The 45,929-nt window shown below is 60.2% G+C and carries 54 protein-coding genes and 4 pseudogenes; 34 read left to right on the top strand and 24 right to left on the bottom strand.

The window, feature by feature from the left end; genetic code table 11:
• Positions 1-371: transposase (locus tag AC1D2R_RS29290; protein WP_477972970.1), on the top strand; the 371-nt coding region annotated here is incomplete at its 5' end.
• Between the two features lie 954 nt (positions 372-1,325).
• On the opposite strand, the gene AC1D2R_RS29285 is transcribed toward AC1D2R_RS29290, so the two are convergent.
• From AC1D2R_RS29285 to AC1D2R_RS29275, 3 genes are all read right to left on the bottom strand, one after another.
• A complete protein-coding gene (locus AC1D2R_RS29285; RefSeq protein ID WP_477972968.1) occupies positions 1,326-1,676 on the bottom strand; it encodes a hypothetical protein in 351 nt (116 codons plus the stop codon).
• A gap of 496 nt (positions 1,677-2,172) precedes the next feature.
• Entirely contained in the window at positions 2,173-3,087 is a 915-nt protein-coding gene (locus AC1D2R_RS29280) for a helix-turn-helix domain-containing protein (RefSeq protein WP_477972966.1), read from the bottom strand.
• Between the two features lie 92 nt (positions 3,088-3,179).
• Positions 3,180-4,400, bottom strand: coding sequence for an MFS transporter (locus AC1D2R_RS29275; RefSeq protein WP_477972964.1), 1,221 nt, complete (start codon positions 4,398-4,400; stop codon positions 3,180-3,182).
• Between the two features lie 539 nt (positions 4,401-4,939).
• Here AC1D2R_RS29275 and AC1D2R_RS29270 point away from each other — a divergent pair.
• From AC1D2R_RS29270 to AC1D2R_RS29240, 7 genes are all read left to right on the top strand, one after another.
• On the top strand, positions 4,940-5,899 hold the full coding sequence (locus AC1D2R_RS29270) for an NADP-dependent oxidoreductase (protein ID WP_477972962.1): 960 nt from the start codon (positions 4,940-4,942) through the stop codon (positions 5,897-5,899).
• Between the two features lie 115 nt (positions 5,900-6,014).
• On the top strand, positions 6,015-6,431 hold the full coding sequence (locus AC1D2R_RS29265) for a cupin domain-containing protein (protein ID WP_056822859.1): 417 nt from the start codon (positions 6,015-6,017) through the stop codon (positions 6,429-6,431).
• Positions 6,432-6,456: 25 nt separating this feature from the next.
• Positions 6,457-6,927 (top strand): nuclear transport factor 2 family protein, encoded by a 471-nt coding sequence (locus tag AC1D2R_RS29260; RefSeq protein WP_477972960.1) that lies wholly within the window; start codon positions 6,457-6,459, stop codon positions 6,925-6,927.
• Between the two features lie 24 nt (positions 6,928-6,951).
• Positions 6,952-7,902, top strand: coding sequence for a helix-turn-helix domain-containing protein (locus AC1D2R_RS29255; protein ID WP_477972958.1), 951 nt, complete (start codon positions 6,952-6,954; stop codon positions 7,900-7,902).
• 201 nt (positions 7,903-8,103) lie between these two features.
• Positions 8,104-9,315, top strand: a complete 1,212-nt coding sequence (locus AC1D2R_RS29250) for an NAD(P)/FAD-dependent oxidoreductase (protein ID WP_477972956.1) — start codon at positions 8,104-8,106, stop codon at positions 9,313-9,315.
• 335 nt (positions 9,316-9,650) lie between these two features.
• The gene (locus AC1D2R_RS29245; RefSeq protein ID WP_056822845.1) at positions 9,651-10,562 is read left to right on the top strand and encodes a helix-turn-helix domain-containing protein; all 912 of its coding nucleotides are present in this window, start codon (positions 9,651-9,653) and stop codon (positions 10,560-10,562) included.
• Positions 10,559-10,783 carry a hypothetical protein gene (locus AC1D2R_RS29240; RefSeq protein WP_477972954.1) on the top strand — a complete coding sequence of 75 codons (225 nt, stop codon included), beginning with the start codon at positions 10,559-10,561 and terminating at the stop codon, positions 10,781-10,783. The genes AC1D2R_RS29245 and AC1D2R_RS29240 overlap by 4 nt, the downstream gene beginning before the upstream one ends.
• Before the next feature lie 27 nt (positions 10,784-10,810).
• Here AC1D2R_RS29240 and AC1D2R_RS29235 read toward each other — a convergent pair whose 3' ends face one another.
• Complete coding sequence (locus AC1D2R_RS29235; protein ID WP_477972952.1) at positions 10,811-11,575, bottom strand: SDR family oxidoreductase; 765 nt, start codon at positions 11,573-11,575, stop codon at positions 10,811-10,813.
• Positions 11,576-11,910: 335 nt separating this feature from the next.
• Between AC1D2R_RS29235 and AC1D2R_RS29230 the strand changes: the two genes are divergently transcribed.
• From AC1D2R_RS29230 to AC1D2R_RS29215, 4 genes are all read left to right on the top strand, one after another.
• Positions 11,911-12,093, top strand: coding sequence for a hypothetical protein (locus AC1D2R_RS29230; protein WP_477972950.1), 183 nt, complete (start codon positions 11,911-11,913; stop codon positions 12,091-12,093).
• A 131-nt stretch (positions 12,094-12,224) separates the two neighbouring features.
• Positions 12,225-13,436, top strand: a complete 1,212-nt coding sequence (hmpA, locus tag AC1D2R_RS29225) for an NO-inducible flavohemoprotein (RefSeq protein ID WP_477972948.1) — start codon at positions 12,225-12,227, stop codon at positions 13,434-13,436.
• Between the two features lie 97 nt (positions 13,437-13,533).
• The gene (locus AC1D2R_RS29220) at positions 13,534-13,992 is read left to right on the top strand and encodes an RrF2 family transcriptional regulator (RefSeq protein WP_477972946.1); all 459 of its coding nucleotides are present in this window, start codon (positions 13,534-13,536) and stop codon (positions 13,990-13,992) included.
• A gap of 26 nt (positions 13,993-14,018) precedes the next feature.
• Positions 14,019-15,164: an HPP family protein gene (locus AC1D2R_RS29215; protein WP_477972944.1), complete on the top strand. Its 1,146-nt coding sequence runs from the start codon at positions 14,019-14,021 to the stop codon at positions 15,162-15,164.
• 282 nt (positions 15,165-15,446) lie between these two features.
• Here AC1D2R_RS29215 and AC1D2R_RS29210 read toward each other — a convergent pair whose 3' ends face one another.
• The 10 genes from AC1D2R_RS29210 to AC1D2R_RS29165 all read right to left on the bottom strand — a co-directional run bounded on the left by AC1D2R_RS29210 (position 15,447) and on the right by AC1D2R_RS29165 (position 25,421).
• Positions 15,447-16,238 carry a c-type cytochrome gene (locus AC1D2R_RS29210; RefSeq protein WP_477972942.1) on the bottom strand — a complete coding sequence of 264 codons (792 nt, stop codon included), beginning with the start codon at positions 16,236-16,238 and terminating at the stop codon, positions 15,447-15,449.
• The gene (locus AC1D2R_RS29205; protein ID WP_477972940.1) at positions 16,235-17,860 is read right to left on the bottom strand and encodes a b(o/a)3-type cytochrome-c oxidase subunit 1; all 1,626 of its coding nucleotides are present in this window, start codon (positions 17,858-17,860) and stop codon (positions 16,235-16,237) included. The genes AC1D2R_RS29210 and AC1D2R_RS29205 overlap by 4 nt, the downstream gene beginning before the upstream one ends.
• Positions 17,850-18,413 (bottom strand): cupredoxin domain-containing protein, encoded by a 564-nt coding sequence (locus AC1D2R_RS29200; RefSeq protein ID WP_477972938.1) that lies wholly within the window; start codon positions 18,411-18,413, stop codon positions 17,850-17,852. The genes AC1D2R_RS29205 and AC1D2R_RS29200 overlap by 11 nt, the downstream gene beginning before the upstream one ends.
• The gene (locus tag AC1D2R_RS29195; RefSeq protein ID WP_477972936.1) at positions 18,410-18,589 is read right to left on the bottom strand and encodes a hypothetical protein; all 180 of its coding nucleotides are present in this window, start codon (positions 18,587-18,589) and stop codon (positions 18,410-18,412) included. Before AC1D2R_RS29195 ends, AC1D2R_RS29200 begins: the two co-directional genes overlap by 4 nt.
• Before the next feature lie 7 nt (positions 18,590-18,596).
• Positions 18,597-19,868, bottom strand: a complete 1,272-nt coding sequence (locus tag AC1D2R_RS29190) for a c-type cytochrome (protein ID WP_477972934.1) — start codon at positions 19,866-19,868, stop codon at positions 18,597-18,599.
• Positions 19,865-20,572, bottom strand: a complete 708-nt coding sequence (locus AC1D2R_RS29185; protein WP_477972974.1) for a c-type cytochrome — start codon at positions 20,570-20,572, stop codon at positions 19,865-19,867. The genes AC1D2R_RS29190 and AC1D2R_RS29185 overlap by 4 nt, the downstream gene beginning before the upstream one ends.
• A 178-nt stretch (positions 20,573-20,750) precedes the next feature.
• On the bottom strand, positions 20,751-21,212 hold the full coding sequence (locus AC1D2R_RS29180; protein WP_477972932.1) for a carboxymuconolactone decarboxylase family protein: 462 nt from the start codon (positions 21,210-21,212) through the stop codon (positions 20,751-20,753).
• 74 nt (positions 21,213-21,286) lie between these two features.
• Positions 21,287-22,504, bottom strand: a complete 1,218-nt coding sequence (locus AC1D2R_RS29175) for an adenylate/guanylate cyclase domain-containing protein (protein WP_477972930.1) — start codon at positions 22,502-22,504, stop codon at positions 21,287-21,289.
• 22 nt (positions 22,505-22,526) lie between these two features.
• Positions 22,527-24,143 carry an MDR family MFS transporter gene (locus AC1D2R_RS29170; RefSeq protein WP_477972928.1) on the bottom strand — a complete coding sequence of 539 codons (1,617 nt, stop codon included), beginning with the start codon at positions 24,141-24,143 and terminating at the stop codon, positions 22,527-22,529.
• Positions 24,144-24,242: 99 nt separating this feature from the next.
• The gene (locus tag AC1D2R_RS29165) at positions 24,243-25,421 is read right to left on the bottom strand and encodes an HlyD family secretion protein (protein WP_477972926.1); all 1,179 of its coding nucleotides are present in this window, start codon (positions 25,419-25,421) and stop codon (positions 24,243-24,245) included.
• 138 nt (positions 25,422-25,559) lie between these two features.
• Between AC1D2R_RS29165 and AC1D2R_RS29160 the strand changes: the two genes are divergently transcribed.
• From AC1D2R_RS29160 to nhaA, 14 genes and pseudogenes are all read left to right on the top strand, one after another.
• Complete coding sequence (locus tag AC1D2R_RS29160) at positions 25,560-26,462, top strand: LysR family transcriptional regulator (RefSeq protein ID WP_477972924.1); 903 nt, start codon at positions 25,560-25,562, stop codon at positions 26,460-26,462.
• A 259-nt stretch (positions 26,463-26,721) separates the two neighbouring features.
• A pseudogene (locus AC1D2R_RS29155) lies at positions 26,722-26,835 on the top strand (short-chain dehydrogenase); the annotation flags it as partial.
• Between the two features lie 58 nt (positions 26,836-26,893).
• Complete coding sequence (locus AC1D2R_RS29150; RefSeq protein ID WP_056822785.1) at positions 26,894-27,352, top strand: hypothetical protein; 459 nt, start codon at positions 26,894-26,896, stop codon at positions 27,350-27,352.
• Positions 27,353-27,413: 61 nt separating this feature from the next.
• Entirely contained in the window at positions 27,414-27,968 is a 555-nt protein-coding gene (locus AC1D2R_RS29145; protein WP_477972921.1) for a hypothetical protein, read from the top strand.
• Between the two features lie 102 nt (positions 27,969-28,070).
• Positions 28,071-28,910, top strand: coding sequence for an alpha/beta fold hydrolase (locus tag AC1D2R_RS29140; RefSeq protein ID WP_477972919.1), 840 nt, complete (start codon positions 28,071-28,073; stop codon positions 28,908-28,910).
• Entirely contained in the window at positions 28,882-29,013 is a 132-nt protein-coding gene (locus AC1D2R_RS29135; protein ID WP_477972917.1) for an alpha/beta fold hydrolase, read from the top strand. Before AC1D2R_RS29140 ends, AC1D2R_RS29135 begins: the two co-directional genes overlap by 29 nt.
• A gap of 57 nt (positions 29,014-29,070) precedes the next feature.
• Positions 29,071-29,553 (top strand): hypothetical protein, encoded by a 483-nt coding sequence (locus AC1D2R_RS29130; RefSeq protein WP_477972915.1) that lies wholly within the window; start codon positions 29,071-29,073, stop codon positions 29,551-29,553.
• A gap of 14 nt (positions 29,554-29,567) precedes the next feature.
• Entirely contained in the window at positions 29,568-29,792 is a 225-nt protein-coding gene (locus AC1D2R_RS29125) for a hypothetical protein (protein WP_477972913.1), read from the top strand.
• On the top strand, positions 29,789-31,279 hold the full coding sequence (locus tag AC1D2R_RS29120; RefSeq protein WP_477972911.1) for a mechanosensitive ion channel family protein: 1,491 nt from the start codon (positions 29,789-29,791) through the stop codon (positions 31,277-31,279). The genes AC1D2R_RS29125 and AC1D2R_RS29120 overlap by 4 nt, the downstream gene beginning before the upstream one ends.
• On the top strand, positions 31,279-31,530 hold the full coding sequence (locus AC1D2R_RS29115) for a hypothetical protein (RefSeq protein ID WP_477972909.1): 252 nt from the start codon (positions 31,279-31,281) through the stop codon (positions 31,528-31,530). The genes AC1D2R_RS29120 and AC1D2R_RS29115 overlap by 1 nt, the downstream gene beginning before the upstream one ends.
• Positions 31,531-31,640: 110 nt before the next feature.
• Positions 31,641-32,471 carry a helix-turn-helix domain-containing protein gene (locus AC1D2R_RS29110; protein ID WP_477972907.1) on the top strand — a complete coding sequence of 277 codons (831 nt, stop codon included), beginning with the start codon at positions 31,641-31,643 and terminating at the stop codon, positions 32,469-32,471.
• Complete coding sequence (locus AC1D2R_RS29105) at positions 32,468-33,325, top strand: helix-turn-helix domain-containing protein (RefSeq protein ID WP_477972905.1); 858 nt, start codon at positions 32,468-32,470, stop codon at positions 33,323-33,325. The genes AC1D2R_RS29110 and AC1D2R_RS29105 overlap by 4 nt, the downstream gene beginning before the upstream one ends.
• A gap of 281 nt (positions 33,326-33,606) precedes the next feature.
• Positions 33,607-33,888 (top strand): hypothetical protein, encoded by a 282-nt coding sequence (locus tag AC1D2R_RS29100; protein WP_477972903.1) that lies wholly within the window; start codon positions 33,607-33,609, stop codon positions 33,886-33,888.
• A gap of 606 nt (positions 33,889-34,494) precedes the next feature.
• A complete protein-coding gene (gene nhaA, locus AC1D2R_RS29095; protein WP_477972901.1) occupies positions 34,495-35,688 on the top strand; it encodes a Na+/H+ antiporter NhaA in 1,194 nt (397 codons plus the stop codon).
• Between the two features lie 18 nt (positions 35,689-35,706).
• Here nhaA and AC1D2R_RS29090 read toward each other — a convergent pair whose 3' ends face one another.
• On the bottom strand, positions 35,707-35,862 hold the full coding sequence (locus AC1D2R_RS29090) for a hypothetical protein (RefSeq protein WP_477972900.1): 156 nt from the start codon (positions 35,860-35,862) through the stop codon (positions 35,707-35,709).
• Between the two features lie 182 nt (positions 35,863-36,044).
• Between AC1D2R_RS29090 and AC1D2R_RS29085 the strand changes: the two genes are divergently transcribed.
• The 3 genes from AC1D2R_RS29085 to AC1D2R_RS29075 all read left to right on the top strand — a co-directional run bounded on the left by AC1D2R_RS29085 (position 36,045) and on the right by AC1D2R_RS29075 (position 38,496).
• A complete protein-coding gene (locus AC1D2R_RS29085) occupies positions 36,045-37,400 on the top strand; it encodes a chloride channel protein (protein WP_477972898.1) in 1,356 nt (451 codons plus the stop codon).
• Between the two features lie 65 nt (positions 37,401-37,465).
• Entirely contained in the window at positions 37,466-37,852 is a 387-nt protein-coding gene (locus AC1D2R_RS29080; RefSeq protein WP_477972972.1) for a GFA family protein, read from the top strand.
• Between the two features lie 383 nt (positions 37,853-38,235).
• Entirely contained in the window at positions 38,236-38,496 is a 261-nt protein-coding gene (locus tag AC1D2R_RS29075) for a hypothetical protein (protein ID WP_477972896.1), read from the top strand.
• Positions 38,497-38,586: 90 nt separating this feature from the next.
• Here the strand turns inward: AC1D2R_RS29075 and AC1D2R_RS29070 are convergent, their stop codons facing one another.
• From AC1D2R_RS29070 to AC1D2R_RS29060, 3 genes and pseudogenes are all read right to left on the bottom strand, one after another.
• A complete protein-coding gene (locus AC1D2R_RS29070; protein ID WP_477972894.1) occupies positions 38,587-38,826 on the bottom strand; it encodes a hypothetical protein in 240 nt (79 codons plus the stop codon).
• A 21-nt stretch (positions 38,827-38,847) separates the two neighbouring features.
• A pseudogene (locus tag AC1D2R_RS29065) lies at positions 38,848-40,119 on the bottom strand (DUF2254 domain-containing protein).
• Positions 40,120-40,202: 83 nt separating this feature from the next.
• Positions 40,203-40,439, bottom strand: a complete 237-nt coding sequence (locus AC1D2R_RS29060; protein WP_477972892.1) for a hypothetical protein — start codon at positions 40,437-40,439, stop codon at positions 40,203-40,205.
• A gap of 190 nt (positions 40,440-40,629) precedes the next feature.
• Here AC1D2R_RS29060 and AC1D2R_RS29055 point away from each other — a divergent pair, with 190 nt between their 5' ends.
• Complete coding sequence (locus AC1D2R_RS29055; RefSeq protein WP_477972890.1) at positions 40,630-41,070, top strand: MarR family winged helix-turn-helix transcriptional regulator; 441 nt, start codon at positions 40,630-40,632, stop codon at positions 41,068-41,070.
• 88 nt (positions 41,071-41,158) lie between these two features.
• Complete coding sequence (locus tag AC1D2R_RS29050; RefSeq protein WP_477972888.1) at positions 41,159-41,575, top strand: hypothetical protein; 417 nt, start codon at positions 41,159-41,161, stop codon at positions 41,573-41,575.
• Positions 41,576-41,661: 86 nt separating this feature from the next.
• Here the strand turns inward: AC1D2R_RS29050 and AC1D2R_RS29045 are convergent, their stop codons facing one another.
• Complete coding sequence (locus AC1D2R_RS29045) at positions 41,662-41,964, bottom strand: hypothetical protein (RefSeq protein ID WP_477972886.1); 303 nt, start codon at positions 41,962-41,964, stop codon at positions 41,662-41,664.
• A gap of 18 nt (positions 41,965-41,982) precedes the next feature.
• The gene (locus AC1D2R_RS29040; protein WP_477972884.1) at positions 41,983-42,384 is read right to left on the bottom strand and encodes a response regulator; all 402 of its coding nucleotides are present in this window, start codon (positions 42,382-42,384) and stop codon (positions 41,983-41,985) included.
• 92 nt (positions 42,385-42,476) lie between these two features.
• Between AC1D2R_RS29040 and AC1D2R_RS29035 the strand changes: the two genes are divergently transcribed.
• A complete protein-coding gene (locus AC1D2R_RS29035) occupies positions 42,477-42,605 on the top strand; it encodes a hypothetical protein (protein ID WP_477972882.1) in 129 nt (42 codons plus the stop codon).
• Between the two features lie 491 nt (positions 42,606-43,096).
• On the opposite strand, the gene AC1D2R_RS29030 is transcribed toward AC1D2R_RS29035, so the two are convergent.
• Both AC1D2R_RS29030 and AC1D2R_RS29025 read right to left on the bottom strand, forming a co-directional pair.
• Positions 43,097-43,585: an invasion associated locus B family protein gene (locus tag AC1D2R_RS29030; RefSeq protein WP_477972880.1), complete on the bottom strand. Its 489-nt coding sequence runs from the start codon at positions 43,583-43,585 to the stop codon at positions 43,097-43,099.
• Between the two features lie 503 nt (positions 43,586-44,088).
• Entirely contained in the window at positions 44,089-44,307 is a 219-nt protein-coding gene (locus tag AC1D2R_RS29025) for a hypothetical protein (RefSeq protein ID WP_477972878.1), read from the bottom strand.
• Between the two features lie 133 nt (positions 44,308-44,440).
• Between AC1D2R_RS29025 and AC1D2R_RS29020 the strand changes: the two are divergent.
• Positions 44,441-44,653, top strand: a pseudogene (locus tag AC1D2R_RS29020) (SOS response-associated peptidase); the annotation flags it as partial.
• 74 nt (positions 44,654-44,727) lie between these two features.
• Here AC1D2R_RS29020 and AC1D2R_RS29015 read toward each other — a convergent pair.
• Entirely contained in the window at positions 44,728-44,886 is a 159-nt protein-coding gene (locus AC1D2R_RS29015; RefSeq protein ID WP_477972876.1) for a hypothetical protein, read from the bottom strand.
• Positions 44,887-44,909: 23 nt separating this feature from the next.
• Complete coding sequence (locus AC1D2R_RS29010; protein ID WP_477972874.1) at positions 44,910-45,086, bottom strand: hypothetical protein; 177 nt, start codon at positions 45,084-45,086, stop codon at positions 44,910-44,912.
• A 147-nt stretch (positions 45,087-45,233) separates the two neighbouring features.
• Here AC1D2R_RS29010 and AC1D2R_RS29005 point away from each other — a divergent pair.
• Positions 45,234-45,728: pseudogene (locus AC1D2R_RS29005) on the top strand (helix-turn-helix domain-containing protein); the annotation flags it as partial.
• Between the last annotated feature and the right edge of the window lie 201 nt (positions 45,729-45,929).

Below are 45,929 nucleotides of genomic sequence, written 5' to 3'. Positions count from 1 at the left end.
CCGGCATGACCGCGCCGTTTGTCTACGACGGAGCAATGAACGGCAACGTCTTCCTGGCCTATGTCGAGCAGGTGTTGCTGTCGACCCTTCAGCCCGGGGATATTGTCGTCATGGACAATTTGCCCGCACATAAAGCAGCCGGGGTGCGCGATGCCATCGAGCGCATGGGTGCAAAGCTCATGTTCCTGCCGCCCTACAGCCCCGACTTCAACCCCATTGAGAACGCCTTCTCAAAATTGAAGGCCATGTTGCGGGCTCGGGCAGAGAGAAAGATCGATGCCTTGTGGGACGCGGTCGGCGCATTGATGCCCCGCTTCACGCCGACAGAATGCGCAAACTACTTCAGGGCTGCTGGATATGACCCGGATTGAACAGGATCTGCTCTAGACGTTTAGATCATCACATATGACCGGACGAGTTACACTATTTCCGGACGCATATCGCCATGAGAGCGGACAGGGATCCCTGAATATCCAATAGAATCAGGATAGCCACCGACGATGCCGGCGAATAGACGGACCGCGGACTGCGCGCTCTGATCACGCGTGGTTCCAGCTCCGTTCGCCCTGGGTGAAGCGCAGTGTCGAAAACACTCGGTAAAGCGCTTTAGACCCGAGCAACGCCGCTACTTGATGGCCGTCGACCTCGTCCAGCATCACAAAGGAACGTTAGAATAGTTGACAACCGCCGAAAGAGGGCTGGAAGCGGTTCGGGGCAGGTCGGAACTACGGGTCCTTCATTTTATGGTAAACAATTGATTAACGCCCTTTGCCCTGTCTTAGCGTCCACGATGCAAGTAATGATGCACGACGCTGCGAACTCAGGCCCTACCTGCGAACTAAAACAAATGTAAGACCCGAAGCGAAGTGTAGTATTTTAATTCACATATATTTATATCGCAGCGGATATACACAAACGATACTGTCTTACCGATTCCGCGAATGGACTCGAACGCCAATCCTTGAGGTTGGCTGAGGCGCGGTAAAAGGACCGAGTCTTCTTGGGTGAAGGCCACGTCATTCCTTTTCGCAGTCTTCCGACAAGGATTGGCCGTTGTTTCCTTCTTCCCGGATCTTCAATCCCTGGGGCACCATCGATGTGGCGACAGGTGATGGTGACAATGGGTTTGGAACCGCCAAGTGAGCTGGAGCTCAGTATAATCCGTTCGCCCGCGCGGATGCTCGTAGAGCTGGCTCGGTTTGTCTGAACAGTTTCGGGCGTCTCGTTAAGTGGATTTCCGCCTCGATTATTTCGCCACCATCTTGCTGGTGACAACTATCTTGGGATCACAAGGTATTTGGCCGAACTAAGTTTCGAGCGGCTCGCTAGTGAACGTTGAAGAGTTTCCGTTGAGTGGACGCACGCACGGCGTTTTGCAGCATGCTTATTCCATAAGTGTTGTCTCTCCCCTCGATCGAGGCTCTGACAAAGGGATGATCAATGTTTAGAAAACTCCCTGCTCCGTTTTCCTTCTCGAACGTCAGTGCTCGTTCGATGACGCCTAGAATGCAATCTAACGCATCACGGTGAGGATCGGATGGCTTGTTGGGAAACAGATGCGCCTGAAGTGCGGCCATTTTTCTTACAGTGTCGATGTCTCCGACATCCAGCCACACCCGAAGCACGCGGACGGCGTTGTCCAACCTCCAGGAATCTGGATTGATTCTTCGTTCCACTCGAGCCTCCTGAGCAAGATTCAGCTTTGACGATGCGATGACCGATCGGCCGGCGCAAGCCTGTGACGCGCGAGCACTGGAGATAGCGGATCTGAATCACGCCGGTTTTACTGGAGGCCATAGCTTCAGCTCGAGCGGTCGGGCTTGGTCTCTATACCGCACTTGAGGGCTTGGAATTCGATATCGATGCGGTCATGCGGACGCCGTTGCTGAACCACGACATGGTGGCTCCGAAGAGGAGAATCGTCGCGGCGCCGTCGCTAGTGCCAGACGAGAACCCGAGCGTTCTGGCGCGGCCGGCTATCCTTTCAACTGCATCCCGGCGATGAACGCTCCAGTGGGCCGGTTTCGTAGGGCACGACGAAATCAGACTTCAGTTCGGTGAATGTCCTCCGGCCTCCACGGAAGGTCTGCGCGGTGACAAACGGCGCGTCCGGCACCTTGAAACGGGATCTCAGCCTGAAGGCGTTCAGGCTGTAACTTATCACGTCCTCCGTCAGTGTCTGAGCAAGTACCGCCACTCCTCGGGGCTGACCCCGAGAATCTTCCAGAATACCCGCGAGAGATGTCTGCCGTCGTAAAACCCGCTTTGCGCCGCTATCTCGTTCAACGAGCCTCGGGTCGATCGAAGCAGCAGCATCGCTCGCTCTATCCTGCGCTCCGCCAGCCAGATGTCCGGGCGAACGCCGACCGAGCGTTCGAAGGCAATATTGAATTCGGAAATGGTGAGCGAGCACTCGGCTGCCAGCGATGCAGTAGATATCGCGCCGTCGAGGTTGGCAGCGATCATTTCCTTCACCTTTTTTTGCTGACCGAGCGATAGCTTCGCTCCAATCAGGCGAGGCACTGAAGAACCGATCCCATATCTCCGCAGGACATATGCCGCGGTAGCCGCGGTAACATGATCCACGAATAGCTGGTTGGCCTCGTTGGGACGGTCGAAGGCCTGAAGCAGCGACTTTCCGAGGTTCCAGATGACATGATCGCTCGCACCGACGAGGGGATCATTGTTGAAGTGCTGGACATGGGCGAGACCCTCTGTGTCCGCGATCTCGTCCAGCGAGTGGCGGGGGAGATAGAAATTTAACTGGTGGATTGGGCAGACCCGATGCCCAACCCAGCGGGTTCTGAGGTCGAAGATGGAAACGGCTCCTGCCGCCAATGGCTGAGCCTCAACAGGGCGTCCGTCGCTCCAAAGGATTCTCTTCGGCCAGTCCCTTAGCTGCAGCATGACGAGGATGGCGTCCTCGTTCTCGACAGGTGCCGTAAGAACGTTGTCCGCGATATCGCATCTGATTTGCGTGACGGCGATGCTACTTCTTTTCAGACTTGTTCTCGTCAGGAAAGACCGAGCAGCCTGTGCGTTGAGCGCGCTTGCAAGGTTGGCCCCATAGGCGCCACGAGCGTTCATTCCGTTCTTCTACCTCTCGAGTTGGGCGTTGGTTCGGACAACCAGAAAATAGCAAGGCACTCCGAGCGAGGATTGATGGTTTGGGACATGAATCACGCAGGCCTCAGCTTCCGAACCTCCGATTGAATCGGCTCTTCAAAGGGCGGAAGTCCTTTGAAGAGATTGGCGCCGATCCCGAGGAAGAAGGCGGCCCAGAGCAGGCATGGAGAGTAGCTGCCGCCCGCATCTCTCAGGATCGCGAAGAACAGCGGAGAAAGAGCGACTCCGACCAGGAAGCCGGAATAGAGGACACCCACGATCCTGCCGTACGCTGCCGGCCCGAAGTAGCGCGACACCAGGTAGGCGATGAGGTCGAGCTCGGCGCCTAGTGTCAGACCGACGAGCACGGCACTCAACGGAATCCAGTCGCCGCCCAGACTGAACAGCACGACAAACCCGAGCGAACTGCCGAGCATGATGACAGCGGCGACCGTAGGCGCGAACACCCGATCGATAATGAGGCCAGTCAGCAGACGTCCGAGGACCAACGAAATCCCAAGGAAGCTCGATGCAGCCGAAGCGTGGGCGACGGCGTACCCGTTGTCGACAAGCATCGGGACAAAGTGAACCACAACGCCTCCGCTCGCCAGCGCAACACAGAAGAATGCGGCGAGCATCCGACGGAAGGTCGAATCGTTCCAAGGGATACTTTCCCGAGGCAGATGGCGCCGCGTCGCTGCCTCGGGAAACCGCATCTTCGTGATGACGAGGAAGCAGAGCATGACAGGTATCGCCCCAATCATCATGACGGCGAGCGTGACATAGCCCATTCGCCAGCCGCTCCCATTGACGACATGCCCGAGAAGAAATGGAGCGATAGTGCCTGAAAGGCCAATACCCATCATCGCAACTCCGAGTGCGGTGCCGCGCCTTCTCTCGAACGATGTCACAAGCAGATGGGAAAGAGTGACCGGTCCGCATGCGGAACCAAGGAGCGCCATCGCCCCCATGATCGCCAAGAATATTGCGATCGACGGCCCCATCGAACTCAGCGCGAAGTACCCCAGCGCCCCAAAGCCGAGACCGCCGACGATGAGTGGACTAGCCCCAAACCGTGTCAGGGCTGAGCCTACGAACGGAGCGCTGATGGCGCTGCATATTGTGAGGACAGTTATTCCCGCTGATATGGACGTTCTCTCCCAGCCGAATTCCGCCTGAAGCGGCCCCATGAAGAGGCCGATGGTGTATGGCGGCAGGGAGTGAACACCGATTGCATTGCCGAGCAACGCTGCCGTCAGCGGTGGCCATCCACGTCGAAATTCGCTCCCACCCATCGCGTATGCTCCATCGCCCGCATGTTCGACTTCAGCGTGTCGCAAACGAGTACCGCGTTATTGAAGGAATGGGGCACGGCTGGAAGTATGCGGACAAGTTGCGCGGGTCTTTAACCCCTCGAGATCGGGAGACGCATCGTTCGGGATCGTGTCCCTAACACACAAAGGAAGTCGCTTGTTCAAAATACAATCTGGATTTCATTTCCCAGAATGATGCCAGCTATCACAGGCAATCCGTCGCATGGTCCGTCATTTCTGGAGACGATATCCTCTCTCGCTTCCCTGCGTGCTCTCCGCGGCTGCCGCAATATGGGTCCTCAGCGCGTCCGACCCAGCGCGGGTCCAGCCGTACCCAACGCAGACCGAAGCGTCGTCTTCGGAATAAGCTCTCCGGCCATCCGAAAGGACGGGTCGGAGAGCTTGAGTATTCTCGATACCGCGCAGCCTCTGCAAGCGAGCTGCACCGACTATGATCAATGCCCGGTCAGCTTAACGGGCCTCCTGCTCGATTTCTGGCGGCATTTCACATGGAGAAACCAATGAGTTCTGCAAGCGCAGGCACAACCACCATGACCTCGTATCGCGTGAACGAGTTCGGAGGTCCCGAGGTAATCAGAGCAGAGGTTCTCCCTCTCGATGAACCCGGCGCGGGCGAAATGCGCGTCCGTATCAAGGCGATCGGTGTCGGCCCTTGGGATAGCTGGATCAGATCCGGCAAAAGCGCGCTGCCGCAACCCCTGCCCCTTACACTTGGATCCGACTACTCCGGTGTCGTGGATGCTCTCGGGCTGGACGTGAAAGGATTCAAGCCGGGAGATGCCGTTTACGGTGTGACCAACGAAAGATTTACTGGAGCCTATTCGGACTACGCGATCGTCAAGGCCGCCATGGGCGGGCACAAGCCCGTCACCATCGGCGACGTCGAGGCCGCATCGGTGCCAGTCATCGCCGTCACGGCGAAGCAGGCGCTCTTTCAGCATGCTCGTCTGACGGCGAGCCAGACCGTACTGATCCATGGAGCAGCGGGCAGCGTCGGCGCCTTCGCGGTCCAGCTCGCACGCAGGGCCAAGCTTAAGATCATCGCGACCTGTGCGACCGAGGATGTGGACTACGTGAAGGGCCTCGGTGCGAACCTTGTGATCGACTACAAGAAACAGAAGTTCGACGAAGCGACCGATGGTGTCGATGCGGTGATCGATCTCGTCGGAGGCGAGACACAGCTCCGTTCCTTCGGTGTCGTTCGACGCGGCGGCTACCTGATCTCCGCAGTCTCCAAGCCCGACGAGGAGCTGGCCGCCAAGCTGGGCATCCATGCCTCGTTCTTCCTCGTCGCCGTCACCACTGGAGAGCTGGTGGACATCTCAGCCGCCATCGACAGCGGCGAACTTGAGACCCGCTTAGGCAAGGTTCTTCCACTCTCGAAGGCGACTGAAGCCCACGAGATGCTCGAAGGGACACGCCCGCGAGGCAAGGGCAAGATAGTCATGACGGTCGAATAGATCGGTCACCTCGACTCACGTCAATGTGGCTCGATCCCAACAAGATTGTGCAGACGGTTCAATAGGTACGAGACATTCGAATTTAAGACAGTCGGACCCGATGAAGGAGGATCACATGTACTTCTATAAATCCGTCATAGCATGTGCCGTTACCCTGGCATTTTCAGGCCCGGTTCACGCCCACGACGCTAAGGGAGAGACCGTTTCCCAGGCGTTTCTTGAGAAGATCCCAAACATACCTGGAAAGAGCCTGCGCGCCTTCGTCGTGGAATACGCACCCGGCGGCACGTCGCCGTCGCACACGCATGACAAGTCCGCATTTATCTTCGCGTACGTCCTGGAAGGAGCGATCCGCAGCCAAGTCGACGACGGTCCCGTCCATGTGTTCAAGGTTGGCGAGAACTGGTTCGAGGTGCCGGGAGCGCACCACCGGGTGAGCGAAAATGCCAGCAAGACGAAGCCTGCGAAACTGCTGGCGGTTTTCGTTCTCGACAGCGATGCAACTCATCCGACCACGCCTGACGCTGAATGAGGCCGAGAGAATGGAGATCGAGCAGATGAGATCGCGAAAGGACCCAGTCGACATCCTCCGGCGTTATTTGGAGAATCCGGCACATCCCGAAGCGGTGCACGAGCTGGTGGCCAACGATGCCGTGCATCTTTCGATAAACGATCAGAACCCGGAACTGGAAAAGGTTCTGCCGTGGGCCGGCAGAAATCATGGACCGCAAGGGTTCCTCGACGCCCATTCCCGGATGTTCCGCTACATCCGGAACGAAGAGTTCGTCGTCGAGACCATATTTGGGTCGGGCGGAAACGTCGCCGCGTTCGGCACGGTGAAGCAGTGCTCGAACACGCTCTCGAAGTCGACATCCTCGCCGTTCTCCGTGTGGGCGAAAGGCGCGGCTGGCAAAATCGTCTTCCTCCAGTATCTTGAGGACAGCTACGCCACCGCGCTGTCGTTCAAGTCGGAGGGGTTCTGGACGGTTCATGCCGATCCGGAGGGAAAACCCTATGATGTCCGTTGAGCTTCGGGCGGGAGGGCCACATCGGTGAGCGCTGCGAGCGAAGTCGGCGGCGCGAAAACGATCAATGGGGCCTTCGGCAAGGATCTGGGAAGGCCGATCGGCGTGACAGAGGCGCCTGTGCTTGTGAGCTCCCTGCTCGGGAACTCGGAGATCGCAGTCACGAAGTTGATCTGCTCGGGCAATCCGGAGATGAGCGACGTCTTTCCCTATGAAGATGCATGGCTCGTATCAACGCAGGCCGAGGACTGCCCAGACCACGAACTCTGGGTCGATGGCAGGTCGTGCGGCAGGGAACCTCTGCCGACCGGAACGTCAAGCATATACGATCTGCGCCGAGAGCTTCGGGTCAGGCCGCGAAGCTCGTCCCACAGCTACATCTATCACCTTCCGCGATCGATGCTGGACTTCATCACCGACGACATGGGCGCGCCACGCATTGCGGAGCTTGCGCACCCAGCAGGATCTTCCGCCGATGACGCGACACTTAACAATCTGATGATAGCACTGCGACCATGCTTCGAGGAACCCGCCAGCTTCCCGCGGCTTTTCGTCGAGCAGATCACGCTCGCCGCCGCCGTCCACATCTGCGTGCGGTACGGGCGGCTGGAGGAGCGAAGCATCGCTGTCAGCCGGGGCCTTGCGCCATTGCAGATGAGGCGGGCGCTGGAACTGATGGATTCGCGCATCGAGAGCGACGTTTCAGTCTTAGAAGTGGCAAGGGAGTGCTCCGCCTCTGTATCCCATTTCGGCCGCGCGTTCAGCCGCACAATGGGCGAGACACCGCAGCAGTGGCTGCTGCGACGAAGGATCAGGCACGCATGCTTCCTTATGCGGGACCGTTCCCTCTCGCTGGCCGATATCGGGGCGCGCTGCGGGTTTGCGGATCACGCCCACTTCGCCCGCACCTTTCTGCGGATCACTGGCGACAGGCCCCGCGACTGGCGATCGTCTATCAGACCGCTTTCGGCGGACTGAGAAACCGGAAATCCTTCAGTCCTCGCAGTCCGCCCCCAGCTTGCGATAAAGATCGGCATCAAGCCGAAGCTTCGTCGTGTCCAATGCGATGCGAATAGCGTGTCGTGAAACCGCCCTTTCAGGGCGATCATCAGTATGGCCATCGACGACCGCATCCCTTGGTCATGCGGCGGGCGGCGCCATGTCCAAAGGAAACGGAAAATGAGCGAACGTATTCTGATCATCGGCGCTGGCTTCGCCGGAATGTGGGCGGCTTTAAGTGCAGTCAGGCTTCTTGACGAGCAAGGCAAGGCCGACGGTGCTGTAGAGGTGGCGTTGATCGCCCCGCAACCCGATCTCCATGTCCGGCCGCGGCTCTACGAAGAGCATGCGGCGAAGATGAGCGCTCCCCTGAGCGAGATATTCAAGAACGTGGGTGTTCGCTTCATTCAGGGCCATGTTGCTTCCATATCGACCGACCGAAACCGCGTGACCTTTCTCGACGACGAAGGCCGCGAGATGGAGATCGCCTTCAGCAAGCTCGTGCTCGCGACTGGCAGTAAGCTGTTCCGGCCTGACATTCCCGGTCTGGAACAGCATGCCTTCAATGTCGATCAGCTTGCCGATGCCGCCATCCTCGAAGAACACCTCTCCGAACTGCACGAGCTTCCCGAAAGCCCCGCAAGGAACACCGTCATCGTCGCGGGAGGCGGCTTCACCGGTATCGAGACTGCGGCCGAAATGCCGCATAGGCTGCGCACTGCGCTGGGCGAGGATGCCGCCGTCAGAGTAGTTATCGTTGAGCGCAACGACGCGATCGGGCCCGACCTCGGACCTGGCCCGCGTCCGGTCATCGAGCAGGCGCTTTCCGAACTCGGCGTTGAGACGCGGCTTGGTGCGGGGATCATCGCGGTCGACGCCCGAGGCGTGACGCTATCGTCCGGCGAGCGTATCGACGCGGCGACGGTCGTGTGGACTGCAGGAGTCCGCGCCAACCCGCTGACGAAACAGATCGAAGCTGAACGCGACGCTGTCGGACGGCTGCACGTCGACCGCAATTTGAAGGTCGTCGGCCACGCCGACGTCTACGCGACCGGGGATGTCGCCTATGCCGCGACCGACGACCTCGGAAATTACGCAATGATGTCCTGCCAGCATGCGATGAACCTCGGACGTTCGGCGGGCAACAACGTCGCCGCTGGCCTTCTCGGTGTCGAGCCGATCCCTTACAGCCAACCGAAGTACGTGACCTGCCTCGACCTTGGCCCATGGGGTGCGGTCTACACCGAGGGCTGGGATCGACAGGTCATGCTGAAGGGTGCCGAAGCGAAAGAGCTGAAGACGAAGATAAACACGATGTGGATCTACCCGCCGAGTGCCGACCGCAAGGCCGCTCTCGAAGCGGCCGATCCCCGACGCATAGTGGTAGCTTGAGCACGCTCCTCCCGATGCGGCCCGGTTCTACAACCCGTGCCCGATCATTCAAGAATTTACATGTCTCCTCGTGCATAGTGTGAATGTCGCGACACCGTGCCTCTCCCGCACGAGATGGCAGCCGCCGCTAACCCCTCGGCAACGACTGCCAAACGACGAGCCCGCTCCGCGCTTCCTCCCCCCAGGAACGGGCTCGTCTTTCTCTGTTCTCAGCGCCTCCTTGAAAAATTTCGCTCGGTATTGAACGATGTGGACGCAAAATCCAGACCTCGTCCGAAACGAAGTTGCAAGCGCAGATCGGCGTCGTAAGATCAGATCCGTTAGGGAGCCGCTCCATGACTGACGCAGGTGCATATGGTGAAAACCTCGGTTCGCGTTTCGAACTTCAGAACGTCCCGACAGTGCTGTCCCGGAACCTGAAGCGGGAAAATCTTGCCCTTACCGAAATCAAGGGCAGCGCGCCGTCCCCGTTCCCAAGCAAGTCCATTCCGCGAGAGACGGCCTACCTCGTGGCGCTTCAGTTGCGCGACTACCCCACGCATCGCTACTGGGAGGATGGCAGGCAGTATCCGGTGCAAGATCTTCGTCAGGGCCAGAGCCTCGTGTACGATCTGCAGCGCGATCCCGTTGTGCTGTTAGACAAGCCCTTCCACTCGGTGCACTTCTACCTGCCGTCGGACGTGCTCGACAAGGTCGCCGAGGAGGCCTGCGCCCCCAAGATCAGCGAACTGGTCTACAAGCCGGGCTTCGGCTACGACGACCCGACGATGGCGAGCCTGATGACGGCTGCGGCGACCGCCTTCGCCAACCCGGACGAGGTTCCTCAGCTCTTCGTTGATCACATCTCCCTTGCGATGGCCTCCCACGTCGCATCGACCTACGGAGGGCTATCGCCCGGAGGCAAGGTCTCCAAAGGCGGTCTCGCGCCATGGCAGCGCAAGCGGGCCACGGAACTGATCGAGTCGCGGCTCGATGGTGCTCTGGAGCTCGAGGCGCTCGCGAGGGAATGCGGACTGTCGAAGAGGCACTTCTGCCGGGCCTTTCGACAGACTACAGGCCAGTCTCCACACGAATGGTTCCAACTACGCCGACTGGACCACGCCAAGGAACTGTTGCTTGACAAGGGCAAATCCCTCGCCGAAGTCGGCATCCTCAGCGGCTTCTCCGATCAAAGCCACTTCACTCGAGTCTTCATGCAGTACGTCGGAACAACTCCGGGTGTCTGGCGCAGAAACCGTTGTGAATGATTCTGGTCAATGTTGCCAACGGGCATTTCCGCCATCTTTCCGACGGCTGCGATCGAGCACCCGTCGATCCCGTCTTTCCGCAACAACGTTTCGGCCGCGGCCAGGATGCGGGCGCGCGCTTCCCTGCTTCTTCTTTGCTGAGGCTCCAGCCTTGGCGTGGTCTCGCCCCCGTCGATGTACGTCATGCTTCACTTCGTCTGAACGAAGACGATCTATCATGACGGGCACGCCGCTGTCATGCGGCTGGGTCAGGTCCGGGTGATCGTCGCCCCGCCATCGACGAGCATTGCGGTACCCGTGATGAAGGCCGAGTCGTCCGAAGCGAGGAACAGTGCCGCGCCTGCAAGCTCTTCGGGACGCCCCAGACGCTTGAGCGCGCTCATGTTGACCATGAATACCTCCTTGTCCGGCGTGTCGTTCATCTCGTGATACATCGACGTCTCGATCGCTCCCGGGAGTATTGCATTCACCCGGATGTTCTTCGGACCGTATTCCGTCGCGAGCGTCTGGGTCAGTCCGACGAGCCCCGACTTGCTGGCGGCATAGGCTGCCGTGCCGGGAATTCCGAAGCTCGAGCCGACGATCGTGCAAGTGAAGATCACCGAGCCGCCGGCCGACGCCGCCATGCGCGGGATCTGCGTTCTCGCTGCGATGAAGGACGCCGTGAGATTGACGGAAAGCGCCTTCTCGAAACCCTCCTTTGATACAATCTCGGAAGGACCCGCTTCGCCGATCGTTCCGGCATTGTTGAACGCCACGTCTAGCCCACCGAACCGGGTGAAGGCCGTTTCCACCAGTGTTCGCGCATAGTCTTCGTCAGCGACATCGCCAGCGACCATCGCGGCGACACCGCCGAGGGCTTCAATTTCGGAGACCAGCGCCTGCAGCTCCGAATGGCGCCGGGCGCCGACGACGACCATCGCGCCCTCTGCAGCGAACCTCTTGGCCGTCGCGCGGCCGATGCCTGCGCTGGCACCCGTGACGATGGCAACTTTTCCCGCAAGCCGTCTCATCTGCTTTCCTTTCAAATCAGGATGAAGTCGAGACCGATAGAAGCGCCGGCGGGCGCGTCCCTTCTATCACCATCGACGCATTCCTTGAACGGTCGGGCCGCACCTCACCTGGGTCGCAGTGCTTGGCGGTCGAAGCGTTCCAAACACGTCTCTTCGATACAATTCGATCGGGGGTCGGCGTGGCATCCTCCTTCTCGTTCCCCCAGCCGTGCTGCCCAAGGCACGGAAGCAGACGAGCCAGCCGCGGGCACGATCTGCGAACTGACCTGCCGAGATCTCAGCCACCTCGGCAGGTCCCTTTTCGGGACCGCAGCATCGACACCAAGGAGATACAAATGCCGAAAACTCGCTCGAACGAGCCGCGGCGGCAGTCTTCAGGCAGCTTCGTGGGACTGGCCATCGTCGCTCGCATGCTGATGCTGATGGCGGGACTTTTCGTCCGTGGCGATCTGACCGGAGGTCGCGATCTTCAAGCCCGAGTCTACGAGCCTACCCCCGAACGGCCTGCGGCGAAGTAGGTAGTTGCGACGGCGGTACCGCCTGCGACAGAACGGCACATTCCGGGCGTAGCCTTTAAACATATATGGCAGATGTATGTTTAAGGGCGTAAGTCCCCTCATCGACCCAGTCAGTCAGAACGGAGATCATCATGTCGAACCAGTTGAGTGAAGAAACCAAGTCGATCGTAAGAGCTACCGTGCCCGCGCTCGCGGCACACGGCACGACGATCACCGCAGCAATGTACAGGCGCCTGTTCGAGGATCCGGCAGTCCGCGACATGTTCAATCAAGCAAACCAGGGCGATGACGGACGGCAGACCAAGGCGCTTGCCCATGCGATCCTTGCCTACGCTCAGAACATCGACAATCTCTCAGTCCTTGGTCCGGCAGTCGAACGCATCGCCCAGAAGCATGTCGGCCTGCACATCCTTCCGGAGCATTATCCCCATGTGGCGACGGCCTTGCTCGGGGCCATCAAGGAAGTACTCGGCGAGGCGGCGACCGATGAGATCCTTGCCGCTTGGGGAGAAGCCTTCTGGTTCCTCGCCAACATCCTGATCGGCCGCGAAAAGCAGATCTACGACCACCTCAGGGGATCTGTCGGCGGCTGGAATGGATGGCGCAAGTTCAAGATCGCTGCGAAGCGCCGGGAGAGCGATATCATCACCTCCTTCGTCCTGCAGCCGCTTGACGGCGGCCCGGTGGTCGGCCACCGCCCCGGCCAATACCTGACCTTCAAATTCGATGTGCCCGGCCTTCCGCCGCAGCGCCGCAACTACAGCATCTCTTCGTCGCCGAATGGCATGACCTATCGTATCTCCGTGAAGCGCGAGCAGAACGGCACCGTCTCCAGGCATCTGCACGACCGGGTCAACGAAGGAGACGTGATCGATGTGGCGCCGCCGACAGGCGACTTCCATCTGCCCGAACGCCCGGAGCGCCCGGTCGTCCTTCTCAGCGGCGGCGTCGGCCTCACTCCGATGGTCAGCATGCTGGAAACGATCGTCGACAGCGGGGTCGAACATCCGGTCCACTACGTCCACGGCGCCCAGGACGGTCGCGTGCATGCGATGGGCGACCATGTCCGCCAACTCGTCGACGGCCGCGCGCACCTGAAGGCTGCGATCTTCTACGGCACTCCGCATGAACTCGACGAGCGCGGCGTGCATTTCGATCACGACGGCCACATCACCATCGACTGGCTCGCCGCGAATACGCCGCTTCAGGATGCCGACTTCTATCTCTGCGGCCCGAAGCCGTTCCTGGCGGTATTTGTAAACGGCCTCCTGCAGGCGGGTGTCGCGCAGGAACGCATCCATTTCGAGTTCTTCGGCCCCGCCGACGACTTGGCTGCTGCGTGAACTCGTGCGCGGGGCGGACAGACATCCGCCCCGCATTTGATTCATACCCAAGATATCTTATAGAGGTGGGAGACCTGCCACCCCAACGAGACCAGAAATGCGGCTCACTGTCTATTCCGACTATGCACTGCGGTTGATGATGTACCTCGCGCTCAACGGCGAGCGTCTTTCGACGATCTCCGAGATCGCTGACGCCTACGACATCTCCAGGGCGCATCTGATGAAGATCACTCATGAACTCGGGCTCAAAGGATTCATCGAGACGGTGCGCGGGCGCCAAGGTGGAATGCGGCTCGCGCGCGACGCAGCAAAGATCGGCATCGGCGACATCGTCAGGGCGTCGGAGCCGGATTTCGCAATCGTACCATGCATGGAGGAAGGCGCCGAAAGAGTCTGTGTCATCCAGCCGGCCTGCGTCCTGAAGCGCGCACTCGCCTCGGCTGCCGCCGCATTTCTGGACGTCCTAGACGGCTACACGCTGGCCGACCTGACGAGGCCATCGGTACCACTTCGAAATCTGCTTGCGCTTCCGGACTTTCCGATGGCGACAGCTTGATCACTCCCTGATCCTACGGTTCCCATATGCGCTCAATCCTGAAACGGCTTCTTCCCGAAGCATCGACGATCAGCATCACGGAACGTCTGCGCTCTGGATTCGGCGCAACATTCGGCATCGTGGCCACAGGCGCTATTGCTGCAACCGCGCTGGGAGCCGACGCAACGCTGCCTGCGCTGATCGCACCGATGGGGGCGTCAGCGGTTCTCCTTTTCGCAGTCCCTTCGAGCCCTTTGGCTCAGCCTTGGTCGATCGTCGGTGGAAACCTGATCGCCGCTGTCACAGGGGTCACGGTCGGCCTGCTGTTTTCAAACGCTATCGTTGCTGCGTCCGTCGCGATCGGCATCGCGATCGCCCTAATGATGGCGTTTCGTTGCCTCCATCCGCCGAGCGGCGCAATTGCTCTCACTGCTGTCCTCGGCGGCCCGGCCATACACGAGCTTGGGTACGGCTTCGTACTCTGGCCTGTTGCAGGTAACTCGCTCCTGCTTCTGCTGCTCGCCTTTGCCTTCAACAACATGACAGGCAGGCCATATCCGCATTCGTTGAAACGGAACCCGGCTGACCACAAGACAGGCGACAGGCCGCCCAGCGACCGCATCGGCTTCAGAACCGAGGATCTCGACGAAGTGCTAAAGGAATACGACCAGATCATCGACGTGGATCGGGAGGATCTCGCCGACATCCTTCACCGGACGGAGCTTAGGTCCTATGCCCGACGTGGTGGAACGACGACCTGTGGAGACATCATGTCCCGTGGTGTGATCGCTGTGTCCGCGGACGACAGCCTCAGGCACGCGCTTGACCTTCTTCGGCTCCACCATATCAAGGCGCTTCCAGTTACGGATGACATGGCACGGGTTGTCGGTATTGTTACGCAGACCGACATCCTCGACAAGGCAAGCTGGAGAAACGGCTCGCCAACAATCGGATTCCGGCAGCGGCTCCGGCTGTCACTCGCCAGTGGCAAGGCACCGTCGGGGATCGTGCGCGACATCATGACGACGCCCGTGCGAACGGTATCTCCGGATTCAACTATTTCGGAAGCGATCATTCATCTGGCGGAAGAGGGCTTGCATTACCTTCCCGTCAGCGCTCGCGACGACAAGCTCGTTGGTATCATCTCGCAGTCTGACGTGCTGATGGCAATGCTCGCCGACAAGGCCACATAGGTCGCATACGCGATCACGCAGTCCGCCTGCCGGATTGCAGCATATAGAAGCGAATCTCATTCTCAATGGACTGCCGAAGATCCTCGTATTCATCGATGGCAGCGTTTGGGGCGTTTTCACGTCGCAGACTATCGAGGCGGAGGACTGCAAGGCTGTAGGCCTCGCAAACTTCGGCAAGATGTGGGCGGGCCAGGTATGGTCGAATTCGAGGCAGTCGCATCGCCAGAAGTGCCCGACCGTGCTTGACATGATCGATCCGCAGCCGCTCCATCTTCATGCTCCTCACTGCAACGATCCATAGAATCTCGCGGCGGCTTCGATCTCGTCGTCCGTCATCGCCCTCGCGATGTTCCGCATCTGCTGGCTTGTGTCGTTCCGCCTCGCATCCGTCGCGAACGCATGGAGCTGTGCTTTCACATAGACAGCGGGCTGGCCGTTCAGCCAAGGACTGCCCGTCTTGTTCTCTATGCCGCCATGGCAGGAGCCGCAGGGCGCGATCCCACGCATCGGGGCACCGCTCGCTACGATCGCAGGTATCGGCACCACCTCTTCGAAATCGGTTTTCGGGAGCCTCGGCAGGTACGAATAATAGGCCGCGAGGTCGAGCATGTCCTGCTCGCTCATATGGATGGCGAACGGGCTCATGACGGTGTTCACTCGAGCGCCCGTCTTGAAGTCGTGAAGTTGCTTGTAGATCACGGCAGCGTACTGACCTGCGAGGTTCGGCGAGTCCGCGCGGCTGATCCCGGTTGGTCCATGACAGATCGCGCATTGCTGAGCGAGAGTCGCGCCGCGCCCGATGGATTCGGCAGGCGGGTTGCGCAGGATCGTCTCGTTTAATTTCGCTGACGAGACAGCAAAGTCCGGAGCGATGACATCGCCCGCCGACCGCCGAACGGGAAACCCGGCCGCGCTGCAGATCGAATCCCATAGTCCGGTCAGACGGCTGTCCGGAGAAGCATAGGGAAGCAGAACGAACCCCGTCAGGACTGACAGCAGGAGAATCGCCACCGTGAGTCCGACGCTGGTCGTAAACCACCTGTTGGCAAAGCTGAGGAGCCTTTCGCCACTCATCTCTGAACCCCGACATAGACCGCAGGTACCGAAGTGTCCTGTCGGAGCGCGAGCTGGAGTATCGGGAAACCGTAGTTCGTCACCGTCAGTCCGATCATGAGCGCGACCCACATGCCGTGGCTGTTCAAAGCCACGGGAACGCGGACCGGTGGGTGGACAGCGACACTGAAGGTGTAGACGCCGGGTTCGACCGATGTCGAGCGATTTCCCCTGATCAGGACAACAAAGAAGAGAACTGCCGACAGCACGAGAATGAACCCTCCGAAGGCCGACAGAACGACTGGCATGGCCTCATCAGCCAGCGCCGCGTTCGAATAGTCGTAGTAGGCCATCCGCCTGGGCATTCCGAGGATGCCGACATAGTGCCAGGGGAAGGTCGTGACGATCATGCCAATAAACCATAGCCAGAGCTGCGCACGCATCAGCGACAGGTCGCGCAGCGATCGCCCGGTCAGGTGGGGCCAGAGATCGTAAGCGATGACAAAGTACATAATGACGATGGCACCACCGAAAATCAGGTGGAAGTGTCCGGTGATCCACTGGGTGTTGTGGATCGAGCTATCGAGCTGGTAGCTCATGTTGATCAGGCCACCCGCGCCGCCGAAGCCAAGCATGATGAAGGAGAAGGCGACCGCGAGCATGGTCGGGTTCTTCCACGGGAGCGCCACGAGCCAGCCGAACGGCCCCTTTCCTCCGCGTAGCCTGCCCGTGATCTCGACGGACGCGCAGATCGTGAAGACGGTCAGCAGCGTCGGTAACGCGACAATCGCGGTGAAGGCGGAATGGACGAACTTGAAGCCAGAGCCGACCTGCGGGTCTGCGAAGGTGTGATGGATTCCGATCGGCATCGCGACGACGAGGAAGAGCACGAACGAGATGCGTGCCATGCTGTCGCTATACAGCTTGCCGCCGATCGCCCTGGGCACGATCGTGTAGTAGGCGATGTAGGTCGGCATGAGCCAGAAATAGACGATCGCATGGAGCGTCCAGGAAAAGAAGACGCGCGCCAGCCCGGCATCGATAGTCGAACGAAGTCCTAGCGCTACGGGAATAATCTGAATCAAAAGCTCAAGTGCCGCCCCGACCGCTGTCCACCCCCAGAGGTAGGAGCTGGCTACATTGGCATACATGGCTAGAGGCACTGGAGCGTCCGGATGAGCGCGCTTCCAGTGGTAGAGGTTGACGGACATCAGGGCGACCCAGATCCACGAGCCAACCACGACCAAAACCACGCCGATGTAATAGAACGGGTTGCCGATCATCGGCGGATAAAAAGTGTAGAGAACGGACGCCAGTCCCAACGAGACCGGGATCATTGCTGTGACAGCGCCGACGACGATAAGCCAGAACCCGGCCCAGGCCCAGCGTCCTCCGATCAGTGCGGTCTTCAGCGAGCTTTCCGTAATCGCGTAACCGAAGCCCATGGCGACCAAAGTCGGAAAGACATAGCCCATGACAGTCCCGTGGGCGGTCACCGACCGATAGTACCACTCCGGATTAGCTATCCATGATGCCAGCGGGCTGCGGATGAACATCTGCCAGGCGCCGAGGATCAGCGCTAATCCGAAGACGCCGAAGGCAAGCCAGAAGTGCGCGAGTATCAGGCGTCGGCTACTTAACACAGCTCAGTCTCCGCTTGTCGGCGGCGAGCGCCATGAACTCGTTGCGCTCGATCACCTTGACCTTCGCCCACATGCCTTCGTGTCCGACGCTGCAGAATTCCTGGCAGGGCATCAGATGCTCTCCGATGGTGGGGAACCGTGCGGTCTGTTCGGAGACGTAGCCGGGCACCAGCATAGTGTTCACATTGGTCTGCTGGATGAGAAGCCCGTGAACGACATCGGCGCTGGTCGCCCGGATGACCACTTTCGTCTCGGCGGGAACGAGAATGCAGGGCGGAGTGAAGGAGTATTGTTGGCCGACGGCACGGACAGTCACCGATCCATCTGGCTCGACCGCTGTGCCAAGATTCGATTCCACGAACTCTCCGGAGAGGTGCAGTGTGACGGGATCGATAGTCTCTACTTGGGCCTGAGGCATCGTCGCCTGATGGATCCCGGCATAGGCAGCCATCCCCGTCAGGAACGCGATGATCACGACCGAGATCGCGGCCCATCTGCGCTCGATGCGCGCGGCGACGAGCGCACTCGTGGAATGGTGAATATCGACAGTCATGGCGTGGCTCCGCGCGGGAGGAAGACGAGAAAGTAGAAGATCAGCCACATGGCGATGACCACGGCGGTGGCGATCCCCGCGACAACGATGGCGCCTCTCGGGCCGCTCGCGACGATGTCGTCGACCTTCTGGTCGCGTACGGCTGTATCTCCATCCGGTGTGTCGGTGTTGATCATGGTGTCCTCATTGGAGCGGGGCCGCGCGCAAATGATTGGCTTCGGCGGCACTGACCGGAGCGCCCGTGTTGCCCCACGATGTCCTGATGTAGCTGACGACCGCTGCGACCTCATTGTCGGAAAGGCTCACCGAGAACGGAGGCATTCCATGTGGCATCGGATTCCCCAACGTTCCCGGAGGATAGCCGCCGTTGAGCACCATGCGGATCGCGTTCACTGCGGAGTCCATCTGAATGGATTGGTTGCCCGCGAGCGGCGGATAGTGAGGCGGCCTACCCTCGCCCTTCGCCCCGTGACAGCTTGCGCACTGGCCGTCGTAGACGGCCTTCCCGAGGCTGACGAGCAGGCTGCTTTCGGCGTGCGGCAGGCGCGATACGGCAGGCTCGGGCGAGTCTTGTGCTATGCTTTTCAGATAGACCGCCATCGCCCGCGTGTCGGCGTCGTTCAAATACTGCAGGCTGTTATAGACCACGTCTGCCATCGGGCCGTAGACGACTCCGCGATTTGAGATGCCTTTCTGCAGCAGGTCGCTGATGTCCTCGATGCTCCACTCGCCGAGCCCCGCTTCCTTGTTGGAGGTCAGCGACGGCGCGTACCAGTTCTGCATCGGGATCAAACCACCCTTGAAGGCGTCGGATTCGGAATTGCCGCCCAGCGAATTGATCGGTGTGTGACACATGCCGCAGTGACCCAGCCCCTCGACGAGATAGGCGCCCCGGTTCCAATCGTCGGATTTCGCCGTGTCAGGCTTGAAGTCACCTTCTTTGAAGAAGAGTGTCCGCCATCCGAGCACGAGCGAGCGGTTGTTGTAGGGGAAGTCGAGCTCGTGCTCCTTGTTCTTCTGGGAAACAGGCTCGATGGTCCTCAGATAGGAATAGATCGCGTCGCTGTCCTCGCGGCTGACCTTCGTATAGGAACCGAACGGCATCGCCGGGTAGAGAAGCCCGCCGTCCGGGAAGCGGCCTTCGTGCATCGTCCGGTAGAAGTCATCGGCGCTCCATCGCCCAATGCCTGTTTCGGGATCTGGCGTGATGTTCGACGTATAGATGGTTCCGAACGGTGTCGGCATGGCATGCCCGCCTGCAAAAACCCTTCCCTCGGGGGCGGTATGACAGGCAATGCAGTCGCCTGCTCTTGCGAGATACTCGCCTTTCGCAATGACAGCAGGGTCGGATGCGGCGACCTTCTCCTGGGCGACGATCGGCGCCTGCGAGGTAAGAAGTGACACTGCCGCCGTGCCACCGACCGCGACAAGGAGATAGGGATGGAACGACCTCATTGGCCCGTGCCCTTTTCAGGCTGGCTGCCGCATTCGAAGGGAAGTGCGAAGCTTCCGCTCGGGGATGGGGATGGGTTTGCCGGGGCTGGTTGAGAAGCGAGCCAAGCGGCGACAGCGCGGACGTCGTCCTCATTGAGATGCCCCGCCACGACCTGCATGCAGTCAGGCGAGATCGCGGTGCGCGTTCCATAGCGCCAGCCTCCGAGCTGCGCGCTCAGGTAGGTTGCGCGAAGACCGAGAAGCCCCGGTATGCCGGGTTCCTGCCCGGTCAGCAGGGAGCCGTGACAGCTCACGCAGGCGGGAACTCCCCGCTCCGCGTCGCCTCCCGTGACAAGCGCCCTTCCATGACCAAGAACCGCCGCGCTGACATCAGACAGTCCGGCTGTCGGCAGCGGAGGTGTCTGGGCGGCGAAGTAGTCGGCGATCTGCTTCAGATAGGTGTCGGGCAGAAACTGCAGAAGGTAATTCATCGGCGGGTACTTCCGACGACCGCTCCGGAAAGCAAGAAGCTGATTGTAGAGGTACCCCGAAGGCTTGCCGGCAAGCCGCGGGAAGTAAGGGTCGTTGGTGCCCCTTCCCACGACGCCGTGGCATGGAGTGCACGCCTGGACGCGCTCGGCCATGCCGTTCACGGATGTGTCAGCCGCTGCGGCGACCGAGGCGGCCGCGAGGCAGAGTGCTTGCAGGACGCCATGTAAATACAGCCTCACCGTGGCCGCTCCCGACACTTGATAAATTGGATGTGTGCGGACCATGCCTGCAGGATGGCGGTCTGTTTGTCTGGCAGCAAAAGGACAGGCTTGGCCAAATTGGGCCGCGATGCCACCTAACGAAGGCGGCCGCCTCATGGTTTGACGAGGCGGCCGTCTTGATCATCCGGGGTTATGCCGCCTTTGCAGCGGCATCCAGGGCATGAGGAACACGGAAGCTCACAGCCAGGCGGTTCCAGAGGTTGATAGTGCCGATTGCCACGGTGATAAGGGTCATCTCGGTTTCGGAGAAATGCACCTTCAGTGCCTCAAAATCGGAGTCGGTCGCGCCCGTCTTGGAGATATTCGTGACGGCGTCCACCCATGCCAGCAGAGCGCGTTCCTTCGGATCGTAGACCAATGCTTCGTGCCAGACCGACATGAGGTTGATCCACTGTTCGGAAAGACCGTCGTGACGGGCCTCCTTCACATGCATGTCCACACAGTACGCGCAGCCGTTGATGATCGAGGCACGAAGCTTGATGAGATGGAGAAGGCGCGATTCAAGACCGCTGCTCTGAACGAACTGATCCAGGGCGGCGACGGCCTTGTAGGCTTCCGGAGAGGCCTTGCCAAAGTTGAAACGAGGTGCCATTTTTCTTTTCCTTCTAGGTTGATTGGGACGCACGGCCCTATGCCGCGATCCCTCGTCGCCAGACCACCACTCAGTCAGTGAGTGCGTGCTTCGGACGGCGTGATCGTGAAGAGTTCGATAGGGTCTTCGAATCCCTTCAGATGGTGGAAGTTCGTCGTGACGACGTTCTCTGTCCTGCCCATGCGACGGAACGCGTCCGACATCAGGACGGACTTCCCGAGCACGCCGCAGGCAGTCTGGATGCGACTGAGCAGGTTCACGTCGGAACCGATCACGGTGAAGTCGAGACGCCGTCCTGAACCGACGTTGCCATAGCTCACCTTGCCGTAGTGGAGGGCTACGGCGGCATCGACGTTCACGCCCTCCATATCAAACCGCGACAGCTCGTCGAGTATCTGGTCCGTCGCTGCGAGAGCCTGTTCGCTCGCCATCACGGTGTCCGAACTCGGAAAGAACGCCATCACGGCGTCACCCATGAACTTCAGTACCTCCCCACCCTGGCTTGTGATCGCCGGAACGACAACATCGAAGTAGGCGTTGAGAAGATCGAGGACTTTCCCTTCGGGCAGCTTGTTGGAAAGTTCCGTGAAGCCTCGGAGATCGCACAGCAAAAGTGCAGCTTCCATGGTCTCAATCTCACCCTGCCGGATTTTCCCCGCTAGGATGCGCTGGGCGGTCATTGGCCCGATGTATACGTCAAGCAGCGAGAGCTCGGCCTGGCGCATGACACGAAGCTCGCAGGTGTTGCGCAGAGCCGGGAGAATGCGTTCGATGACGCGGATCTCTGAAGTTGCGAAGCCGCCCGGCCGTTTGGTACCGAATACCGCAGCGCTCACGGGGCCATCGACATTGCAGAGTGGCGCGATGACGAGCTGCACCAGACCGCGATCCCTGAACACGTCGATATGCTGCCAAGGCCACTGTTGATCGTTGGTGTCGACGATCATGGGTTCTCGGCTATCCATCACCTTGCGAAGAGGGCTGGTCGCATAGGCGAGTTTCATGCCGTGCTCGCGGTCGTGGATCTCGATCGGTTCGGATGGCGCCCATGCCAGGGTGCGGCCGAGGATTTCCGGATGCAGGGTCATGAGGTGTAGCGTCATCCGGTCTACCGGAAGGCCGATCTGGCGAAGTCTGCGTCCCAATCCGGAGATCAGTCCGGCTTCGTCGATCGCATGGCACTCGTCTCCTGACAGCCATTCGAGAACCGACAGGATCGAGCCTGGATCCATGTTTCGTCCCTTTTCCGCACGCGGGCGACGGGACATTGGCTGTTGCATGATCGTGTTCATCGACGTGCCTTTCGATTGCGGATTAGTGGGCGCCAGCGCCGGAAACCTGGCCCGGCTTCTTCAGAAGGAGCGACGCAGCGAGGGCGACGACAAGCGCGACGCCGAGCAGGAAGAACGTGTCACTGAAAGACATAATGTTTGCCTGCTTGCGGACACTCGACGCGATGGCGACGATTGCTTTGTGGGTGGCCGCGGCTTGGTCGCTGACACCGTGGTTCATGAAGTATGTCGTCAGCTTTGCGACACGGACGCGGGTGGCTTCCTCGAAGACGCTGATGGAGTTCGTCAGGATGTTCGAGTGGAACTGCTCGCGCTTCGAGAGAAAGGTCTGCAGCGAGGCGATGCCCACTGCGCCGCCAAGATTGCGCATCATGTTGAAGAGTGCAGAGGCGGAACCAGCATTCTCCTGCTCGATGCCAGCCGTGGCGATCGCCGAAAGGGGCGTGAAGACAAGGGCCTGACCGATGGCCCGCACGACGTTCGGCCAGAATAGCTGGTCGCTCGCATAGTCTCCCGTCATGAACACATTCATGAAGTTCGAGGCGGCGAACAGCGCGAATCCAACGATGATCAGCAGGCGGACGTCGAATCGCTTCATCAGACGGGGGACTAGCGGGATCAGCAGAAGCTGCGGGATGCCTGTCCAGGCGAGGACCATGCCGATCTGTTCCGAGTTGTAGCCCTGAATGCGCGACAGGTAGATCGGCAGAACGAAGGCGGACCCATAGAGTGCGATGCCGAGCAGGAAATTCGCGACGATACCGAAGCCGAAGTTGCGGCGCATCAAGAGGCGAAGGTTCAACAGCGGGTGAGCGGTCTTCAATTCGATGATCAGGAACAGGGTCAACGAGACGAAGGCGATGACCGACAGGCGGACGATGAAGTCCGAACCGAACCAGTCTTCCTTGTTTCCTTCCTCGAGAACCGTCTGCAGAGCTGCGAGACCGACCGCCATAGTGACGATACCCGGCCAGTCGCCCTTCGCCAGCAGGCCGAGGTTCATCGGTGCGCGGTCGAGAGACAACCATAGCATTGCAACCATCAGCGAACCGGGCACCAGGTTGACGTAGAAGATGAACTCCCAGCCGTAGTTTTCGGTGAGGTAGCCGCCGATGGTCGGACCAATGGCCGGAGCGAACGTTGCGGAAAGGGCGAAGAGCGCCAGGCCGATCGGCTGCTTGGGTTTTGGCAGAAGCGTGATGATGATTGTGAACGCCATCGGGATAAGCACGCCGCCGGCGAATCCCTGGATGGCCCGCAGTACGATCATCTGTTGCAGATTGACCGCAAAGGCGCAGGCGATCGAAAAGACGAGGAAGAGGATCGCATTGACCAGAAGGTAGTTGCGGACAGAGAAGACCCTCGCCAGCCATCCGCTAAGCGGAATGACGACGATCTCGGCAATCAGGTATGAGGTAGAGATCCAGCCACCGTCATCCTTGCCAGCGCCGATCGCGCCCTGGATGTCGGCAAGCGAGGCATTGACGATCTGAATGTTCAGGACCGCCATGAATGCGCCGAGGGTCGAGCCGACAACGGCGCACCACATCCGGAACGAACTCATCTCGGACTTTGCAGACTGCGCGGGTGCCGCCTTTGGCTGTTGATTGCTGTTTGCTGCGATCTGAAGCGTAGCCATGACTTATCTCCTTCCGGCTGATGCGGAATCTCTCATGACGATGGGTTGTCGATAATCGGGAAAGGAACGTGAGGATTATCCGTCAGGAACGGACAATCCTCACTTGCTTTCCGAAAGCTGAGCTTCCCTGGTGTCGATCTCCGGTTCGACCGACATGCCGGAACGCAGACGGCCCGCGAGTTCCTCGTCATCGATGATGATCTTCACTGGAATGCGCTGGACGATCTTCGTGAAGTTGCCGGTAGCGTTGTCCGGAGGCAGAAGCGAGAACTCGAGACCGCTGGCAGGCGCGATGCTGTCGACATGGCCCTTCACTTCGAGGTCGGGAAAGCTGTCGACTTTGACTTCGACCATCTGACCCGGCCTGACGTAGGTGAGCTGCGTTTCCTTGAAGTTCGCGACCACATAGACGGAATGGAGCGGTACCACGGCCATCAACTGCGTGCCTGACGTGACAAACTGTCCGATACGGATGGAGCGCGCGCCGACGGTGCCATCGACCGCCGAGAGGATGTTCGTGTAGGAGAGATTCAGTTCCGCCTGTTGTGCGGCCGCTGCTGCCCGGTCCCTCTGGGCGACGGACTGATCGCGCTGCGTCTTCAGCACGGGCACCTTGCTTTGGGCGGCGACGAGGGCAGCCTGCTCGCGTTCGACGGCTGCGGACGCCTGATCCATCAGGGACCGGGTCTGCTCGGCCTTCGACTGGCTGCCAGCCCCACTAGCAATGAGGCGCGCATATCTGGCCGCCTCGGACTTTGCGAAGACAAGCGATGCATTCGAAGCATCGATCGAGGCTTTGGCCTGACCGATCACCGACTGCTGGAGATCGATCTGGGCGTCGACGTTGGTGATGGCGGCGTCCGCGGCCTTCACGTCGGCCTTCGCCTGGTTGAGAGCGGCCTTGAAGTCCCTGTCGTCGATCCTGGCGATCACCTGCCCTGCCTTCACGACGTCGTTGTCGTTGACAAGGACCTCCTTGATGTAGCCAGCGACCTTCGGGGCGACGGTGGTGTAGTCGGCCTTCACGTAAGCGTCGTCGGTGGATTCGATGAAGCGGCCGACAGTCCAGTAGTCATGACCGAAATGGGCGCCGTATGCTGCACTTGCCAGGAGAACCGCGATCAGCACGCCCTTCTTGACGATGCTCTTGCGTGGCTTGGCCGCTGGATCCGTCTGTGGGGCGGCCGGCTGTTCGACAGGAGACGAAGGCACGTCCTTGATCTTCCGATCGGCTTCTGCGGAGGTTTCGAAAACCTCCTTGCGGGGCAGTTCGACCATTTCAATTCTCCTGTTATTCGGCGCGTCTGAGGCGCAGCCCTGGTTGGATGACGTAAAGATGCCCCGCTATTCACCGATTGATAATCCGCGTATATCGGTAAGGATCATACGCTGAGAGCGGATAATAGAGGTGCGGACATGGATCGGTTGACGAGTCTTTCGGTCTTTGGAAAAGTGGTGGAGTGCGGAGGGTTCACCGCAGCGGCACGACGGTTGAACATGTCGGTCACGATGGTAGCGACGCATGTCCAGTCGCTCGAGGAGAGGCTCGGCGTCCGCCTCCTGAACCGCACCACGCGCAAGGTCAGCCTCACGGAAACGGGGAAGTTCTACTATGACCGCTCGGCCCAGATCCTCGCCGACCTCGATGAGGCGGATCGCGCCGCAGGCGCGCTGACCACCACGCCGCGTGGCGTCCTCAAATTCAATTCCACGGCCGCCGTCGTGAGGTTTCTTCTTCCGGTCATGGATGAATTCCTCCAGCTCTATCCGTCCGTTTCCCTGGATCTGAGCATTACCGAGCGAATGGTTGACATGATTGAGGACGGGTACGACCTGTCCATTCGCACGACGCCAGCCCCGGATTCCAGCCTTGTCGCCCGCAAGCTCACCCCATGGCGGCATATCCTCGTGTGCTCGCCGTCCTATCTCGACACCCATCAGCGTCTTTCGGCGCTGGCCGACCTCGCGGGTCACGACTGCACCCGCTACACCTACTATCCATACGGCGACGACTGGACCTTCGAGGTGGACGGCGGTGAAAGAAGCCAGGTGAAGGTCAGTGGCTCCGTTGTCACCAATAGCGCTGAGACACTCCGGTATATGGCTATCAACGGGCGGGCGATCAGCCTCGCCCCCAGCTTCCTCGTTTCCGAGGATCTGGCCGAAGGACGACTCGTCCGCCTGCTCCCGGAATATCGGGGCGTGGAATTCGCAATCAATGCGGTCTACCCGAATAGAAGCCATCTTCCGACCAAGGTCCGTCTGTTCATCGACCTGCTTGCCGAACGGTTCGTCAAGCATCGCGTCTGGATGAGCTAGTCCTTCAAGCCGGACGGCTACATAACGATCGGGACATCGTGGGTTGCGGCTACGCGTTCGTGTCCTGCTTCTTCAATAAAAGTCCCTCGTTTCGCGCCTAGCATTCGTCTTCAAGGGCACCCCGCCCCGAAGGAGAACAAGATGCATCGGTTGGAAAACAAGACGGCACTCATTGCAGGGGCACCAGCGGCATCGGGCTTGAGACCGCCCCGCACCTCATCGCCGAGGGGCGCGCGTCATCGTGGCGGGAAGCAGCACGGACATGAAGGCGATGGCCATCCAGATCCAGGGCCAGATTCCGGCCGGCCGTTTCGGGGAGCCTTCGGAGGTCGCAAAGACCATCGTTTTCATGGCGTCGGGCGAGGCTCCCTAGATCGTCGGCAGCGAACTCACCATCGACGGCGGCATGAGCACTCTATAGGAGGTCGGACATGATCGTACTGCTTGCACTGTTCGCGGGGATCGTTTCAGGACTGCGGGCCTTCACCGCTCCTGCGGCCGTCGCCTGGGGCGCGACGCTTCTTTATTTCGACGTCTCGAATTCCTGGCTTTGGTTCATGGGCTATCAATGGACGCCGTGGATCCTGACTGCCCTCGCCTGCGTCGAACTCGTGACCGACCAGTTGCCGTCAACGCCGTCGCGGAAGGTGCCCGTGCAGTTCGGTGCGCGTATCCTGATGGGCGCGCTTGCCGGGGGCACCCTCGGAGCCGCAGGCAATCTGATCGCCGCAGGTATCGGACTTGGCGCGTTCGGAGCCGTCGTCGGGACGCTGGGCGGAGCATGGGCGCGTCGGCAGATGGCGGCTTCGTTCGGCAACGACCGTCCAGCAGCGTTCGTGGAAGACGTTGTCGCCCTCGTTGGCGCAGCACTGATCATCTGCGCGGCGTAGCCACGCAACGCGGAAGACCATGGTTGTGAAGTTTTCCGTTCGATTCTCAAAGGAAACGACGATGACCTATGCCAGCTATCGCAGAATATTCCTGGAAACCCTCGCTGAGCTTTGCGACCTTACGCGAAACGGCGGCGTGGAATGCGACGTTCGCTGGAGTGCCGACTACATCGCGCGGCATTCGAAATGGTATCGAGTCCGCGGTGAAGGTGGCTCCGGAGAAATGACTTCCGAAGGCCGGGAACTGGATGTCTGCAGCGGCAGGGTAAGGCGACTGCCACCTTCCCTGCTGACGTTTGTCATGCTCGAGTTCGAGAGCAACGGCCTTATCGCCGCGTATACGGGTGCGCCCCTACCGTCTGCGATCATCGCCGAGAGTTTACTCGGTCGGGACGACACGCCGGAGATCGTATCCGTTTCAATTCGGAAGCGGAGCGTCGAAGACGGGCTGCTTCGGAGTGTGGCGACCTCGTTTGTATTCGTCGGGTTCGAAAACACTGCAGATGCCGAACAACCAAAGCTGATGATCCCGCTGGCGAAAACGCCGGAGATTGTGTCACCAATCTGGTTCCGTGACAGGACAACACTCCTCGAGCTTGCGACCGTATCCGCTTGATTAAATTGGTTGCGTCCCGTTTCGCCAATAGGCGACCGAAGGGCGCAAGAGGGAGCCCGAGACGTTCGGCTACAATTCCATAACGACTTGAAGGAGCTTGAAATGAACATCCGTTTTGGAGTCCCGGCCCGCCTGATTATGTCGGTCGTGTTCGCGGCCGGACTGAACGCGCCGCAAGCGGCAGCCGACGTTAAGGCCTTTCCTCCGAGCTTCATCCGGCAAGACATCACCATGAACGGCGCCGGGCAGTTTTTTCGGATTGGAGGCAGCGGCCCGGCAGTTCTCCTTCTCCATGGATTCGGCGACAGTGGCGACATGTGGGAACCTGTCGCGGTAGAACTCGCCAAATCCCATACCGTCATCATTCCCGATCTCCGCGGAATGGGTCTCTCCGACCATCCTGAAGGCGGCTATGAGAAAGCCAGCCAGGCCACGGCATTCGCCAAGGCGCTCTACGACATGGGGATCCAGAACTTCGATCTCGTCACCCATGACATCGGGAACATGGTCGGATACAGGCTGGCAATCCAGTATCCGGACAGGGTGACGAAGTGGGTGATCATGGACGCCCCGCTGCCCGGTCTTGGAAACTGGGACAAGCAGCTCGTGAATCCCAAGGTCTGGCATTTCAACTTCAGAGGTCCCGACGTCGAGCGTCTCGTTGCCGGACGCGAGCGGATCCTTCTGGACCGTTTTTATAACGAACTGTCGGCGGATCCTTCAAGGATCGATGAGCAGACCCGCAATCACTATGCGGAGCTCTACGCCCGCGGGCGCCATCCACGATGCCTTCGGCGGCCAGTTCGCGGCGTTTGCACAGGACGCCAAGGACAACCGGGCGATCTTTGCCGAGAAGGGAAAGCTGAAGATGGCGATCCTGGCGGTCGGCGGAGACCATTCCTATGGGGAACACATGAAGGACGAACTGCTTTCCGTCGCTGAACGTGTCCGCGGCGCGGTCATCAAGGATTCCGGCCATTGGATCATGGAAGAACAGCCTGACCAGGCCGTCGCTCTCATCACTGAATTCATAGGCTCGGATTGAGCCTCTCCGATCCCAGTATCCGTTCCAGGGACATACCGTCGGCATAAGGAGACATTCATGCGAAACGACCCCGCCGAAATCCTCCGTGAATTCCTCGATGGCGCGTTCCACCCTGCACGGGCCGAGAGCCTGGTTTCTCCCGACGCAGTCTTGGTCGATCTGCCGCCAACGAGGAACGCCGTGCGTCGTGCCGCAGGATCAGGCACGCTTGTCGGCAAGAATGCGTTGCTAAAGGCTACCATACAGCTTCTCCTTTGCCACAGCTCTGGCGAGCTGGCCTTCAACTCGCTCTTCGGCTCCGGAGGAAGTGTCGCCGGGTTCGGCACAAGGGTCAGATGCGCGGCGCCGGACCTATCGACGGCCAGTGCGCCACTCTCCATATGGGCGACGGCGTCGACGGGTCGCGCCCGGCTCCTCCGATACATGGAGGTCTGCGTTCGGCTCGATGGTCAGGGATCACGACCCGCTAGAGGGGCACGCCCGGAGCCTGCCGCCGCCAGACCGGAAGGCTCCGTCATCTACCTGACCTATAAGCGTTGAAGGCGGCGCCCCAGATGTCGAAACCTAATCGTCGCTCGGAAGAGAGCTATTCCGGGTTTCCGGCTGCAGCCGTGTTCTTTGCCATGATCTTCGTGACTGTCACGCTGGTTTTCCGCGGGCACCTATTCGAGGGAAGCCTGCGAGCACGGGTCTATGTGCCGAGTTCTCCCTCGGGATTGGCCCTCACGCAGCAGCCGGCCTGCCCGCCTTCCGTCTGCCCGGCTCAGTTACCCAGATGACGGACCTTCTGGTTCACGATTATCGGGTCCAGCTAACGATCATCGTACTCGCCAGGATCGTGACGAGGATTTTCGGGCGAGGATCAGCGCCGACGAAGGTCGCGCTCAACGCTGCATTCTTTGCCGCGTTGACGTTCGTTCTCTTCCTGCAAGGACTCGCGCCATACGAAGCACTCCCTCCGGGAGAGGATGGCATCGGCCGCGCCGCTGCAGGGTTCGCGAAAGCCGTCTGGTGGATATCGGGATCGATGCTCCTAGTCAGCCTGATCCGGTTGTTTCTCATCTTCGAGCGAACGCCGCGCGAGGGGCGACTCCTACAGGATATCCTTGTCGGAATGGTCTTCGTCGGGACCGCGCTCTCGATCATCTCCTACGTTCTGCAGATCCCGGTTGGCACCTTGATTGCAACGTCGGGCGTATTTGCCATCGTTCTCGGCCTTGCCTTGCAGAATACCCTCGCCGACGTCTTCTCAGGCGTCGCACTCAATCTCGGGAAACCTTACCGCATCGGGGACTGGATAGTCCTCGATGACGGCATCCAGGGGCGGGTCGTCGAAACCAACTGGCGAGCGACCCACCTGCTTAGCGGGACGAACGACCTCGTTATCGTTCCAAACAGCGCCCTTGCGAAGGCAAGACTGGTCAACCAGAGCAGTCCCGACGAAACGCACGGAATATCCCTGGTTCTCCGGGTCAGACCGACCCACTCTCCCTTGGTGATCGAGGACGTGATGCGGACTGTGCTTTCGAGCAGCAACCACATCCTCAAGCACCCGGAACCCTCGGTGAGGATCACAGCGCTGGACAGCATCGCTGTCGAAGTCGAACTGGTATGCAGGGTGAAGGATATCTCGCGAACCATGGCGGCGAAGAATGAACTGTTCGACCTCGTTTTTCGGCACCTGCGGGCTTCCGGCCTCAGGCTTGCGGCTCCTGCCGCGGCAGCAGGGTTCCATGCCCAAGACAGCGAAGAACGCGACCGAGGTACGCCATGGCGTCTGGTCTCATCCCTTCCGTTGTTCGGGAGCCTGACGGAGGAAGAGAAGGAGACACTGGCCGGATCGCTCGGAAAGCGTATTTTCGAAAGGGGATCAGTCATCGTGTCTGAAGGCGAGACCGTGCGGGGACTAGCTATCATTCGAAGTGGCGTCGTGGTCGTAGAGAGAGAGGTTGCCGGGTCGACCGTCGAACTCACGAGACTTTCTCCACACGACTGCTTCGGTGAACGTGGTGTCCTGACAGACACCCCCGAGACGGCGACCAAACGAGCACTGACCCCGGTCGTGATCTACGAAGCCCCGCAGGATATTTTGCGGCAGATCATGGAGACCCGAAAGGGAGTTCTCGATCATCTTGGGCTGCTCTCCTTCAAGCATACGGAGCATGACAACCACGTCATGGCCGATAGGGTCAAGTCGAGGGAGCAGCCCACATATTCCTTTGCGGATCGCATCCGCCACTTGTTCGACATGTCGGAGGACGGCTGATGAAGCGCGATTGCGGGGGACGGAGCGAAATGACGATCGAGGAGATGATGGCGGATCCTCTCGTCGCCCTGATGTTGCAGGCCGACGGCATCTGCAGCGTCGCTTTCGCCAAATTTCTCCAAGCGACTGCTGAGGATTTCGCGGCATCGGGGCGACGAAGGTTGGGCGCTTCATGCGCGCTCGGCCATTTGCGTCCATTTCATCCAAAGGACGGCCACATCATGCAGGGGATGCTTCCGAAGACCGTCTAGGATCGTCAGCGGTTGGCTGGAGGCCGAAAATGCGAAGCCAAGGGGTTTATGGGCAGAGACTCGGGGATCATTTTCAACTCGAAAGCGCGCCTTCGATCGTCACGACCAGTTTGAAACGATCGGAAATAGGCATCACCCACATTCGCTGCCGACGGCCCAGCCTGACATCTCCCATTCCAACGGAAGACGCGTATCTCGTCGCGTTCCAGGTCGAGGATTGCCTGGAGCACGAGCTCTGGATCAATGGCCGGGGCAGCGGACAGTTGCCGTTGTTTGCAGGACAGACCTCGATCTACGACTTGCGGGTCGACCCGATCGCATTCGTTCGCGAGACCTCGAATTGCGTGATGTACTACCTTCCGAAGGCGGCGTTCGACACGCTTGCCGAGGAGAATGGTGCGATCTTCAGCGAGCTGAATGCTCACGAAGGCCGTCCGAACGACGACCCAGTAGTGGCGAGCCTCAGCGCCGCTATCCTTCCCGCCTTCCAGACCCCGGAGTACGCAAGCCAGCTCTTCCTTGATCACTTGGCGCTGGCGGTCGCAACGCATCTTGCCGGAGGCTATGGCGATCTTCGCATATTGGAAAAGGGAATGCCGACTTGGCTAACGCAGAAAATGGAACGGCGGGCCAAGGAATTGATCGACGCCAACATTGCCGGAGAGGTGCCTCTGGCGCAAATAGCGCGCGAGTGTGGCATGTCCGCACGGCACTTCGTTAGTGCGTTCAAGCAGACCGTCGGGGTCGCGCCACACCAATGGATGGTACTCCGACGATGCGAGCGTGCGAAAGACCTGCTGCGGTCGACGTCGCTCACGTTGGGCGAGATCGCGCATGCCTGCGGGTTCGCCGATCAGAGCCATTTCACACGGTCATTTTCCCGTCTCGTGTTCGCGACGCCGGGTGCATACCGCCGGTCACACTGGGAGGTCTCGACATGAAGGAAAACGGAGCCTACGGCGAGACGCTGCGGCGTACATTCAAGACCGACACGGCACCCTCGTTTGTCGCTCGGACCTTGAAGAACGCCAAAGTGGCGGTGACGGAAATCCGCTGCGACAAAGAGGACACCGGTCTCACTGAGCCGATCCCCGTCGAAGATGCGTTCCTGGTGACGATACAGCTCCGCGACGTACACTCCCATGGACTGTTTATCGACGGCCGCCGGGTACAGACTGATTTCCTTCCTGCCGGAACAGCGAACATCTACGACCTGCGCTCCTCGCCTGTCGCCGACAGCATCAGCACGTTTCATCACCTGAGCTTCTACCTGCCGCGCGAGGCTCTTCTGGAAGTCGCAGAACGAGAAGGCCTGCCAGACGTAGACAGTTTCGATCATTATCCGGGACTGGGCGTGAAGGATGTCATCCTCCACAATCTGGCGCGGGCGATCCTTCCGTGTTTCCGGGCTCCACGGGATTCGAACCGCCTGCTGGTGGACCACGTCAGCATTGCAGCCACGGCTCATGCGATCAAGACTTATGCGGGATGCAGGATCGGGACAACAACGATACATCGCCTGTCACGTGGTCAGGAAGCTCGGACGAAGGATCGCATCGCGGAGCATCTCGACGGCGACCTGTCCCTTTCCGAACTATCTACGGAGGTCAGCATGTCGCCGCTTGATCTAGCTGCATCCTTCGAACTCAGTGCGGGAATGACTATCCACCAATGGCGGGCCAACCTTCGGGCAGAGCGTATACGACGTCTGATCGTGCGGGGATACGATCTGCAGACGATCGACCGAATGTTGGCAGGATGGGAATCTCAGCGCCTCAGCAACGATCACGAGTAGGCCGCTCCAGCAGGCTATCCCATCTCTGAACATCTGAATTTGCAGGCCTTCCGCGCACGACTCCGATGCGCGACCGCGACCGGGAATCCTATTCGTCCGGAGTGGTCAGATCGCGGTCGTCTCTGGTCCCCAGCAATGTCAACCTACACTTCGATTTCGCCATCGAAAGCGCACTAAAGGCACGGCGCTTGTGCTGCTCTCCAGTGCAATGACCCCGGCCCGTTCTCTCGCGAGACATCGGAGCGGAAAAAGCCGTTTGGCATTGCAACGAGCCTTCGCCGATGGCAACTTCCCCCACCCTAGTCTTCGCTCTCCCGACAGGACAAGCCATTTGCCCGATTCTGGAGGTCCTGGTCGTTCAATACGAGGCGTCGATCCTTCCCCTCGCGCTGGCCGCGCTCGCGGCCCGCTTCGCGTCTACGATCATTCCTGTGACCCTGCTTCGGAGAGGGTACGACTTCGTCCGCGGAACCGTGATCGTTCTCGTCTGGGGAGGCCTGAGGGGCGGCATCTCGATCGCGCTCCCTGCCGGAAACGCCCTTCAAGGCGGCCCTGCGTGCTAGCTGCGACCTACGCGGTCGGATCTTCACGATCGTCGTGCAGGGGCTGACGCTGGGGAACATCGCCACCCGCGCGTTGCGGACGTCCGAGGCTTCGCGCAAAGGAGACGGGATATCTAGCCTGAGTGGACGACGCGCATGCATGTCAGAAAGAAGTGGCTCCCATACGTGATCGCGGCCCTGGTTCTGCTTGCCGTGGCGCAGTTTGCGGTCAGCGGCGCCGGCGTCGCGGGATGGTTCGGCCCCTGAGCCTCCTTCGATCAGGCTCCCTACACGGGTGGCGGAGCGATGGTGGGGCCGACGGAAAAGGCCAGGTACAGCAATCCGGCGACCGCGACTGCGGTGACGGCAAGGAATATCGTTTGAGAGGGACGCATTTGGCTACCTCCTGTGGGAGGAGACAATACGCGGCCCGGTTCAGGCTGCGCATCGAACAGATAAGACGTCTCACGCTCTATTCAAGCCTTCGTCAGAACGGACGACGCCTGTCGATTTCGCTAGGCAAACCAATCTCCAATCCTTAGTTATGAGGCAGGCGTGTGCTGCGTGCGCCGGGGATTCCCCTGATCGACGGAGACTGAGATCAACCTCCATCGAGGGAGAGAACCCGTGTCGAAAACAATCCAAGGCCGCATCCATTCCACACTCCGTAAGTTTCTCGACAGCGAGGCGTCCGGTGGCCTGATCCTCATGGCGGTGGCTGCGCTGGCTATCGTCGTTGCAAACTCTCCCGTCGCCGACGTCTACTTTCACGCTCTGGATGTCTACCTGGGTCCGCTCAGTCTCCGGCACTGGATCAACGAAGCTCTGATGAGCGTCTTCTTCCTTCTGGTCGGCCTCGAGATCAAGCGCGAGATGCTGGATGGACAACTGTCGAGCTGGAGCAGACGAATCCTTCCAGGCGCCGCCGCGGCGGGCGGAATGGCGCTGCCCGCACTGATCTACATCGGCTTCAACCTGTCCGACCCAACGACCCTGCGGGGATGGGCGATTCCGACCGCGACCGACATCGCGTTCGCTCTCGGCGTCCTCTCCCTTCTCGGCGACAGGGTGCCTGCCTCGCTGAAGATCTTCCTGGCGGCGCTGGCGATCATCGACGACCTCGGCGCGGTGATCGTCATCGCCATTTTCTACACTGCAGACATCAACGTCCTTGCACTTGCCGTCGCAGCCGTCTTGATCGGAAATCTGGTGATCCTGAACCGGGCCGGCGTGAAGAACATCTGGGCCTACCTGGGGCTGGGTGTTCTTTTGTGGATCGCCGTCTTCCTGTCTGGGATTCACGCCGCGCTCGCGGGCGTGGTCCTGGCGCTTGCCATTCCACTGAAAGTCACGCCCGGCGCGCCTGAAGCCTCGGACGAGGACTCTCCGCTCCACAAGCTGGAGCACGCGCTCCAGAAGCCGGTGGCATTCTTCATCGTGCCGGTATTCGGCTTCGCAAATGCCGGCGTCTCCTTTGCAGGCGCGTCCGCAAGCGTACTGGCGGAGCCAGTGACCATCGGCGTCGCCGCCGGCCTTCTCTTCGGGAAGCTTGCAGGCGTGCTTGGAACCGCGGCGCTCCTGGTCAAGTCCGGGTTGGCGCAGCTACCCGCGCGGGCGACCTGGTCGCAGATGACGGGTGTGTCGCTGCTCTGCGGCATTGGCTTCACGATGAGCCTGTTCATCGGACTGCTGGCCTTTCCCGATGCCTCGTCTCAGGAGCACGTGAAGATCGGAATCCTTGCGGGCTCGCTCGCCTCCGGCGTAGCCGGGGCCGCCGTCCTGATGGCCTCGGCCCGGATGAGACAACCGGCGAGCCGCTGACCCAGGTCTCGGGTGGCCTCAGGTCCGGGAGGCGAGCAGTTCCTGCAGTCTGCTTTTATCTGTCACGCCGATCTGAAACCACTTCAGCAGTTCGCGCGCGACGTCCAGCCCCTCCTCACTGTCCGGTTCGATGCTCTTCGTCAGGCAGTAGTCCTTCGCCAGGTTCTCCACCATGGAAACGTCGTCCGGCCCAAGGGATGGCGATCGCCTTCAGAATGCGCTGGACATAGCGTCCTCCATGGTTCGGCACGGAGCGATCCTACCCCGATCCTGCGCCTTTTCAATTGTTGGGGGTGATCTTCGGGCGCCTTTGGCATTAGAAGGATTCATAACCTGCGTCACGTATCGAGTCCGTCATGCCAAGCCGTTACCGCTATTCCAAGCTCCTTCGCCGTTCCCGCGTGATTTGGGGTTCGTTCTCGCTCTGGAAGCCACGACTGGTTTTCTGGTGCGGGGCGCTCGCCATTGGCGTGATCAGCGTCGGCTTCGCCAAGCTCGCGGATCTGGCGCAAAACGCGTTTGGATCACTTACCTCTTCCGGCGAATGGACCTTCCTGCTGCCGCTGGTGCTGACGCCCGCGGGCTTCATCCTGTCGGCCTATCTGGCGGCGACGCTGTTTCCGAATTCGGGCGGCAGCGGCATTCCGCAGGCGATCGCCGCCCGGCACTTGCACGACGCAGAGGACCGGACGCGGCTGCTGTCGCTGAAGATAGCCTTCGGCAAGATCGCGCTGACAGTGCTTGGACTGTTCTGCGGCGCCTCGATCGGCCGCGAGGGTCCGACGGTGCAGGTCGGCGCTTCGATCATGCTCGCCGTCGCCCGCTTTGGCGGCATGGCGCAGGCGCGTGGACTGATCCTGGCGGGTTCGGCGGCAGGTATCGCCGCTGCGTTCAACACGCCGCTGGCCGGTATCGTCTTTGCCATCGAGGAAATGAGCCGAACCTATGAATCGCGGGCGAACGGGCTGGTGCTGACGGCCGTCATCCTCTCCGGTCTGGCTGCACTCGGGCTTTCCGGCAGCTACAATTATTTCGGCATGGCGTCTGCTTCGCCGACCGAGCTTCGTGACTGGGGACTGGTTTTGATCTGCGGCGTCGGCGGCGGGGCTCTGGGTGCTGCCTTCAGCGGCTTTGCACTGCATTTCGGCCAGAAGATCCGCCGCTGGGCGCAACCACAACCGCTGAAACGCATGCTGGCACTTGCGGGCGTCTGCGGGCTGGCAATCGCTGTCATCGGCGTCGCATCCGGCGGCACGACCTTCGGCACCGGTTACGAGCAGGCGCGCGGTGCCGTCGAAGGCAACGCCCTGCCCCTGCTGTTCTTTGTCGAGAAGCTTGCAGCCAGCTTCCTGTCGATGCTCTCAGGCATTCCGGGCGGCATCTTTGCACCGTCGCTCGCCGTCGGCGCCGGGTTCGGCAGCACCGTTGGCTCTCTCCTCGGCACCAGCATCGCCCTTCCAGCGATCCTCGGCATGGCGGGTTACTTCGCAGGCGTAGTGCAGGCGCCGATGACGGCCTTCGTCATCATCCTGGAAATGACCGGCGACCATCAGGCCGTTATCCCGATCATGGCGGTGTCGATGATCGGCTACGTGACCTCGCGCATTCTTTCTCGCGAGCCGCTCTATCACGGCCTGTCGCGCGTCTTCATCGCCGCGGCCATACGGGCGCGGCGCGCGGCGGAGAAGGAACCGGAGTCCTCTCGAACCTGACACAGACGGCCCACGACCATTTGCGAGCGGCTTTGGAGGCTAAAAGCCATATGCAGGAGCAGACAGTGAAACGAGAAGCCAGTTGTTCCTGCGGCCAGCTTTCCATCACGGCCGAGGGAGAACCCGTCAATATCTCCGCATGCCACTGCCGGGAATGCCAGCGCCGCACGGGCAGCGCGTTCGGGGTGGCGGTCTTCTTCGAAAGGGAAAATGTGGCGGCTTCTGGGGCCTCGAACAGTTACACAAGGTCGGGCGACAGCGGGAGATCAATCGAGTTCAGGTTCTGTCCGACCTGTGGGTCGACGGTCTTCTGGATGCCGGAGTTCCGGGAGGATCTCGTCGCGGTCGCACTGGGATGCTTTGACGAGCCGTCGTCCCTGGTTCCGACGCAAAGCGTCTACGAGGAGAGTCGAATGGGATGGGTGGGGTTCGACCTGCGCGATGGAGAGTGACACTCCCGCGAGTCCTATAGCCGCGCTCCCAACCGGCGCAGACCGCTCGCGATATTGTCATTTTCCTCACGTCCAAAAATGAATTAATATCACGGCATGATATTTTCAGCCGCAGCGATAGGCCTGAAGCTCATCGGGTTCGTTACTCCTGCCTTCCATAGGCCGCCGGAAGCCCCGACAACAGACGCCCGTGAGCTTGTGGCCGTAAGCCTCATCCTTGACGAGTGGTGCAGGCGCTCGGGGGTCAACCGCAGCGATCCGAAGGCTTACGCCACTATCGCAAGGATCGTCGCGCTTCGAGAGGGTGGAAGAACCATCGAGGAGGCGCGGTCCGAGATCTTTTCGGCGTCCACGGACGCCGAACACATGATAAGGGAGAACAGATGCAGAGATTCGATCTGGTGGATCGTAAAACCGCCCCGGCCTATCCGGGGCACGTCATCGTCGTCGCGGGCGACAACGTCAAGACAACCGGCGAACTCGCGATCAGAGGTCAGCCTCATCAAGGCCAGGCGGGACCCCTCGAAGCCGCAATCCATCACGCCCTGCTTGTAAAGCAGAGGGACGCGTTACCAATTGCGGTGAAAGACGATCTGGGCTTGTGGCCGCCAAGGCTTGGAGAACTCGTACCCTGGATCCCGTGAAGTCGGCTGTGATGGCGGTCCTTATATCGGCTTTCAACGCGAGCGCAGGCTACCCCCACGATCGCAACCCAAAGGTCTGCCAGACGTCCGTCAGTGAACCGTCGCAGAGGACGACGCGTTGATCTTGGTCGACGCCACGCCGACGAAGGTGCCGATCAGCAGCGTGGCGAGGTCGTCCTCGGATCGGTAGCCATCGTTGTAGAAGTCGATCGCGGCGTTGCAGAGAACGTCCCAAACATGGTGGTCATGCTCGACTTCGTAGTAGCGAAACCATTGGTCGACGGCGCTCGCCAGCAACAGCACCAGATCTTCCTCACTCTCCAGTCCCATCAAACCTTCTCGCTCCACCGCTCAACTATGCTTGTCGTTGGCGGTGACTTTGACGGCAGCGGCCCGCAGCCTCTCCATGTCGGCCTCGACCTGCATCACCGTGGCCGCACGATCGAGCGCCTCCTTCGAATGCCGCAGGGCGTTTGCATGAAACTCCGGGCCGAGCGTTGAAAGCGTTGCGAGGGTCTTCTGAAGTCGAAGTCCGACTTCAACAAGGACGGCGCCGTCGCGGGCGATCGGCGTGAACAGGTCGTCGAAAAGGTCGGCTACCGACAGTGTCGCAACATGGAGGCGGGGATAGGCGACCTTGCCCGGCGCCTCGTGGGTCGCGTCATGCCAGGAGAAGAGGATCCGCATCGCGCGGGAGATGACGTCGATTGCGGTCCCCGGATCGTTGACCGCAGGAGACAAAGCGCGCGATGCGATCTCTGTCAGTACCGACGCTCCGAACCGCGGGTCCTGATCGAAGGAGCGGACGTCGCCGATCGAAAAGCAGGCCGCGGCACGATCCAGAACATCCTCGCCGGCGGGTCCGCGCAGCCATCAGAGCGGCCGGGCGGGCGACGCCAGCATACCGGGTATCGCCACGATGACCAGATCGCAATCCGTCTCGTCGGCGATCTTTGCCAGTGCCGACGCGTCGACGTGCTGCACGTAGCCGATCTCATCTGCGAAAAACGGCGTGTCGCCGGTCAGGGGCGCAAGGATTTCTCCCTCGAGCGCCCTCCCACCGAAGTTGGGAGATTTCCGCCAGGCTTTTACGGCGTCGAGCGTCGCCTCCTCCACACGGCGGGTCGTCTCGGTCACCCGGCCCAGTCTGGACAGGTGGTCGATCCATCTCAACAGGGTCACCACGATGAGCACGATGACGCCGATCGTGACGACGAAGAGCACCAGCCGGCCCTGCTCGCCATAGGCGCCCGTGGTCAGGGCGACGATGCCGACGAGGCTGAACAGAAACGATCCGACGAAAGTTGCCAGCACGTTCTGCGTCGTGCTGTCCTCCATGACGAGACGGGTCGCGCGAGGGGTGACGTTGCTTGTCGCTGCCGAGTAGGCCGAGACCATCGTGCTGAGCGAGAAGGTCGTGACGGTGAGCATGCTCGAAGCGATGATGCCGAGGATGTTGTCGACGGAGTCCGCGCCGATCTTCGTCGACAGGTCCGCCGGGATGTAGGGTGTGACGACGATCGCCAGGAGGGCGGTGGCGACCGCCGCGATGGAGAACAGCGTCGCCCTGAACCAGATCCGCCGCGCCAGAACCGATATCGACCAAATCAAGCGCGAGCTCATGGCATCCCCTTCTTCGAGAAAAGGTCAGATAGCTTCGGGGCATGGAAAGGCAATCGCTCGGATGCTTCGGGCCTGAAATCGAGCTAGAAAGAACCGCTTCGGCGGCTCAGCGTCCTGCGGCGGTGCTTGTCCAGAGCATTTACGACGGCGCAAAGGCTATCGGCGACGCCCTGGTCCAGTCCGTCGAGGAACCGTCCGACGTAATCCGCCGGCCAGCCGGTGAAGACGTCGAACACCGTCCAGGTGCCATCCCCTTCGAGCCGCACGTCGAAACGGTCGGTCTCATATGGCTGCGTTCCAGGCCTGCGTTTACCAAGCACGATGGAATTTTCTCGCGACGTCACGAAATAGGCACAGTCTTTTTGCCACCATCGGGAGACTATGGTTCGCGAGTGATCAGCCGACGCCGGTGCTTTGCACCGTCTCCCGCATCGGCCGCACTCGCGAACCGTTCTCCTGGCGTGGTTCGTCATTTATATCACATCATGACATTTTGGAAGGACTATTCGCATGCCTCGATCGAGACGCCGGACTTCCGGCCTGGCTGACGAAGTCTATGATGGGCTCGCAGGATTCCGGCTCGCCATGCGGCGGTTCCTGTCGTTCAGCGAGGCGGCGCTCGCTGAGGCGGGGGTGACGTCCCAACAGTATCAGGCTCTTCTGGTCGTTCGCACGGCGCCAGACTGGCAGGTGAGGCTTCGCGATCTTGCCGAACAGATGCTGATGCACCACAATGGCGCGGTCCAACTCGTTGACCGCATGTGTTCGGCAGGTCTGACAGAGCGGATACCCGCCGAGGACGACAAGCGGAGCGTGTTGATCGCCATGACAACCAAGGGCGAGAAGGTTCTTGAAGCCCTGGCGAAGATTCATGTCGAGGGTATGCTCGAGAACGAACCACTCCTGGCCGAGTCCCTTTCGCGACTGCGACAGGTGACCGAACTCGCCTGAACGGCGTCACCATTTTTTGAGCACAACGTGTTTGACCTCTCCTCTCAAATTTGTATCATGGCATGATATAAACCAGAGGAGAACAGCTATGCAAAATGGCGAAAGTGGCTGGTCGGGATACCGGCCTTCCAAGACTCTTTGGGGTTGGTCGATCGTCGGCGCCTCGGCGTTGACGATGGTGCTCGGCTTCACCTGGGGCGGCTGGACAACGTCCGGCAGGGCAAACGTCATGACCGAGATTGCCGTCCGCAACGCGAAGGCGGATCTGGTCGCAAGCATCTGCGTGCATAACTTTGTCACCGCGAACGACGCAGAGCATAATCTCAAAGCCCTGCAGGCGAGGTCCTCGTGGCAACACGACGACTTCATCACCGAAGGCGGCTGGGCGCAGATCGCGGGGATCGACGAGACCGTTACGAACGCGGCCGACGCGTGCGCCGACCAGCTCGTGAAAATGAAGGAACTGCCGCAATCGGGAGGAGATGCGCCAGTCACCGACAGCTAGAGTTAGGTCGGACGTGATGAGATGTCCGATCCGCGCGAGGCCCGTCCGAAATGATTTCGGGCGGGCCATTTTCTTTGAAAGAGCTCCTACCTTCCGTCGCCTGTGGCCTCTTGCAGCGCGAGCAGTATCTCCTTCGTCATGAGATGTGCGGCCATCAGAACTGCTGGAGACAACGGCCTTCCATCGCGGGCGTCGCGACAGATCTTGAGGAGGCCGACGAGCTCGACCGGGTTCTCGATGAAACCGTCCAGCGCCTCTTCGACGTCCCTAGGGAACCGCGATCCTACATCGGAGGCGACCTCGCCGTCCTGGTTCAGCACTCCCCACTCGATGAGAATGATTTCCAGCCCGCCTACCCAGAGACCGAGTTCTGCGCGTCTATCGATCATGGTGTCGCCTCCCGTCGTTCACGCGAAGACACGCATCCCTTCCGGCGGCGAGCCACGCCCGCCCTCGCGAATTGTCCTCAGGTACTCAAGCACGCTACCGATCAGTTTCGGCTGTGCGGGTTTCGATATCAGATCGATGACTTTCGAAAGATCGGTGACGATCATTTCGGGATTGGCCGTGACCATGACCACCGCGACGCCGAAGTCGTTCGCGAGATACTGCGCAATCCTCGGACCGGTGGCCCCGTCGCGGAGGTTGACGTCGACCAGCGCGATGGTCGCGAACGGGGCGAGCCGCTGCGCGCTCTCGAAACTGTCGGCAATCCCCACGACTTCGTAGCCGGAACTCGCGACGATATCTTGAACATCCGCCGCGATCAGCGCGTCGTCCTCCACGATCAGAATCTTTTCCAAAGCCATCCACCTCCCGCAATCGTTCATCCTGCATTCAGGATTGACATTATGGCTGAACGGCTAAAGAATGTCATCACATGATACAAAGGAGCGAACCATTGACCAAGAGCGCCGTCCTTTCCGCCGTGTTTGCAAGCTACCTCGCGGTCATGTTCGCCATCGCGTCGATCCCCGCCGAGCCCCCTTCCGAAGTGTCTCAGGCCGCACTGGTCCAGACCTCGAACTGAGCGATGAGATGTGCGGAACCGTGGGCGGGATAACGCGTTGACGGTTGATCATGTCCCGTGACGTCAAACTCTTTCTGGCGGGTGTCGCCCTGTTCGTCGTCGTAATCTGGTGCGGGGCGATCTACGTCCTTCTGCAAATCTGACGGTCACCTATATCATCATGTGATATATTCTACGGCCGGTGGAACCGCATGGCGTCGGGTTCATTACTCAATAGAAGGAGTTTTGATCATGCAGCGTTCCCAACAAGAACAGAGGCCTCTTCCATCAGCAACCGAAACCGAGGTCGAACACAGCTATGACGTCGGAAGCCTGCGGCGACGCTACGGCATCGGCCGACATGAAGCAGAGCGCCTTCTGCAAAAGTTTGGGAACTCGAAGCACGAACTGGACCTGCTGCTTTCGTGCAACGGGCGAACCCCGTCACACCGTCTTCGAGAGCTTGCGACACCTGACAGAAAAGCCGCATTCGGGATCGGGTGAGCCCTGTTTCATTTGCAACGAGCGACCCGCTCCAACGCAGCCGTTACCCCTGAAAGCGAATAGCTGTAGCTGGTACGCGTTCCTCTCGCCGACGTCGCCTGCAAGGTCATCTGGCTCCCGGATCGAAGCGCGTTGATGAGTTCGGGTTCTTCTGCCACATCGGCGACCCAGGCTGTGCTATCTTTTACGAACATCTTGAACTTCTTCTCGCCAACCGAAACCTGCACCGGCGATCCGGCCGGCACGGCGTAGCCGAGGATTGCCTCTGGCTCGTTGGCGCCGCCTTTTTCCGAGGGCGCGATGAGGAAGTAGTTCTTACCGTGATTGACGTCGGCGGGTCTAGCTTCCTTGGGCACCGACAGCGCGTAGCACACGGCCCTTCCGTCTCTCTTGAAGGAGTAGGCGCCCCAGTCGCCGGTCTGGGAGACCATTGTGGCCGCAGCGTGGGCGGTAAAGGGCATCGATACGGCGAAGAGGAGGCCGGCAAACTTCTTCATTGTTTTCCTTCTTAAAGTCAGATCAGGGTTCGCGACGAACCATTGAAGTCGAGCTGCCCGCTCGTTTACCGCGCAGAAACCTGACCTCTTCGGAGGTAACGCTCCCATTCACGACGACGCCTTCCCAGATCCTGTTGCCGAGCTGGCAGGTGACCAGGAATCCATCGCTCCCGGCCGCGGCCGTGGTGGAAACTGAAAGGAGGTTCTGCAAGCGATATCGCTGGAACTCTTTGGTCGAAAGGCCCAGGCGGTCCGCAAGGATCTCGTCAGTCGGCAAACGCCGGGGATTGATTGGATCTGACACGATGACGTCGAGCTCCGGTCACAACAATATCATTCCGTGATATAAATCATCGTGCGCCAGCGGTTCAACCCCTTTTAGACGAGAAATTCGCAGGCGCGTTACGATGCGGACATTCGTCATCGCTTCCAACCGTGGTTCGAATTGACGACATGACCGCCGATGGATAGCGGTTCAACGATGGGCGGCTCCTCGCCAGCCTTCAATCGTTCATGCGGCGCCGCCAACCTATCGCCCCTTGGACCACGGCTGCGACCGGCTCTCGGATGTCCACCCACCTCGCCCAGGTTATCAGTCCATCATTCGGGAAATTCTCGCTGCACGCTCCTTTGATGGAACGCGGGAACACGACATCTTCGTTGAAGACACCCTCCGTCTCATGCGTGTCGACGACGACAAGATGCGCCTGATATCGATTCATGATCTCGATGGTCACCGCTGCGGTGCTTGCAGTGAAGACCGTCGCCCCGGAATGCGAGAGCGCGCTTTCATCGCGGCGGGCGACGTCGGAGCGGTGCTGGACGACGACGATGAATCCTTCCAGAGGCGGCGCGAACGACGTCGTTGGGCCGATCCATAAGGATGCAATGCCCGTACTCCTCCTCACGGAAGAAGAGACCGATCTGGGGCTGCGTGCGCCCTGGAACGAGGCAAAGGAACTCGCACGCCCGGCACCCAACGACGCGATAATGGTCACGTCGCGGGAGGCCTACGGATGCAGCATTATCTCCAAGGAAGGAGAACCACTGCAGGCCAGCCTTCTTTGAGTGAATTGTAGACAGACATGGTTGCCGGACGGTAGTTGATGTCGCTAGGCAGACTATTGGGGTTTGTCCTCGTCCTACCCGTCGAGCGCGTCCAACACCTCCTTGCTCCATAGTTCCAGTCGCGAGGCAAGTTGATCGGTAAGGATCAAGAAGGCCTTGCGGTGTCGCACGAGGATCTCTTTTGACCGATCAAGCTGCTCCTGCAGAATTCGGTCGACTCGTGCCAGCAGCATCGGATCGAGTTGGCAAAACGCCTCTAGTGGCGACGGCTGAGGTCGCCGTAGGAGCCAGGCTTCTCACCCATCCCATAGGATCGCTCCAATACGACAGCCGTCTTCGTCGCCTCGAAGAGATCGGATCCATCGTTGCCTGCGACACCGTCATCGTGGCCACCCAGGAACACCTCCTCCGCAGCCATGCCGGCCATCGTCATGGCAAGGTACATTCTATTTAGTAATGCGACACATAGGCCAGTTAGCGATGCGACAGTCTCGCCTCTCGAGGTTCTGGTCAAAGCCAACGTTGGGAGCAAGGATGACGACCTTCAACCTGGTCGAGACCATGAGCGGTCGGAGTCGTCATGTCCTTTATGATCACCATGTCACAGAAAGAATTGCATCGCCTCGAAGTCATCCAGAAGATCCGTGATGAACGCCTGAGCGTTGTCCAGGCTGCCAAACTGCTCGACCTCAGTCGAAGTCAGGTCCACAGGTTGCTGCAGGCCTACGACCGGGATGGTCCAGCCGGCCTCGTTTCCAAGAAGCGATCGCAGCCGAGCAATCGACGCCACAGCGAGGATTTCCGCAATGCGGCGCTGGATCTGATCCGCGAGCGCTATCTCGATTTCGGTCCGACGCTGGCGCGCGAGAAGCTGACTGAGCTGCATCAGATCTCGGTTGCCAAGGAGACGCTGCGGCAATGGATGACCGAGGCCGGTATCTGGATCTCGCGCAGGGAACGCAAGAAACGGGTTTTCCAGCCACACGGCCGGCGCGACTGCTTTGGCGAACTGGTGCAGATCGATGGGTCGCATCACTGGTGGTTGTCTAATCGCATTCCATCCGTCAAGCTGATTTGAGCATTCGATGTCCTTGCCGGCTTGCGAGATAGGCAACACGGCTGAACTGATTAATTGGATCTGCCCTCTCCGGCCGTGTCCTTCAGAGCTATCCAGTGCTGGGAGCAGGGTTGTCTCCGCGGTCGACAAACGCCGCCGCACAATGGTCTTCGCAGGTGGAATCTTCCTAATGTTCGAGGCGCAGTCTCAACGAGCTGC

Source organism: Rhizobium sp. P1_C7, from assembly GCF_056406295.1.
This window is presented reverse-complemented; position numbering and strand designations above follow the sequence as displayed.

Bases quoted from the DNA above. Each gene is read 5' to 3' on its own strand.
- AC1D2R_RS29280 (WP_477972966.1), bottom strand. From the start codon at position 3,087: ATGAACGCTCGTGGCGCCTATGGGGCCAACCTTGCAAGCGCGCTCAAC.
- AC1D2R_RS29275 (WP_477972964.1), bottom strand. From the start codon at position 4,400: ATGGGTGGGAGCGAATTTCGACGTGGATGGCCACCGCTGACGGCAGCG.
- AC1D2R_RS29270 (WP_477972962.1), top strand. From the start codon at position 4,940: ATGAGTTCTGCAAGCGCAGGCACAACCACCATGACCTCGTATCGCGTG.
- AC1D2R_RS29265 (WP_056822859.1), top strand. From the start codon at position 6,015: ATGTACTTCTATAAATCCGTCATAGCATGTGCCGTTACCCTGGCATTT.
- AC1D2R_RS29260 (WP_477972960.1), top strand. From the start codon at position 6,457: ATGAGATCGCGAAAGGACCCAGTCGACATCCTCCGGCGTTATTTGGAG.
- AC1D2R_RS29250 (WP_477972956.1), top strand. From the start codon at position 8,104: ATGAGCGAACGTATTCTGATCATCGGCGCTGGCTTCGCCGGAATGTGG.
- AC1D2R_RS29245 (WP_056822845.1), top strand. From the start codon at position 9,651: ATGACTGACGCAGGTGCATATGGTGAAAACCTCGGTTCGCGTTTCGAA.
- AC1D2R_RS29240 (WP_477972954.1), top strand. From the start codon at position 10,559: ATGATTCTGGTCAATGTTGCCAACGGGCATTTCCGCCATCTTTCCGAC.
- AC1D2R_RS29235 (WP_477972952.1), bottom strand. From the start codon at position 11,575: ATGAGACGGCTTGCGGGAAAAGTTGCCATCGTCACGGGTGCCAGCGCA.
- AC1D2R_RS29230 (WP_477972950.1), top strand. From the start codon at position 11,911: ATGCCGAAAACTCGCTCGAACGAGCCGCGGCGGCAGTCTTCAGGCAGC.
- hmpA (WP_477972948.1), top strand. From the start codon at position 12,225: ATGTCGAACCAGTTGAGTGAAGAAACCAAGTCGATCGTAAGAGCTACC.
- AC1D2R_RS29220 (WP_477972946.1), top strand. From the start codon at position 13,534: ATGCGGCTCACTGTCTATTCCGACTATGCACTGCGGTTGATGATGTAC.
- AC1D2R_RS29215 (WP_477972944.1), top strand. From the start codon at position 14,019: ATGCGCTCAATCCTGAAACGGCTTCTTCCCGAAGCATCGACGATCAGC.
- AC1D2R_RS29210 (WP_477972942.1), bottom strand. From the start codon at position 16,238: ATGAGTGGCGAAAGGCTCCTCAGCTTTGCCAACAGGTGGTTTACGACC.
- AC1D2R_RS29200 (WP_477972938.1), bottom strand. From the start codon at position 18,413: ATGACTGTCGATATTCACCATTCCACGAGTGCGCTCGTCGCCGCGCGC.
- AC1D2R_RS29195 (WP_477972936.1), bottom strand. From the start codon at position 18,589: ATGATCAACACCGACACACCGGATGGAGATACAGCCGTACGCGACCAG.
- AC1D2R_RS29190 (WP_477972934.1), bottom strand. From the start codon at position 19,868: ATGAGGTCGTTCCATCCCTATCTCCTTGTCGCGGTCGGTGGCACGGCG.
- AC1D2R_RS29180 (WP_477972932.1), bottom strand. From the start codon at position 21,212: ATGGCACCTCGTTTCAACTTTGGCAAGGCCTCTCCGGAAGCCTACAAG.
- AC1D2R_RS29175 (WP_477972930.1), bottom strand. From the start codon at position 22,504: ATGAACACGATCATGCAACAGCCAATGTCCCGTCGCCCGCGTGCGGAA.
- AC1D2R_RS29170 (WP_477972928.1), bottom strand. From the start codon at position 24,143: ATGGCTACGCTTCAGATCGCAGCAAACAGCAATCAACAGCCAAAGGCG.
- AC1D2R_RS29165 (WP_477972926.1), bottom strand. From the start codon at position 25,421: ATGGTCGAACTGCCCCGCAAGGAGGTTTTCGAAACCTCCGCAGAAGCC.
- AC1D2R_RS29160 (WP_477972924.1), top strand. From the start codon at position 25,560: ATGGATCGGTTGACGAGTCTTTCGGTCTTTGGAAAAGTGGTGGAGTGC.
- AC1D2R_RS29150 (WP_056822785.1), top strand. From the start codon at position 26,894: ATGATCGTACTGCTTGCACTGTTCGCGGGGATCGTTTCAGGACTGCGG.
- AC1D2R_RS29145 (WP_477972921.1), top strand. From the start codon at position 27,414: ATGACCTATGCCAGCTATCGCAGAATATTCCTGGAAACCCTCGCTGAG.
- AC1D2R_RS29140 (WP_477972919.1), top strand. From the start codon at position 28,071: ATGAACATCCGTTTTGGAGTCCCGGCCCGCCTGATTATGTCGGTCGTG.
- AC1D2R_RS29135 (WP_477972917.1), top strand. From the start codon at position 28,882: ATGAAGGACGAACTGCTTTCCGTCGCTGAACGTGTCCGCGGCGCGGTC.
- AC1D2R_RS29130 (WP_477972915.1), top strand. From the start codon at position 29,071: ATGCGAAACGACCCCGCCGAAATCCTCCGTGAATTCCTCGATGGCGCG.
- AC1D2R_RS29125 (WP_477972913.1), top strand. From the start codon at position 29,568: ATGTCGAAACCTAATCGTCGCTCGGAAGAGAGCTATTCCGGGTTTCCG.
- AC1D2R_RS29120 (WP_477972911.1), top strand. From the start codon at position 29,789: ATGACGGACCTTCTGGTTCACGATTATCGGGTCCAGCTAACGATCATC.
- AC1D2R_RS29115 (WP_477972909.1), top strand. From the start codon at position 31,279: ATGAAGCGCGATTGCGGGGGACGGAGCGAAATGACGATCGAGGAGATG.
- AC1D2R_RS29105 (WP_477972905.1), top strand. From the start codon at position 32,468: ATGAAGGAAAACGGAGCCTACGGCGAGACGCTGCGGCGTACATTCAAG.
- AC1D2R_RS29100 (WP_477972903.1), top strand. From the start codon at position 33,607: ATGGCAACTTCCCCCACCCTAGTCTTCGCTCTCCCGACAGGACAAGCC.
- AC1D2R_RS29090 (WP_477972900.1), bottom strand. From the start codon at position 35,862: ATGGTGGAGAACCTGGCGAAGGACTACTGCCTGACGAAGAGCATCGAA.
- AC1D2R_RS29085 (WP_477972898.1), top strand. From the start codon at position 36,045: ATGCCAAGCCGTTACCGCTATTCCAAGCTCCTTCGCCGTTCCCGCGTG.
- AC1D2R_RS29075 (WP_477972896.1), top strand. From the start codon at position 38,236: ATGCAGAGATTCGATCTGGTGGATCGTAAAACCGCCCCGGCCTATCCG.
- AC1D2R_RS29070 (WP_477972894.1), bottom strand. From the start codon at position 38,826: ATGGGACTGGAGAGTGAGGAAGATCTGGTGCTGTTGCTGGCGAGCGCC.
- AC1D2R_RS29055 (WP_477972890.1), top strand. From the start codon at position 40,630: ATGCCTCGATCGAGACGCCGGACTTCCGGCCTGGCTGACGAAGTCTAT.
- AC1D2R_RS29050 (WP_477972888.1), top strand. From the start codon at position 41,159: ATGCAAAATGGCGAAAGTGGCTGGTCGGGATACCGGCCTTCCAAGACT.
- AC1D2R_RS29045 (WP_477972886.1), bottom strand. From the start codon at position 41,964: ATGATCGATAGACGCGCAGAACTCGGTCTCTGGGTAGGCGGGCTGGAA.
- AC1D2R_RS29040 (WP_477972884.1), bottom strand. From the start codon at position 42,384: ATGGCTTTGGAAAAGATTCTGATCGTGGAGGACGACGCGCTGATCGCG.
- AC1D2R_RS29030 (WP_477972880.1), bottom strand. From the start codon at position 43,585: ATGAAGAAGTTTGCCGGCCTCCTCTTCGCCGTATCGATGCCCTTTACC.
- AC1D2R_RS29025 (WP_477972878.1), bottom strand. From the start codon at position 44,307: ATGAATCGATATCAGGCGCATCTTGTCGTCGTCGACACGCATGAGACG.
- AC1D2R_RS29015 (WP_477972876.1), bottom strand. From the start codon at position 44,886: ATGCTGCTGGCACGAGTCGACCGAATTCTGCAGGAGCAGCTTGATCGG.
- AC1D2R_RS29010 (WP_477972874.1), bottom strand. From the start codon at position 45,086: ATGACGATGGCCGGCATGGCTGCGGAGGAGGTGTTCCTGGGTGGCCAC.